The 57,671-nt window shown below is 38.2% G+C and carries 49 protein-coding genes (2 of these 49 cut by a window edge); 4 read left to right on the top strand and 45 right to left on the bottom strand.

What is annotated here, in order from left to right; all coding sequences use genetic code 11:
• The 37 genes from ACLU24_RS02400 to ACLU24_RS02220 all read right to left on the bottom strand — a co-directional run.
• Positions 1-665, bottom strand: the 5' portion of a protein-coding gene (locus ACLU24_RS02400) for a polysaccharide deacetylase family protein (protein ID WP_412610085.1). Its footprint begins 142 nt before the window's first position; the window shows 665 of its 807 coding nt (coding positions 1-665); its start codon is at positions 663-665; the stop codon falls past the left edge of the window.
• Positions 666-1,366: 701 nt separating this feature from the next.
• A complete protein-coding gene (locus ACLU24_RS02395) occupies positions 1,367-4,189 on the bottom strand; it encodes a hypothetical protein (protein WP_412610084.1) in 2,823 nt (940 codons plus the stop codon).
• A 112-nt stretch (positions 4,190-4,301) separates the two neighbouring features.
• Positions 4,302-4,895 carry a CDP-diacylglycerol--glycerol-3-phosphate 3-phosphatidyltransferase gene (gene pgsA / locus ACLU24_RS02390; RefSeq protein ID WP_412610083.1) on the bottom strand — a complete coding sequence of 198 codons (594 nt, stop codon included), beginning with the start codon at positions 4,893-4,895 and terminating at the stop codon, positions 4,302-4,304.
• A 33-nt stretch (positions 4,896-4,928) separates the two neighbouring features.
• Positions 4,929-6,260 carry a 30S ribosomal protein S12 methylthiotransferase RimO gene (gene rimO / locus ACLU24_RS02385; protein WP_412610082.1) on the bottom strand — a complete coding sequence of 444 codons (1,332 nt, stop codon included), beginning with the start codon at positions 6,258-6,260 and terminating at the stop codon, positions 4,929-4,931.
• 57 nt (positions 6,261-6,317) lie between these two features.
• Positions 6,318-6,923 (bottom strand): regulatory protein RecX, encoded by a 606-nt coding sequence (locus tag ACLU24_RS02380; protein WP_412610081.1) that lies wholly within the window; start codon positions 6,921-6,923, stop codon positions 6,318-6,320.
• Between the two features lie 2 nt (positions 6,924-6,925).
• Positions 6,926-8,080, bottom strand: a complete 1,155-nt coding sequence (gene recA / locus ACLU24_RS02375) for a recombinase RecA (protein ID WP_412610080.1) — start codon at positions 8,078-8,080, stop codon at positions 6,926-6,928.
• A 585-nt stretch (positions 8,081-8,665) separates the two neighbouring features.
• A complete protein-coding gene (gene prmC, locus ACLU24_RS02370; protein WP_412610079.1) occupies positions 8,666-9,514 on the bottom strand; it encodes a peptide chain release factor N(5)-glutamine methyltransferase in 849 nt (282 codons plus the stop codon).
• Entirely contained in the window at positions 9,511-10,485 is a 975-nt protein-coding gene (locus tag ACLU24_RS02365) for a DUF1385 domain-containing protein (RefSeq protein WP_412610078.1), read from the bottom strand. Before ACLU24_RS02365 ends, prmC begins: the two co-directional genes overlap by 4 nt.
• Before the next feature lie 161 nt (positions 10,486-10,646).
• A complete protein-coding gene (locus ACLU24_RS02360) occupies positions 10,647-12,068 on the bottom strand; it encodes a sensor histidine kinase (protein WP_412610077.1) in 1,422 nt (473 codons plus the stop codon).
• A 57-nt stretch (positions 12,069-12,125) separates the two neighbouring features.
• The gene (locus ACLU24_RS02355) at positions 12,126-12,368 is read right to left on the bottom strand and encodes a hypothetical protein (protein WP_022265633.1); all 243 of its coding nucleotides are present in this window, start codon (positions 12,366-12,368) and stop codon (positions 12,126-12,128) included.
• A 3-nt stretch (positions 12,369-12,371) separates the two neighbouring features.
• On the bottom strand, positions 12,372-13,073 hold the full coding sequence (locus tag ACLU24_RS02350; protein WP_412610076.1) for a response regulator transcription factor: 702 nt from the start codon (positions 13,071-13,073) through the stop codon (positions 12,372-12,374).
• A 25-nt stretch (positions 13,074-13,098) separates the two neighbouring features.
• The gene (locus ACLU24_RS02345; protein ID WP_412610075.1) at positions 13,099-14,472 is read right to left on the bottom strand and encodes an FG-GAP repeat domain-containing protein; all 1,374 of its coding nucleotides are present in this window, start codon (positions 14,470-14,472) and stop codon (positions 13,099-13,101) included.
• Positions 14,469-15,185: a tRNA (guanosine(46)-N7)-methyltransferase TrmB gene (gene trmB, locus ACLU24_RS02340; RefSeq protein WP_412610074.1), complete on the bottom strand. Its 717-nt coding sequence runs from the start codon at positions 15,183-15,185 to the stop codon at positions 14,469-14,471. Before trmB ends, ACLU24_RS02345 begins: the two co-directional genes overlap by 4 nt.
• 158 nt (positions 15,186-15,343) lie before the next feature.
• Positions 15,344-16,627, bottom strand: a complete 1,284-nt coding sequence (locus tag ACLU24_RS02335) for an alpha-amylase family glycosyl hydrolase (RefSeq protein WP_412610073.1) — start codon at positions 16,625-16,627, stop codon at positions 15,344-15,346.
• Between the two features lie 111 nt (positions 16,628-16,738).
• Positions 16,739-17,386: a sporulation protein YunB gene (yunB, locus tag ACLU24_RS02330; protein WP_412610072.1), complete on the bottom strand. Its 648-nt coding sequence runs from the start codon at positions 17,384-17,386 to the stop codon at positions 16,739-16,741.
• A gap of 647 nt (positions 17,387-18,033) precedes the next feature.
• A complete protein-coding gene (locus ACLU24_RS02325; RefSeq protein WP_412610071.1) occupies positions 18,034-18,639 on the bottom strand; it encodes a manganese efflux pump MntP in 606 nt (201 codons plus the stop codon).
• Between the two features lie 20 nt (positions 18,640-18,659).
• Complete coding sequence (gene yabQ / locus ACLU24_RS02320; RefSeq protein ID WP_412610070.1) at positions 18,660-19,172, bottom strand: spore cortex biosynthesis protein YabQ; 513 nt, start codon at positions 19,170-19,172, stop codon at positions 18,660-18,662.
• A 12-nt stretch (positions 19,173-19,184) separates the two neighbouring features.
• A complete protein-coding gene (gene yabP / locus ACLU24_RS02315; protein ID WP_412610069.1) occupies positions 19,185-19,466 on the bottom strand; it encodes a sporulation protein YabP in 282 nt (93 codons plus the stop codon).
• Between the two features lie 264 nt (positions 19,467-19,730).
• Complete coding sequence (locus ACLU24_RS02310; RefSeq protein WP_412610068.1) at positions 19,731-19,973, bottom strand: RNA-binding S4 domain-containing protein; 243 nt, start codon at positions 19,971-19,973, stop codon at positions 19,731-19,733.
• A 71-nt stretch (positions 19,974-20,044) separates the two neighbouring features.
• Positions 20,045-20,320, bottom strand: coding sequence for an HU family DNA-binding protein (locus ACLU24_RS02305; RefSeq protein ID WP_412610067.1), 276 nt, complete (start codon positions 20,318-20,320; stop codon positions 20,045-20,047).
• 68 nt (positions 20,321-20,388) lie between these two features.
• Positions 20,389-21,105, bottom strand: a complete 717-nt coding sequence (gene mazG / locus ACLU24_RS02300) for a nucleoside triphosphate pyrophosphohydrolase (protein ID WP_412610066.1) — start codon at positions 21,103-21,105, stop codon at positions 20,389-20,391.
• A gap of 198 nt (positions 21,106-21,303) precedes the next feature.
• On the bottom strand, positions 21,304-24,834 hold the full coding sequence (locus ACLU24_RS02295; protein ID WP_412610065.1) for a DNA polymerase III subunit alpha: 3,531 nt from the start codon (positions 24,832-24,834) through the stop codon (positions 21,304-21,306).
• Positions 24,835-25,323: 489 nt separating this feature from the next.
• A complete protein-coding gene (gene whiA, locus ACLU24_RS02290) occupies positions 25,324-26,244 on the bottom strand; it encodes a DNA-binding protein WhiA (RefSeq protein WP_412610064.1) in 921 nt (306 codons plus the stop codon).
• Between the two features lie 13 nt (positions 26,245-26,257).
• Positions 26,258-27,121 (bottom strand): RNase adapter RapZ, encoded by an 864-nt coding sequence (rapZ, locus tag ACLU24_RS02285; RefSeq protein WP_412610063.1) that lies wholly within the window; start codon positions 27,119-27,121, stop codon positions 26,258-26,260.
• 15 nt (positions 27,122-27,136) lie between these two features.
• On the bottom strand, positions 27,137-28,048 hold the full coding sequence (gene murB, locus ACLU24_RS02280) for a UDP-N-acetylmuramate dehydrogenase (protein ID WP_412610062.1): 912 nt from the start codon (positions 28,046-28,048) through the stop codon (positions 27,137-27,139).
• A gap of 62 nt (positions 28,049-28,110) precedes the next feature.
• The gene (hprK, locus tag ACLU24_RS02275) at positions 28,111-29,067 is read right to left on the bottom strand and encodes an HPr(Ser) kinase/phosphatase (protein WP_412610061.1); all 957 of its coding nucleotides are present in this window, start codon (positions 29,065-29,067) and stop codon (positions 28,111-28,113) included.
• A gap of 801 nt (positions 29,068-29,868) precedes the next feature.
• A complete protein-coding gene (locus ACLU24_RS02270) occupies positions 29,869-30,999 on the bottom strand; it encodes an iron-containing alcohol dehydrogenase (protein WP_412610343.1) in 1,131 nt (376 codons plus the stop codon).
• A gap of 115 nt (positions 31,000-31,114) precedes the next feature.
• Positions 31,115-32,335, bottom strand: coding sequence for an aspartate aminotransferase family protein (locus tag ACLU24_RS02265; RefSeq protein ID WP_412610060.1), 1,221 nt, complete (start codon positions 32,333-32,335; stop codon positions 31,115-31,117).
• A 31-nt stretch (positions 32,336-32,366) separates the two neighbouring features.
• On the bottom strand, positions 32,367-33,011 hold the full coding sequence (locus ACLU24_RS02260) for a cytidylate kinase-like family protein (protein ID WP_022265653.1): 645 nt from the start codon (positions 33,009-33,011) through the stop codon (positions 32,367-32,369).
• On the bottom strand, positions 33,004-33,795 hold the full coding sequence (locus ACLU24_RS02255; protein ID WP_412610059.1) for an amino acid ABC transporter ATP-binding protein: 792 nt from the start codon (positions 33,793-33,795) through the stop codon (positions 33,004-33,006). The genes ACLU24_RS02260 and ACLU24_RS02255 overlap by 8 nt, the downstream gene beginning before the upstream one ends.
• A gap of 14 nt (positions 33,796-33,809) precedes the next feature.
• Positions 33,810-34,568, bottom strand: coding sequence for an amino acid ABC transporter permease (locus ACLU24_RS02250; protein WP_412610058.1), 759 nt, complete (start codon positions 34,566-34,568; stop codon positions 33,810-33,812).
• A gap of 146 nt (positions 34,569-34,714) precedes the next feature.
• Positions 34,715-35,623, bottom strand: a complete 909-nt coding sequence (locus ACLU24_RS02245) for a transporter substrate-binding domain-containing protein (RefSeq protein ID WP_412610057.1) — start codon at positions 35,621-35,623, stop codon at positions 34,715-34,717.
• A 777-nt stretch (positions 35,624-36,400) separates the two neighbouring features.
• Entirely contained in the window at positions 36,401-37,879 is a 1,479-nt protein-coding gene (spoIVA, locus tag ACLU24_RS02240) for a stage IV sporulation protein A (protein WP_412610056.1), read from the bottom strand.
• Between the two features lie 15 nt (positions 37,880-37,894).
• A complete protein-coding gene (locus ACLU24_RS02235) occupies positions 37,895-39,433 on the bottom strand; it encodes a DUF3794 and LysM peptidoglycan-binding domain-containing protein (protein ID WP_412610055.1) in 1,539 nt (512 codons plus the stop codon).
• 637 nt (positions 39,434-40,070) lie between these two features.
• A complete protein-coding gene (locus ACLU24_RS02230) occupies positions 40,071-41,933 on the bottom strand; it encodes a LicD family protein (protein ID WP_412610054.1) in 1,863 nt (620 codons plus the stop codon).
• 18 nt (positions 41,934-41,951) lie between these two features.
• Positions 41,952-42,980 carry an NAD-dependent epimerase/dehydratase family protein gene (locus ACLU24_RS02225; RefSeq protein ID WP_412610053.1) on the bottom strand — a complete coding sequence of 343 codons (1,029 nt, stop codon included), beginning with the start codon at positions 42,978-42,980 and terminating at the stop codon, positions 41,952-41,954.
• A 12-nt stretch (positions 42,981-42,992) separates the two neighbouring features.
• The gene (locus ACLU24_RS02220) at positions 42,993-43,796 is read right to left on the bottom strand and encodes an ABC transporter permease (RefSeq protein WP_412610341.1); all 804 of its coding nucleotides are present in this window, start codon (positions 43,794-43,796) and stop codon (positions 42,993-42,995) included.
• Positions 43,797-44,434: 638 nt separating this feature from the next.
• On the opposite strand from ACLU24_RS02220, the gene glgB reads away from it, so the two are divergent.
• On the top strand, positions 44,435-46,330 hold the full coding sequence (gene glgB / locus ACLU24_RS02215; RefSeq protein WP_412610052.1) for a 1,4-alpha-glucan branching protein GlgB: 1,896 nt from the start codon (positions 44,435-44,437) through the stop codon (positions 46,328-46,330).
• Between the two features lie 62 nt (positions 46,331-46,392).
• Positions 46,393-46,590, top strand: a complete 198-nt coding sequence (gene thiS, locus ACLU24_RS02210; protein ID WP_412610051.1) for a sulfur carrier protein ThiS — start codon at positions 46,393-46,395, stop codon at positions 46,588-46,590.
• A 597-nt stretch (positions 46,591-47,187) separates the two neighbouring features.
• Here the strand turns inward: thiS and ACLU24_RS02205 are convergent.
• Positions 47,188-48,801, bottom strand: a complete 1,614-nt coding sequence (locus ACLU24_RS02205; protein WP_412610050.1) for a DNA recombination protein RmuC — start codon at positions 48,799-48,801, stop codon at positions 47,188-47,190.
• A 167-nt stretch (positions 48,802-48,968) separates the two neighbouring features.
• Here ACLU24_RS02205 and hisH point away from each other — a divergent pair, with 167 nt between their 5' ends.
• Both hisH and hisF read left to right on the top strand, forming a co-directional pair.
• Positions 48,969-49,583 carry an imidazole glycerol phosphate synthase subunit HisH gene (gene hisH, locus ACLU24_RS02200; RefSeq protein WP_412610049.1) on the top strand — a complete coding sequence of 205 codons (615 nt, stop codon included), beginning with the start codon at positions 48,969-48,971 and terminating at the stop codon, positions 49,581-49,583.
• A 12-nt stretch (positions 49,584-49,595) separates the two neighbouring features.
• The gene (gene hisF, locus ACLU24_RS02195) at positions 49,596-50,357 is read left to right on the top strand and encodes an imidazole glycerol phosphate synthase subunit HisF (protein ID WP_412610048.1); all 762 of its coding nucleotides are present in this window, start codon (positions 49,596-49,598) and stop codon (positions 50,355-50,357) included.
• Positions 50,358-50,883: 526 nt separating this feature from the next.
• Here the strand turns inward: hisF and ACLU24_RS02190 are convergent.
• From ACLU24_RS02190 to ACLU24_RS02160, 7 genes are all read right to left on the bottom strand, one after another.
• Positions 50,884-51,525 (bottom strand): HAD family hydrolase, encoded by a 642-nt coding sequence (locus ACLU24_RS02190; protein ID WP_412610047.1) that lies wholly within the window; start codon positions 51,523-51,525, stop codon positions 50,884-50,886.
• Between the two features lie 6 nt (positions 51,526-51,531).
• Positions 51,532-52,206, bottom strand: coding sequence for a FadR/GntR family transcriptional regulator (locus tag ACLU24_RS02185; RefSeq protein WP_412610046.1), 675 nt, complete (start codon positions 52,204-52,206; stop codon positions 51,532-51,534).
• 14 nt (positions 52,207-52,220) lie between these two features.
• On the bottom strand, positions 52,221-52,916 hold the full coding sequence (locus tag ACLU24_RS02180; RefSeq protein WP_412610045.1) for an LrgB family protein: 696 nt from the start codon (positions 52,914-52,916) through the stop codon (positions 52,221-52,223).
• Positions 52,913-53,275, bottom strand: coding sequence for a CidA/LrgA family protein (locus tag ACLU24_RS02175; protein ID WP_412610044.1), 363 nt, complete (start codon positions 53,273-53,275; stop codon positions 52,913-52,915). Before ACLU24_RS02175 ends, ACLU24_RS02180 begins: the two co-directional genes overlap by 4 nt.
• 360 nt (positions 53,276-53,635) lie before the next feature.
• Positions 53,636-54,112, bottom strand: a complete 477-nt coding sequence (locus ACLU24_RS02170; RefSeq protein WP_412610043.1) for a hypothetical protein — start codon at positions 54,110-54,112, stop codon at positions 53,636-53,638.
• Positions 54,113-54,281: 169 nt separating this feature from the next.
• Positions 54,282-55,634: an MATE family efflux transporter gene (locus ACLU24_RS02165; protein WP_412610042.1), complete on the bottom strand. Its 1,353-nt coding sequence runs from the start codon at positions 55,632-55,634 to the stop codon at positions 54,282-54,284.
• A 318-nt stretch (positions 55,635-55,952) separates the two neighbouring features.
• Positions 55,953-57,671: the 3' portion of an ABC transporter permease gene (locus ACLU24_RS02160; RefSeq protein ID WP_412610041.1), read on the bottom strand. The gene runs 780 nt beyond the window's last position; only the last 1,719 of its 2,499 coding nucleotides appear in the window; its start codon lies beyond the right edge, outside the window; the stop codon is at positions 55,953-55,955.

The raw sequence follows: 57,671 nt of genomic DNA, 5'->3' as shown, positions 1-57,671 counted from the left end.
TTATTAAAGGCCTCTTCTTTAGTTGGCTGTTTGTTTTCGTACCAATCTACATAAGCAAGGCTCCAGAAGATTGTTTTATATCCGAGCTTATCAGCCATTTCAAGATTGCTGACACAATATTTTCCTTGTGGTGGTCGATAGATTTTCAGAAGTTCTTGACCTGTGGTTTCTTTATAGAGAGATTCGAGCGACTGCAATTCCTTTTTGAAGCTCTCCTCATCAGAAATCTTTGACATATCAGGGTGTGAATATGTATGATTTCCGACTGTATGCCCCTCCTCTACCATACGCTTGACAAGTTCAGGCGAGGTTTCAATATAGTTTCCTACAAGAAAAAAAGTTGCTTTGACATTATGTTTTTTCAAAGCATCAAGAATTTTTTCGGTATTACCGTTCTCAAAGCCCGCATCAAAGGTCAGATAGATGGTATTTTTTGAGGTATCTCCGATATAATAAGCATTGTGTTTTGCCAAATCCGCAACAGAAGCATTGCCTGTTGGTGGTTTTCCGTCCTCCTTGAAGCCAAGTCCCCAGTTAGTATTTTCTGCTACGGTTTCTACTGCCTCATTACTGCCAAAAGCCCCTATTACCGCCGGAATACACAAAGCAAATAACAAAACCGTCATTGCGATTATGACGGTTCTTTTTTTAAGTATAAAGTACATACAGCCACCGCCTTATAATAAGTCTGTTTAATAATATGCACCTACTTTTATAATTATTCTGTTTATCTAACGCACTTGCTCTAAGACAATCAAAAGTTTCGCTCGAGGCGGCGAGCCGCCGCCCCCAAGACGCGGAATCGCTCGACAAGTCTCGCTCGTAGTTAGTTTAAGAAGTTTATCCACGCGGAGAACTAAACTGCCGATTAACTAACTAACCTTCTAAAAGACAATTAAAAGGCTCGCAGTTTCCAAAGGCAGAGCCTTTGGTCGCTCTCCGCAGAGAGCGAAACACTTTATGCTCCTCAAAGCGCAGGAGGGTAGAAAAACATTCCAGTGGAATGTTTTTCGTAGGGAACCCTCGCAGGGGGTTCCCTGTAAGACTAATATTGCTAACAATAGAGAAAAAAGCGGTGGACAAAGTCCACCGCTTTGGAATCAAAGAAATGTTAAGGGCGTTGCCCTTAACACCTATGAGGGACTCCGTCCCTCAACCCTGCAAGCTTTTGAAAAAGCTTGAGCAAAACTTTTAAGTGTCTTAGGATAGTGCATTAGCTAATCGGCAGTTAATTGGGAATTTCTTCGACCGCGGCAACAAACTTCCATTGCGAATGTCGAGGTTTTGCTTGCAAAACCGATTCCGCGTCTTGACTGCGGAGGCACTCCGCCGCGTCTTGGGGGCGGAGGCGCTCCGCCGCTAACAATTACTTCAAATAATAGTATGTATTATTTGAAAGCTCTATCTTTTTTGAACCCTCAAATTCAACACTTCTGAATTCGCCCTTAATTTCCTCGCCGTCAAGCATATATATAACACCTTTGCCGTCAATTCTGCCATCGACAAATTCTCCGGTAAATCTATGGTCGCTATAAAGTATTGTACACTTTCCGTCCGGTTTCCCATTTTTTAATCTACCCGTAAACTGTCCGCCATCTAAAGCGTATTCAACAACATAGCCTGTTCCATTGCGATACATATCGTATTCACCATCGGCAAGTTCATCACACTTAGGAAGCTTTTCAATTTTACGGAGAATTACGCTCATATTCTTTTGTTCACGACCAGCCTTAAAGATACCCTCAAAGCTTTTTTCGCCATATTCATTGAAGCTTGCACCGAAACCGTCACGCACACCATTTCTGACATTTCCGTCAAATATCAATGCACCGTTTTCTTCGGAATACTCTCTCATATAAACAAGCTCACCTGATGAATAAATGCACTCACGAATGATTTTTCCGTTTGAAATTTCATTTATTCTTCCATCTTTTTTGCCTTCTTTGAATACGCCGACGCAAGAAATTTCGCCATTAGAATAGCAAATTCCACAACCATTATATTCGTTTTCGAAGAATTTTCCACGATAAATCATAGAACCTTTTTCGTATTCACAACCATAGCCGTTTTTCTTGCCGTCCTTGAACGAACCGGCATATATAAGCAAATCATCTTCGTAAAGTCTGCCCTCGCCGCAGTAGACGCCTTCTGAAAATTCACCGTCATATACCTTTATGCCCTTGATATATTCAGTACCCTTGCCAAAACGCCTTCCGTTTTTCCATTCACCTGAATAGACAAGCTCGCCCTTTGCAGTATATTCGGACATAAGACCGTTTGCCTCACCATCGGAGAAACGACCTTCATAGTATGAACCATCAGAATTATAAACTCTGCCGTTTCCGCTTGAAAGATTATTTGCAAATAAGCCTTCATAAATAAGTTTACCGTTTTTATCGTACTGCTTGCCCTCACCTTCGGCAGCACCGTATCTGAATTCACCCTCGATGAAACCGCCATCTGTGAGATAAAGAATTCCTTTGCCGTTATATCTTCCGCCACGCCATTCGCCATTATAATGGATTGTGCCGTCTTCGTTGTATTCAATACCCTTGCCGGAGCGTTCGCCACGATTCATTTCACCGCTATAAAGCAAAGCTCCTGATGGTGCAAAAATCGTACCTCTGCCAGTAAATTTACCATTCTGATAAATTCCTACGACAACATTTTCGCCGATAGTCATAACGCCTGCACCGTCACGCTTGCCGTCCTTGTATGTACCGAAATATTTAAGCTCACCCTCGCTATTGAAGCTTGCTCCCGAACCCGATGGTTTATCATTATGCCATTTTCCTGTATAGCAAGCGCCATCTATGGAATACGCCGTTCCAAGACCTTCACGCTTATTTTCGTCCCACGCACCAACATAGCAAAGATTGCCCGATTTGAAATAATAAGCACCAAAACCGCTTCTTTTATCGTCCTTATAATGACCCTCATAGGCTGTTATACCGTTTTCCATAGCGGTGCGGCCTCTGCCGTCACGCATATCGTCCGTAAGCTCTCCAAAATAGAAATATCTGTCCTTCTCGGTTTTGATTTCCTTTTTCGGAAGATTTTCATATGGACAATCTGATGCAAAAGCACAAAGTGTTTCTCTGAGTTCCTGCGGAATTACCTGTTCATAAACAAAGCCCTCGTCTTCGGAATTTTCATCTTCTTTGTCTTGGTCTTCTTTTGAAATTTCTGCGATAAATTCATCTTTTGTAACAGTTTCAAAAACGCTGTCATCTATGCTTGGGATAGGAAGTTCCTCGTTTTCATCTGCAATTTCGGTATCGGATTCTGCTGAAACGATAGTATTATCTTCCTTTTCAGAAGTTTTATTTTCAGATTTTTTCGGCTTAACCTTGATAGTATGCTTTTCTGTTTTCTCGATTTTTTCAATCTTATCAGTTTTTTCTGAATCTTCGGCATTTTTCGCCGTTTCGATATGCTGAGGCTCAGGCTTTTTAGCGTCAGTTTTTTCATAAACCTCCGCTTCGGAAAGATTTATATGCTTTCCTTCGCCGTTTTCTGCTATTGTAAATGCTGATTTTACAGTTTCAACATCTTCATCGTTTTGACCTTCAAGTAATTTTTTCAATGCGGCAGTACGAACCTCAATTTCGTCTTTAGTGCAGTAATAATATGCACCTGTACTTGTCTTACAGAATATCTGCGGCTCGCCTGTAAGTCCGTTAAGCTCTTTGGTAATATCCTTGCCCGTGCGTTCAGTAAAGGCATAGAGCTTCTCGTCCTGATTATTCACAGTTTTTATAATGATATATTCGTTATTTTCAATAGACGGAGTGAGAATCATAGTCGGAACAACTCTGTTATCAGCAAAAAACTCTACACGAATGATTTCGTGTTCAAGACTGAAGAATATTTTCTTATAGAGGTGCTTGGATTTATCAAAACACTCTATTCTATAACCACCCTCACAAGGAACAGTTCTTTCGCACTGGCTATTTCCGCAAAATTTTCTCCAGTTAAGGACCTTGCCTTGCTCCATATTATAAGAAAGCTTATATGTATCATCGTCACATTTTAGAGTAAGTCTGCCCCTTATGTTATGCCTTGCTTTAAAAAATTCCTTTCGGATATCATAAAGACCGTCTGAGGAATCAGCCTTTTCAATATCAAGGTTATATATAGACAATATAGTATCATTGCTCTTTGGAGCATTTTTAAGTTCATAATCCATTATCTTCAGTCCTTATTTAAAATTGCTTAGTGGATTTTTGCCAATTAGCTAATACAAAAGAAGTTTATTAACGCGGAGGAAATAGCTGCCGAGAGGCAAACACAGTTTGTCATTATTTAGCGTTCTTGACAAATTCTCGGTTATCCCACATATATATTATACCGGAAATCAAGGTCAGAGCAACTACTATCCACATCAGAACATCACTTGCAACATAAAATATCGAGCTTATAAGTCCTATATTTTCAAACGATATACAGCCCATCGTGTTAAGCTCAAGTATATACTGCATAATCAGTATAAGAAGTACAGCTACAATCTGACTTACCGTCTTAGCCTTACCCCAGTTATTTGCAGCAACTACCTTGCCTTTACCTGCGGCTACAAGTCGCATTGATGTTACCATAAATTCTCTTGTCAGAATCAATATAAGAATTATTGCATTCGTTAAGCCTACTTGTACAAAACAAGCAAGTGCCGCAGTAACCATTATTTTATCTGCCAAAGGGTCGGCAAATTTTCCGAAATCTGTTATAAGATTATTCTTTCGTGCAATTTTTCCATCGAGATGGTCTGTATATGAAGCAGCTCCAAAAATTATTGCCGCTATTATGTAATGATGTGGAATCTGCGGCAAAAGCAATACTGCTACAAAAAATGGTACAAGTATAATACGCAAAACTGTAAGTTTATTCGGCGTATTCATTTTTGAAGCCACTCCCTTTCGTTCTGTAAAAAATTATGCTTTATATTCTCCAATAAGGTCAACATCTATATAGTCTGTAATTTCTACATCTATAATATCGCCAACTGCCGGCTTTTTTCCGTCTACTGTAAAGAAAACCTTACCGTCTACCTCCGGTGCGTCTGCGGAACTTCTGCCATAATAACATTCAGCGTATCTGTCAAAGCCTTCAAATAGAACCTTTATGGTCTTGCCAATCATAGACTCACATTTTTCAGCCATAATCTCTGCCTGCTGTTCCATAATAATATCTCTGCGGTGCTTCTTGACATCATCATCAATCTGGTCTGGAAATTCCGCCGCCGGAGTATCTTCCTCAGGTGAATATGCAAAACAACCCATTCTGTCAAAACGCATATCTCTTACAAACTCTGAAAGCTCTGTGAAATCTTCCTCAGTTTCTCCCGGGAAACCTGTTATAAAGGTTGTACGGATTGTAAGATTCGGAATTTTAGCTCTGAGCTTATTGATAAGCTCTGTAAGAACCTCTCTGTCACCATGACGATTCATACGCTTTAGTAACTTACCACTTGCGTGTTGAAGTGGTAGGTCTATGTATTTCAGAACCTTAGGCTCATTTGCGATGGTATCTATAAGCTCATCTGTCATTCTGTCCGGATAACAGTATAGCACTCTTATATAGAAATCGCTGTCGATTTTACATAGCTCTCTCAAAAGTTCAGGAAGCATACGCTTTTTGTATAAATCTTCGCCATATCTTGAAGTATCCTGTGCGATAAGAATAATTTCCTTTACGCCGTTATTGACAAGGCCTGTTGCCTCTTCAACAATATCCTCAATTTTACGACTTCTGAATTTACCTCTGATTTTTGGAATAGCACAGTAGGTACAGCAGTTATCACAGCCCTCTGCAATTTTAAGATAGGCATAATAAAACGGTGTTGAGCGAAGTCTTGGTGCATTGATATCAAGACATAGCTTATCAGGGAATTCCTCAACCTTTTTGCCCTTGAGAACTTCTCTTACGATATTTGCAATATCGCTGTTTGCACCAATACCAACAACAGCGTCAATCTCATAAAGCTCCTTAAGAATTTCAGTCTGATACCTTTCAGCAAGACAGCCTGTAACAATTATAGCTTGGATTCTACCCTCTTTTTTAAGCTCTGCAAGCTCTAAAATTTCATCAATACTTTCTTGCTTTGCATCTTCGATAAAGCCACAAGTATTGACAATCGCAACATCGCTCATAGCCGGGTCTGCAACAATCTCAAAGCCTTCTTGCTTTAAAGTAAAAAGAAGCATTTCTGCGTCTACTCTGTTTTTTGCACAACCAAGACTTACCATACCGATTTTAGTAGCCATATTTTAAAAATTCCTCCTGCACAGAAGCACTTGAGGGCATAGTTATACCCTCAAGTGTCATTCATCTTCATATTCTGATAATACACTGTTTATATCATAATAGGAGTATCCCAATGCCGCAAGAGCATTTGCTGTTCTGCGGCGGGCTTTTATATCTCCAAGTTTATTTCTGAATTTTGTTTCAAGCAATGAGCGAATCTGCTCTTCGGGGTCTGGGGTTAATTCTTCGATAATCTCATCAATGATTTCCCTGTCTATTCCCTTTCGCAAAAGCTCATAGCTTACACGCTTAGGTGCGTATTTTTTTCTGCGGAAAAGTTCTTCCGCAAAATCTCTTGCAAATTTTTCATCATCAACAAGTCCAAGCTGAACCATTTTATCGGCGGCTGCCTCTGCGGCATCATCGCCATAAAGCGGTTTAATCTTTTCGATAAGCTCACTTCTTGAACGACTTCGATATTCCAAAAGATAAAGAGCCTTTTCCTTTGCTCGGCTGAGATTTGATTCTATGACAATTTCGTGCAGTGTGTCGTCATCAATTTCCGAACCAACCTTAACACCGGATTTTGCAAGAGCAAAGGTATCAAGCTTCATAGCATATTCGCCGTCAATATAGACGGCACTCAAGCCCTTTTTCTTTTCCTCAATAGCTGTAATCTGCATAATTATTCAACCATAATGTCTATATCTGCGTCATCAATACGGTCGGATTTTTCTTCTTTTGTATCTTCCGCCTGAACATCTTTTGTGTTTTCTGATTCTGAGCTTTCCTCATCTTCCGCAGATTTAGATTTAACAGCCTTGCCCTTTGGCTTTTTAGCTATCTGACCAAGAAGTTCGTCCTTATGCTTTAAAGTTTCCTCCTCGATTTCTTTAGCAAGAGCAGGGTCGTTCTTGAAAAGTTCCTTGACTTTATCTCTGCCCTGTCCAAGACGGGTTTCCTTATACGAGAACCACGCACCGCTCTTCTTAACAACATCAGCCATAACAGCCAAATCAAGAAGTTCACCTACACGAGAAATACCCTCGCCATACATAATATCAAATTCAGCAACCTTAAAAGGCGGTGCAATCTTATTCTTAACAACCTTAGCCTTAGTTCTTGAACCTATAATCTCACTACCGTTTTTGATAGGTTCGCCCTTTCGGACATCAATTCTGACTGTTGAATAGAACTTCAATGCACGACCGCCCGGAGTGACTTCAGGGCTGCCATAAACAACACCAACTTTTTCACGAAGTTGGTTGATGAAGATTGCAACGCAGTTAAGCTTTGAAATTGAGCCTGTAAGCTTTCTGAGAGCCTGTGACATAAGGCGAGCCTGTACACCAACATGAGTGCTGCCCATTTCGCCCTCAATTTCAGCCTTTGGTGCAAGAGCCGCAACCGAGTCAACGACTATAATATCAATCGCACCGGAGCGAACGAGTGCCTCTGTAATTTCAAGAGCGTCCTCACCGGTATCAGGCTGTGATACTAGCAAGGAATCAATATCTACACCGAGAGCTGATGCGTAGACAGGGTCAAGTGCGTGTTCAACATCTATAAACGCCGCTGTGCCGCCGGCTTTCTGAGCCTCTGCAATACAATGGAGAGCAAGTGTAGTTTTACCGCTGGATTCCGGACCATAGATTTCTGTAATTCTTCCACGAGGAAGACCACCTATACCGAGAGCCATATCGAGAGTGAGAGAGCCTGTTGAAATAGAGTCAATCTGCATAGCTGCGTTTTGTCCAAGACGCATAACTGCTCCCTTACCGAATTGTTTTTCTATTTGGCGAAGTGCCGTTTCAAGAGCTTTTTCTTTATCAAATGCCACAATAATTCATTCCTTTCTACACTTATGCACTTATCTTCGAAACTTAAAAGTTTCCTAAGACAATTAGTTTTGCTCAAGGCAGAGTGCCTCCGCTGTCAAGACGCGGAATCGGTTTTGCAAGCAAAACCTCGACATTCACAATGGAAGTTTGTTGACGCGGTCGGGGAAACTACCGATTAGCTAATAAATTTTTCTAAGACAATTAAAAGTTTTGCTTAAGCTTTTTCAAAAGCTTGCGGTTTCCAAAGGCAGAGCCTTTGGTGGGTGTTAAGGGCGAAGCCCTTAACATTTCTTTGCTTCCAAAGCGGTGGACTTCGTCCACCGCTTAATTTTTTCCGTAAGCAACATTAGTCAATAAAGGCGAACTGCGTTCGCCTAAGAAAAAACAAGTGTTGGGCTTCGCCCAAAAGTTTTTCGCTCTCTGCGGAGAGCGACCAAAGGCTCTGCCTTTGGAAACTGCGAGCCTTTAAAAAGGCTCGAGCGAAACTTTTAAGTTTCTTGGGGAAGTGCGTAAACTTACCGTGGATTTATTATATCATCTCATCAAAATTATGACAAGCATTTCAAGAACAAATTTTCGATATTTTAACGCACTGTTCCGAAAACTGCCCTATCCAAATCCGCCATATCTTTCAATACATAAATATCCTCAAGATTATTTTTCTTGAAAAGTTCAACAACCTCATTTGTCAAATCTTCGCCAATCTCAACACCAATAAAGCCGTTTTTCTTAATTTTGTTTTTCCAATTTTCCGCAATAAAATTATAAAAAATCATTCCGTCTTTTCCGCCGTCAAGTGCAAGCTTAGGTTCGTGCTGAACTTCTTTTGCAAGAGTTGCTATGACATCTGATTTTATATATGGCGGATTTGAAAGAACTGCATCAAACTCACTGTCTGAAAATTCCTCATAAAGCTTGAACATATCGCCCTTTATGGCTTTAATATTTTCGCAAGCATTACACTTTATATTTTTTTCAAGATAAGTAAAAGCCTTATCTGAAAGCTCTACCGCAAGAATTTCAGCCTTTGGATAAGCCTTTGCAAGAGCAATAGCCACCGCTCCACTTCCACTGCAAAGGTCTATTATTTTAGAATTTTCAACGCCCTTGATACGCTCTATTGCCTCTCGCACTAAAACCTCTGTATCATCTCTCGGAACGAGAACACCCTCTCCCACAAAAAGCGGAATATCCATAAATGTCCATTCTCCGAGAATATATTGCAAAGGATAGCCTGATGAACGCTTTTCAACAGCTGCAAGAAATTCTGCTTCAAGCTCTGCTTTTGGCGATTTATCGCCACTAACTACAAGCTCTGCACGATTCACTCCGAAAAAATGCTCCATAAGGCACATTGCATCATATTGCGGGCTATCTATTTCTGCGTTGCGGAAATCCGACCTTGCTTTTCTGTAAAGCTCAGACAATGTCATCCGATTCTGTCCTCTCCGTTTTCAGGAATTACATACTGCATAGCCTTAATGGCAACCTCAGCCATATCAGGGTCAGGCTCTTTTGTGGTAAGGTGTTGCATCCACATACCCGGTGCAGAAATTATACGAGTGATTATATTATCGTGTCTGCCGCATACTTTGATAAGTTCATAGCCTAAACCTACGACTATCGGAATACAAAGGACTTTTGTAAGTGTTCTTATAAAAGGATTTGTAAATGGTATGAAACAACCGACAAATATTCCGAGAATGAGTATGATTATAATAAAGCTTGTTCCGCATCTTGGGTGGAATCTTCTTTGCTTCATAACATTTTCAACAGTAAGTTCAAGACCGTATTCATAACAAAAAATTGTCTTATGCTCTGCACCGTGATATTTGTATAGGCGTCTGACATCTTTATTAAGCAAGCAAAGTGCCATATATCCGAGGAAAAGCAGTATTCTTACAAAGCCCTCAAATACCGAACGGTAAATCATATGGCTTCCGAGCCATTCTGAATTTGGAATCATCTGCAAGAGGTTAAAAAGCCAAGTTGGTACAAAAAAGAATAGTGCTACGCAAAAAGCAATAGAAATAACCATTGCAATGCCCATAAAGATTTTGAGAAATTTATCTCCGAATTTATCGTCAATCCACTTCTCGAATTTGCTCATTTCTTCTTCGGGCGTTTCTTCTACATCGTCAACTGCCAATTCTGCCGACCTCATAAGAGCCTTATAGCCTGTTCCGAAAGAGTCTATCATATTAACGATACCCCTTATAATAGGCACTCTGAATATTTTAGCCTTTTTACCAAGACCGAGAGGTTCCATTTCTTCAAGCAAAATTTCCCCGTCAGCCTTTCTGACTGCAATAGCAGTTTTCTTCGGACCTCTCATCATTATACCTTCCATAAGAGCCTGACCGCCAATTGAGGTTATCAGCTTTGTTTTTTCTCTTTTTTCCAATCCTATTACCCTCCTTGCAATTTGTTGCCATAAACGAAGTAATTACCAATGAACTACCGATAGGGCAAACTCAGTTAGTTCATCGGTAGTTTAATCCTCCGCAGCAATCAACTTACTTTTCCATTATCGAGCAAGACTTATCAAACGATTCCGTTAGCAGCTTATTTAACTATTATTTCTTTCGGTTCTTCTGGTTCTTCCTTTAAAATCGGTATCGAAATAGAAACTACTGTTCCTACTCCCTCTGTACTTGCAATATCCAATGTTCCTGAATGTAGCTTTACTATCTCATCAGCAACAGCAAGTCCTATACCTGAACCTCTCTGTGTCTGATTTGCCTTATAGAACTTTTCCTTAACCTTAGACAAATGCCTTGCCGGTATACCACAACCATTATCAGAAATCTTGATAACAATATTTTCTTCAACCTGTGATACCTCAATATTGATAATGCCACCCTCTGGTGTGTATTTTAAAGCATTATCTATTATATTTATAAATACCTGTCTTAGTCTGTTCTTATCGCCAAGTACAGCCGGCAATATTTCAGGTTCTTCATATATAAGGTGTTTATTCTCGCTCAAAGCTCTTTCTCTGAGCATATATATAGCTTCATCAATCTCTGCAAGAATATCTATCTTATCCATTTTAAGAACCATTCGGTTATTCTGTATTCTTGAGAAATCAAGAAGTTCCTCGACTATTCCGCTAAGACGTTCAGATTCGTTAACGATAATCTTCAAACCCTTTTCCATAGTCTTAGCATCACAAGAACCGCCCATTTGCATAGTTTCCGCCCAACCTTTAATAGCGGTAAGCGGTGTTCTGAGTTCGTGAGAAACCGAGGAAATGAAGTCATTTTTCATTTTTTCAGCATTTCCGAGTTCGCCTGCCATATAATTTATGGTGTCGCAAAGTTCGCCGATTTCGTCATCATAGAATTTTCCGATTCTTGCGTTAAAATCACCTTGAGCAATTCGCTTTGCCGTATCGCCTATTTCACGAACAGGCTTGACGATTGAACGCAAAAAATATGTACTCGATATAATTATCAAGAAAAGCACCAAAAGCCCAACAAGCGAAATTCCCGATATTGTTATGAATATCCGTCTGTCTGCCTCTTCAAGAGAAACTATATACCGCACTGCACCGACATATTCATCGTCACTGCCATAAATCATTCTTGTAAGAGCCATAACATTCTCGCCCGAATTAAGTCTGCCTGTCCAAGTAGCATATTCGCTTTTTTCAGACTTAGCCTGTTCATAATCAGGCATAACCTGTTCTTTATCGGGTTCAAAGCCCGTAGAAGTTATGACGACATCACCATTTGAATTTATGACCATAAGCTCCATAAGCTCTTTATCGGGAAAATTCTCGACATAAACTCTCGCAGTAGAGATAAATTCATCAGGTTTATTAAACATATTTGCAAGCTCTGATGAACGACCGCTTATGGTCTGCATTATTCCGTTGTAATAAAACGACTGCACAAAAAGTGCAAAGACAACTACAATCAGCAGGAGTATTGCCATTATTACGCCCATACTGTTTATAAGCCATCTTTTTGTAATACCTTTCAAAAAACAGACCTCCCGAATTCAAAAAGAATACAATTTCAAAGACTTAGCGTGTAATTGTCATTTTTTCTTAGGTGCAATATTTTCATTCTTGCTTGATTTAATTTCATCGGTCAGAATTTTAAGACCGTCCATAAGTGCGTGGTTTACGATTTCGGTACGGCTTTTAAATTCATCGCCCTTTTCCATAAGAATATAATCAAGAACAGTCTTAACATCACCATCAACTACGAGAGTTATTCCCTCAACTGTTCTGCCGTCACTGCTATCCAAATCGCAGTGCATAAATACTATCTTACCCATATTTTAAGCCTCCCATTTGTAGCCAAGTCCCCATACTGTGACTATATTTTTTGGTGAGGAAGGATTATCCTCTATCTTCATACGCAAACGGCGAATATTAACATCAACAATTTTTTCTTCACCAACATAATTTTCTCCCCATACATGGCGGAGAATATCCACTCTATCGAGAGCCGCTCCCGGACTTGAGAAGAAATATTCCATAATCTGAAATTCAACCTGTGTAAGGTCGATAAGCTGACCACGCTTTGTAAGTGTATGATTGCGCAGATTGAGAGCGAAATCACCTGACCTGATTTCTTCTTTGAAATTATTTTCTGTACGCATTTCTGCGATAGCAACTCGGCGATAAAGTGCATCAACTCTTGCAACAAGCTCTGATGGGCTGAACGGCTTAGTCACATAGTCGTCAGCACCAAGCATAAGTCCTGAAACCTTATCCATTTCCTGTGTTCTTGCGGTGAGCATAATAATTCCAATAGAGCCGTTTCTCTTTCTTAGCTCCTTGCAGACCTGAAGTCCGTCCATTCCAGGCATCATAATATCAAGAATGGCAATATCAAAATCTCCGCTCTTTTGTTCATATCTTTCAAGTGCGGCTTCTCCGCAGTCCGCTTCCGTAACATTATAACCTGCACGCTCAAGATTAATTACAACAAATTCTCTTATGGCAGTTTCGTCTTCTGCAACAAGAATATTTTTCATACCTATCCTATCCTTTCGTAATTTTTTAACTCATCAGCATAAAACATTCATTTAGTTCTTCCTCAGTAAGAGAAAGTTTATTTTTAGAATTTTCTATCTTAACGGCATAATAGCTATTATCTGTTTTTCTCAACAAAATCTTTTCACTTGAGCTTTCGGAATCCCATTCTTTTTTTGAATATACATAAATTGTAAATAATTTATCTCCTATATAGCCTGTATTTGTTTCGTCAGAAAGCCACTCGTATACCGAAAGTGTTCTATCTTCATTATTAATTCTCGCAGTAACATAGGTAGGCCAGCTATTTTTCTTATCTGTAAGCCATTTTTCAGGTATTTTCAGATAATATCCGTCCTTATAGTTAATTACCATATTGAGAACAACCTTAAAGGAGTTTGTCTTTAGCTGATATTGATTCCATGTTGTAAGACTGCATATAGTTGTGGCATCTTCTTTATTTCCTGCCGGCATAGTAGCTACTGACGGAATTTCGATTATACCATCATTATTTATATCCTTGCTTATAGTAGAAGTTGTTCTTGTAGTTACATTAGTATTTGAAGAGGTTTGAAGTAATGTACTCAGCGGATTTTTTAGAGCCTGTTCTTTATTATCCCAATAAATAATCTGTGTTGAGATTGTACCGCTATGACTTTCACCATCAATAATCAAAGCTCTTGTATTAGAATCCACCATACCAACGCTTGCATTAGAAATTCTTGTAAGCTCGGAATCAAGTGGTACTGATGAACTCAACATAGGACGCTTTTCATTTGTAGAATACTTAAAGAACTTTGCAAGAGAACCATCATCTTTATTTGCAATAGTAAGCAATATTAGTTCAGACTGATTATCGTTATCAAAATCCGCACAAGCAAGCTCATTATATGTTGAATCTATTGGCATCTCACGAATCTGATTATGTTCATCATCAAAGGCATATGCACTTATTTGTTTTTCGTTGCTTCCGAGTGAAGTCCAACCTATAAAAAGTTCAAGCTTATTATCGCCGTTTATATCAGCAAAAAACATTCTGTCAACGCCTGCCGCACTACTTTGTATAGTTGCAATACTTTTCCATGATTCGTCTTGCTTTGTCATAATCATAAGATTAATCTTTGCGTTTTCATTGCCTGATGAAAATAACGCAATCGCCTCATCAGAGCCGTCATTATCTAAATCTTGCATAGTTACTGCCGAGCGATATTCTCCTGATTGCGGATACACAAAAGTAAAGCCCGAGCCCGCTTTTTCTTCTATTATATTTTGAATTTCTGCCTTATCACCAGTCGGTCTTGGCGGACGCATCATATTTCCGCCGTCTGTAAAGTTTGCCGAGCATCCCGACAATACAGCTATCGACAGTACCATAATTAAAGCGAGAATCCGCTTTTTCATACCTCAATCGTTTCCTTTCCGCTCTTAGGCTTCTTCAAAACAGGCATTTCCTTTAGCTCAGCTTTTTTCGCTATAAGGAATTTTATTTTTATGCCCTCATCAGAAAACATCTTTTCGTGTTCGGTCATCAGGTTTGGCTCATAGCCTGAATTATGTAAATCACGAGTTATATATACTATTTCAAAACCTGATTCTGCAAAATATTCAAGACTTTCCTCAAAAAGCTCATCATCGTCTGTCTTAAAATGAATCTCTCCGCCGTCAACAAGAAAATCTCTATACTGTATAAGCTGACGGGTATGTGTAAGACGGCGTTTCTTATGCTTTCCACGAGGCCAAGGATTACAGAAGTTTATGTAAATTCTTTCTGCATTATCCTCCTTGCCAAGCATATTAGAAACAAGCTCAATATTATGAATAGTTAATATAACATTTTCCGGCTTTTCGTTAGTTTTTTCAAAAGCTTTTACGATATTACGCTTTGCAAGACCGAGCATTTCGTTTTTAATATCAATCGCAAGATAGTTTATATCACGATTGAGATAAGCCGCTTGAGCCATAAAGCCGCCCTTACCACAGCCAAGCTCAATATGAAACGGCTGTTTTTTCGGATAAAGCTCTGCCCATCTGCCCTTATAGTCATCAGGATTATCTATATAGAAACCACATTCAAGTAGTTCAGGTCTTGCCCAAGGTTTATGTCTTATTCTCATAAAATCTATCACCAAATTCTAAAAATTAAAAAATAAATAAAAAAATCACATAATATTATACCAAATTTAAATATAAGTTATTTTCTATATTAGAATTATATGTCGATTTCTGAAAAAAAGGTATTGCCCGAAAGCAATACCTTAAATCTTAAAATAATTTAGCACTCTATAATTACCGGGAAACCGTCAAGTTCAATTTCGCCATTCTTGACGAAAACTGTCTTGCCATTGATTTTATTTTTATATTCGCCGTCCGGAACTTCTGCCTCAACTATGCACTCATAGCATTTCATACTAAATGCACCGAAAACAATGCCCTTATCCGACTTGTATGTAATAGTTACAGCGTTTTCGCTATCATAGGCTTTAAGCTCATATGTACCGTTTGTGATAACCTCACTCTGCTTTACACGATAAAGATTATGAAGAATCGGTGTAAGGTCAAAGCCTGTATTCCAATCGACCTTATCATAATCAAAAAGGCTTGGTGTATTGGTATTTTCTGTTTCCTGACCTGCATAAAGCAAAGCTGTACCCTTTAGCATATACATAAAGGCTGTATAATTGATAACCTCCTGTTCAGTAACAAAAAGCTTTTTTGCTCTTGCTCTGTCGTGATTTTCAAGGCAACGAAGTTTTATGTAATTTTCAGGATAAATATACTCTTGCTGATTAAGTGCGTCTATATAATTGCTAAGAGGAATTTCTCCGTCAATGTATGCAAGATACTTTGGATAAACGTCATAATCATATAGCATATCAAATGCCTGATAAAGCTCTGCGTCTGAAAGGCAGTTAAAGCCTGTATCACGAGCATATTTAATCAAGCCATATTCAACGGATTCAGCAAGCCACAGGCAATCGGGATTTACCTCTGCAACCTCTTTTCTTGCACGATTCCAAAATTCAATCGGCACTAAGGAAGCAACATCACAGCGGAAACCATCTACAATCTTTGCCCACATCTTTAGGGTTTCAATCTGATAATCCCAAAGGTCTTTATTTGTATAATCGAGGTCTATAACATCTGTCCAATCGCCAACCTTGTTGCCGAAATTACCGTCAGGCTTTTTATAGAAAAACTCAGGGTGTTCCTTGCTAAGAACGGATTCGTGTGAGGTATGATTATAAACAACATCAATCATACACTTCATACCCTTTTCGTGAATGGCTGAAACAAGTTCCTTAAAATCTTCCATTGTACCATATTCAGGATTAACTGCACGATAATCGCTTATAGAATAAGGACAGCCAAGCTCGCCCTTTTTATTAATTTCACCTATCGGGTGAATAGGCATAAACCAGATATAATCAACACCAAGAAGCTTAATTCTATCGAGGTCTTTCATAACTCCTTTAAAATCTCCGCTTTCGCTGTGGTTACGGACATAAACGCTATAAATAACCTTATTTTTGAGTGATTTGCTTGTATTGCTTGCCATTTGTCGATTCCTCCAAAATATTTTATAAAAAATTTTTGTAAATCATCTTTTTATATTTTACACCAAGCAACAAATAAATACAAGTGATTTTATGTAAATTTCCAACAATAATTATGCAATATTTTTTGCACCTCCATAAAGAGCATAATTCGGAACTTCACCGACAATTATAGTTTCTGCAATTACGACAGTTGTAGTTACGCTTGTATTTTCACTTGCCGGCGGAACTAAAACCGTCATATCGGTTGTTATAGTAAGTGAAAGTTTATGTACGGTTTGGTTAATGCCACCACTTTCAAATTCAGAAACAAAGTCTGTTTCTGTACTGCCCGACATAGAAATATGCAAAGGAATATCAGGTCCACGCATATATAATAAATTAAGCCCCATAAGAGTTCCCATTGGAACATCAATTCTACGGTTTTTTATATCCTCGAGCTTTTCACCTACTCTAAGGCTGACTTCGGTTTTTAGCTTGTTGACATTTGCCATATTTGTTGCGATTTCGAGTACAGAACCGTTTTCCGCTCGTGTAGTTTCGGCAAGCTTTTCATAGGAAAGCTCCAATTCGTCCATAACCTCTGAAACGGCTTCATTTATTACTTCTGTGCAAAGTCTTTTCCCTTGAACAATCGCAATAGCCGAAACTGTTGGTCTGACACGAATTTCGAGAAAAATAAGAAACAATAGTAATATAACAAGCACAATGATAAGCCAGCGTTTTAATCTGCGTCTTTTTTTAATAGCTGCAACAGTCATAAAAAAGCCCCTGTGCCATTATACACAGAGGCTTTGTCTTATGTTACAATGCAGTAAAATGATACTTCCAAGATGGGTCATCTACTATGCAGGCGGACACAGTTCGCCCATACGATTAGCTAACGCACTTATCTAAGACAATTAAAAGCTCACAGTTTCCAAAGGTAGTCACCTACGGCGGAGCCTTTGGTAGTTCCATTGGTAATTACTTTATCCGCGACAATAAACCGCCCTTGCAGATGTCGAGGTTTTGCTTGCAAAACCGATTACGCATCTTGGGGGCGGCGGCTCGCCGCTTAAGGGCAAAGCCCTTAACATTCTTTACTCCTGAGGGCGGACTTCGTCCGCCCTTAATGACTAATGTCACTGACAAAAGGAAATCGTATGAGCGAACACAGTTCGCCCATACGATTAGCTAACGCACTTATCTAAGACAATTAAAAGTTCACAGTTTCCAAAGGTAGTCACCTACGGCGGAGCCTTTGGTAGTTCCATTGGTAATTACTTTATCTGCGGCAATAAACTGCCCTTGCAGATGTCGAGGTTTTGCTTGCAAAACCGATTCCGCATCTTGGGGGCGGCGGCTCGCCGCTTTGAAAAGGCTCAAGCGAAACTTTTAAACATCTTATAGGAAGTGTTTTAGCTAATTACATAAAGAACAAATGCTCAATCAAAATCTTTGTGCCTATTCCTATGAGAACTATTCCGCCGAGAATTTCTGCTTTATTTGAAAGCAATGAACCGAATTTTTTGCCTAAATATACTCCAGTAAAAGAAATTACAAAGGTTATAGCACCTATCATCAAGACAGCTATAAGCATAAGCATTATAGTGCTTGCTCCTACTGCTGATGGCAAAATAACTCCTGTCGCAAGTGCGTCTATACTTGTAGCAACAGCCATAAGCAAAAGTGTCTTTGTCGATGTGGCGGTTTTATTGTCCTTTTTCTCAACTTCTTCGCCCTTAGATTCCTTTATTCTGTCCTTAATCGCTTCAATAAGCATATTTCCACCGATAATCAAAAGAAGTATAAAGGCTATGTAGTGGTCAACGCTCTCTATGAGCTGTTGTCCAGCCTTACCAACTATCCAACCGATAACCGGCATCATAAACTGAAAGATTCCGAACGCTGCCGCAATCTTTATAGCAAAGCTTGGTTTAAAGTTCTTTACAATAGCTCCATTTGTTACAGATACTGCGAATGCGTCCATCGCAAGACCTACGGCTATGCCTATAACTGCAATATAATCCATATAAATTACTCCTCAAATTTTTAAAGCTTTGGTTTAGCCATTATCCTTGGCTTTTGTGGTATTTCAGGCACTTTAGAACTTGCCCTGATTTTAACTTTCTTCTTTGGTTTACGCTTTGGCTTTATTTTTTTCCATAGTTTTGTTAACAAAACCGATATAAACGAATAAAGCTTATGAAATAAAATCCTAAATGGATTCGTAATAAAAAAATATATCTTCGCAAAAAAATCAGTAATAGCTTTTGAGCATTTTAAAATAATTTCCCCGATAAAAAGATAGAATAAGAAAAAGCCTATTAGTTCACCAAAAACAACATAATAACGCAGACTTCCCCAAGTCGTCGCTACTGAATAAAAAAATGTTGTAAAGGTACATACAAGCATAAATAGTATATCCATAACAAACAGTAATTTTTTACTTGGCGGAGATATTATTTTAATTATACCCATAGCGGTATATATTACCGCAAGAATCACACCCAAAACGCAGGAATATATAAAAGCCTGGGTCTGAGCCTCTAAGGTAAGCTCCATAGGCAGATTCTCCTATCTAAAAAGTCTGGAAAAAAATCCGCCATTATTTTTGTTAATTTCCTGATAGCCGAGAGAATCAATTTTTCCTTCAAGGCTAAGTTCTCCACTCTCTACGCTAAAACCTTTAATCTGTAAAGAATTGCCTTTTATAATAAGCTCGCCAATATCCGTAATAAGCACAACTGTTTGCTCATCAAAGCTATCAACATCGGATATGCCTGTTAAAGTAAGCGTTTTTCTATCTTCCATAATAAGGTTATGTTTGCGTTTCAGCACTTTGCTGTTTTCCTGCATAACTAAGCCCTCCCGAAATCATCTCTTAAGCAATTATATGATTTCGTCCATAAATTTATGTGTGGGGCTAAGTACTTTTGATGTCAAGATATAGAATAACTTGTCCTGTCAATTAGCTAATAAACTTTTAAGTGTCTAAAATAAGTTCATCAGCTAAACGGTAGCTCATTGGAAAATTTTCCGACCGCGTCAACTATCTTCCCTAACTCACTACGAGCGAGACTTGTCGAGCGATTCCGCGTCTTGACGGCGGCTCGCCGCCGCTTATTCTAAAATCTTATACATCAAAGGGGCATCTTCTTTTTTGGCATATTCATTTATGCTGACGACCTCTGCTTTTATCGGCTTTGTGCCAAGAGCTATTTCCAATATATCACCAACCTTTACATCATAAGATGCTCTTGCCGGCTTGCCATTAACTATAACTCTGCCTGCGTCACAGGCCTCATTAGCAACTGTTCTGCGTTTGATTATTCTTGAAACTTTTAAATATTTATCCAATCTCATATATCTATCCCTCCATAAAAAAGAAATCCGACTGCCACTGCGTAGTCGGATTTTCTGAATTAAATTTTAAATTACTTGTTGACAGCGTCCTTGAATGCCTTGCCAACCTTGAATGCTGGAACCATAGATGCAGGAATCGGTATCTTCTCGCCTGTCTGTGGATTGCAGCCTTCTCTCTCTTTTCTTTCTCTTCTCTCGAATGTACCGAAGCCTACGAGCTGAATCTTCTCACCCTTAGCAACTTCTTCTACAACTGTGTCGAGGAGTGCGTTAACTGCTTTTTCTGCGTCCTTCTTAGAGAGTTCTGCTTTTTCTGCAACAGCAGCAATAAGTTCTGTCTTGTTCATTATTATATTCCTCCTACTTCATTGAACTCATAGAAATGAGTTTCTTTTTGAGTATATATATCTAAGCCTTACTTTGATGAATTTTCTTCGAGTTTTCTAAAGTTCTCTGTAAAATCATCACAGGCACGATATAGCGATTCTTCCGGGTTTACATCAACCATAGCAGCAAGATTTATAACTGAGAAAAGCAATTCTCCGATTTTGCGGTTATTTTCTGCCTTGTCATCAGAAGCTTTTGAAAGAGCTTTCAATTTTTCTTCTGTATCCTCATATGCAGCATCATAACTTTTAGGTGCATAACCTGCTTTTTTAGCCTTAGAGCGAATTTTATCTGCTCTCATAAGTGCCGGCAAGGATTTTGCAACACTATCCATAGCCTCGCTTGCTTTGGTCTGGGACTTGGTTTTCATCTTAATATCGTCCCAATTTTTGAGGACTTCCTCTGGTGTATCTGCGGTAATATTGCCAAAAACATGAGGATGACGGATAATCAACTTTTTACATATTCCATCGGCAACATCTGAGAAATTAAAACTATTCTTTTCTTCCTCAATTCTTGAATGGAAAACAACTTGCAAAAGAGCATCTCCAAGCTCTTCCTTAAGAAGCTCAGTATCTTCATTGTCGATTGCCTCGATAACTTCATATGTTTCCTCAATAAAATTTTGGCGAATAGATTTATGGTTTTGTTCCCTATCCCAAGGACAGCCATTTTCGCTTCGGAGGATTTCCATAATCTTAATCAGGTCGTCAATTCCGTATTTATCCTTAAAATTAAAATCCATAGAAACATCTCCAAATCTCTATAAATGCTATACTTGGTGCTAAAATAGTATACCCTATTAAGCTGATATTTTCAAGGCATTTTTGGTATTTTTTATATATTTTTTAAAAACCGTATAAATTATAGCTTTTTTAGGGCAGTTTACGTAAAAACTTTGGCTATTTTACTATAATAAACAGTTGAAATCCACATTTTAAGGCTATTTCAGGGCGACATTTTTATCGCCGATTCTTCGTTTAAGTTCTCTTATCATAACATCATTGAGGTCTACCCACATATTTCTTGGCACTCGCAAAAGCTTTTTACTATCCTCAAAGTAGAAATATACAGGAGTAGAACCGTCAAATATATTCAAAACCTGCTTTGCACGAATAAATTCATTACATTCCTGATTCTTAAATCTCAGATAAAGCCCTGATTTATCGCTACTGCCTTTATTATTGTTTTGTGTTTTTATTTCGGGCTGCTCAGTTTTTTTCTGAGATGAACTATACATCGCCTTAAATTGTTCAATCTCGGCATCTGTTTTTGGCGCTGGGTAAACTCTGTTACACAAAAGTTTGGTTTCTTCGTCCTCCTTGATGCTTACAGTACATTCCGCAAGAATAGCCTTGCCATCTCTTATAAGCGTACTGTATTCCATAAGTGTTTTCGGAAAAACAAGCATTTCTATACTGCCGAATTTATCTTCAAGAGTCACAAACGCCATAGTAGAACCGTTTTTTGTAATCTTAGTTCTGACCTCATTTATAAACGCAATAACCCTTACACGCTTGCCGTCATTATAATATGCTGAACCTTCAAGAATATTGTTTATAAGGTCGGCATTGAGAGCCTTAGACGCATTTTCATATTCTGCAATAGGGTGTCCTGACAAATAAAGACCAATAACTTCCTTTTCGAGCTTTAAGCGTTCATTTTCGTCAAATTCATCTATGCTTTTTAGCTGATATGTGGGTTCTTCATTATCGTCACTCATGCCGAATAAATCAAGCTGTCCTGCGACATTGTCACGATGGTCCCTCGCAAGAGAATCTACCAAACCATCGAGAGAATAAAGCATTTGTCGACGATTTGCACCGAGTTTATCCAAAGCACCGCATTTTATAAGACTTTCAACCGCTCTCTTATTCATATCCTTGCTATAAACTCTATTGCAAAAATCATAGAAAGAAGTGTATTCGCCGTTTCTGCGTTCATTTATTATATTCGTGATAAAGCCTTTTCCGATATTTTTAATAGCCATAAGTCCGAAACGGATATTCTTTCCGCATACGGTAAAGCCAATATCGCTTTCATTTACATGAGGCGGAAGAACTCTGATATTATGCTTCATACAATCATCAATATATACGGCAACCTTGCCCGAATTATCAAGCACGCTTGAAAGCAAGGCGGCATTATATTCACAAGGATAATGGCACTTCAGATATGCCGTTTGATATGAAATCATAGCATAGCAGGCCGCATGAGCCTTATTAAAAGCATAGGACGCAAAGCTTTCCATTTCTGCGAATATTTCCTCGGCAATGTTTCTTGGAATACCTCGTCTTATACAACCTTCAACCTCAACACTGCCATCTTCTCGCAAAAGTCCTTCTATAAATATTTTGCGTTCGTGTTCCATAACATCGGCTTTTTTCTTGGACATCGCCCTTCGCACAATATCCGCTCTGCCGAGAGAGTATCCCGCAAGACTTCTGAAAATCTGCATAACCTGTTCCTGATAAACAATACAGCCATAAGTAACCTCAAGTATAGGCTTTAAAAGTTCGTGCTTATAGGTAACCTTTTCGGGATTGTGACAGTTTTCTATATATTTCGGGATAGAATCCATAGGTCCTGGGCGATATAGAGAAATAACCGCAATCAAATCTTCGATAGTTTCAGGTTTTAGCTGTGTAAGAACATTTCTCATACCGCTTGATTCAAATTGAAAAACGCCCTCGGTATCTCCCTTAGAAAGCATTTCAAAAACTTTTTTATCATCATCGGGAATATTTTTTATCGAAAAGAGCGGCTCATTTTTACGAATCATCTTTTCTGTATCATCAAGAACAGTGAGGTTTCTAAGTCCAAGAAAATCCATTTTCAGCAAGCCGAGTTCATCAAGTGTGGTCATCGTAAACTGTGTTACGATAGCCTCATCATTTCTCGAAAGTGGGACATACTCGCTTACAGGCTTATCAGTTATAACGACACCTGCCGCATGAGTTGTTGCGTGACGAGGTGTTCCCTCAAGTCTCATAGCCATATCAATTAATCTATGGACTGCCGGTTCGTTATCATATCTCTGTGCAAGCTCATCAGAAATCGTAAGAGCCTTTTCAATAGTCATTTTCAGGTCATACGGCACAAGCTTTGCAACGGAATCAACCTCCGCATAAGGCATTGCCAAAGCTCTTCCGACATCTCTTATAGCACCTCTTGCCGCCATCGTTCCGAATGCAACTATCTGTGCCACATGGTCAGAGCCATATTTTCTTATGACATAATCTATGACTTCCTGTCGCCTATCCTTACAGAAATCCACATCAAAATCAGGCATACTTACTCTTTCCGGATTGAGAAATCTCTCAAAGAGCAGATTATATTTAATCGGGTCTATTCCTGTAATACCTATACAATACGCCGCAAGACTTCCCGCACCAGAACCTCTGCCCATTCCGACAGGTATTCCGTTCTTTTTTGCATAGCTTACATAGTCATTGACAATAAGGTAATAATCAACATAACCCATTTTGATTATTACAGAAAGCTCATATTCAAGCCTATCAATAAGACTTTGGCTTGGATTTTCTCCATATCTTCTATGAAGTCCTTTATAACATTCCTCACGGAAATACTTTATATGGTCTTTGCCGTCCGGAACATCAAAGCGTGGCAATTTTGTCTTACCGAACTCAAATTCAACATTACATCGTTCTGCAATCTTGACTGTATTTTCGTAAGCCTCCGGCAAATTCGGAAAAAGCTCACGCATTTCTGCTTCATTTTTAAGATAAAATTCATCTGTCGGAAACTCAAATGAATTTTCGTCCTCTATTGTATGGTTTGTCTGTATGCAAAGCAAAATTTTATGCAAATCCTTATCTTCACGCTTGATATAATGGCAGTCATTCGTTACAACAAGCGGTATATCACATTCTTTAGAAAGCTTTATTATGTCAGGATTTATGCGTTTTTGTTCAAGTATTCCGTGGTCTTGAAGTTCAAGAAAGAAATTATTTTCGCCGAAAATTCCCTTGTACTTCAAAGCTTTTTCCTTTGCAAGCTCATAATTTCCACGCATAAGTGCTTTAGGAATTTCACCCGCAAGACAAGCGGAAAGTGCAATTATTCCCTCGTGATATTTTTCCAAGAGTTCCTCATCAATTCTCGGTTTACCGTAAAAACCGTCTATCCAAGCCATAGAAACAAGCTTTATCAGATTTTGATAGCCGACATTATTTTCGCACAAAAGTACCATATGGCGATTTTCTCTATCAAGTTCAGCGATTTTATCCGTATATTTTCTTGGAGCAACATAGACTTCACAACCAATAATCGGTTTTATTCCCTCTTTTTTAGCGGCTTTATAGAAATCAATAACGCCATACATACAGCCGTGGTCGGTTATGGCTATTGCCGGTTGAGATAGCTCTTTAGCAGCTTTTACAAGATTTTTTATTTTGCAAGCACCGTCAAGCAGGCTATATTCAGTATGGACATGAAGATGTACAAAACTCATGGTATCACCTCACAAATAAAAATAGCTAATAAACTCCTAAGAAGACACTTAAGGTTTAGGTCGAGCCTTTTTAAAGGCTCGCAGTTTCCAAAAGCAGAGCCTTTGGTCGCTCTCCGCAGAGAGCGAAACTCTTTATACTTCTCTAAGCGCAGGAGGGTAGAAAAACATTCCGGTGGAATGTTTTTCGTAGGGAACCCTCGCAGGGGGTTCCCTGTAAGACTAATGTTACTAACGAGAGAGAATTTAGCGGTGGACTTCGTCCACCGCTTTAGAAGAAAGAAATGTTAAGGGAGTTGCCCTTAAAACCCACGAGGGACTCCGTCCCTCGACCCTGCGAGCCTTTGAAAAGGCTCGAGCGAAACTTTTAATTGTCTTTGGGAAATCTGTTAACTTATCGGTAGTTTCATCGACCGCGTCAACTATCTTCCCTAATTCACTACGAGCGAGGCTTGCCGAGCGATTCCGCGTCTTGACGGTGGAGGCACTCCACTATCCTAATTCTTCGGCTAATTCCATTATTCGCTCAATTCTATGATTAACTCCAGAACGGCTTATCGGCGGACTTAACATCTCACCCAATTCCCTCAAGCTACTTTCCGGATTTTCTACCCTCAAAATTGCTAACTCATACAAATCATTCGGCAAGGATTCTAAACCCCTCTTTTTCTTTATCTTATCAATAGCCAAAAGCTGTTTTGCAGAAGCCTTTGCAGTCTTATTGCTATTCGCCGTTTCTGAATTTATTTTACGATTAACAGTATTTCTTACAGATTTAAGCATCTTTTCTTGAATAATTTGCAAGGCTGACATCTGAGCACCTATTAAAGTAAGAAGGTCGGATATGCCATCGCTGTCTTTCAGATAGACAATAAAACTACCCTTGCGATTGATAATCTTGGGCTTTACTGCTAATTGTTCTATCTCCTCGATAAGATAAGATAAATCCTTTGCAAGATTCTGAAAAGGTGAAACAAATTCCAAATGATAATCCTTTTGTGGGTCGGTAACATTTCCGTATGATAAAAAAGCCCCCCTCAAAAATGACGGAAAGCTTTCCTCTGAATCAAAGTTCGCACGATTTATATGCAGACTAAGTTCGTCACCGCTATGACCGAAAAATTTAAGCAAAATATTTCTACTTGGAAAATCCGGTGAGGTAACAGTAATCTGCTTATCTCTAAGAGATTTTCTGTTCAGCGGTATATTAACATCAAAAATACTGCCCGTAATCAGCGTCATAAGCTGAGAATATGTTCTTGCAACTGTTGGACTTTCTGTTGCAAAAAGTACCTTATCCGAACGCTGTAATTTTGAAAAAATAGTCATTCCGTAAGCCTGAGCCTTCATCTCGGAAATGGTTTTGCACTCCACTCCAGCAAGCTCAGACTTAACCTCTTGAGAAAATGACATCTACTGCACCGCCTTATGTTCTTCTTATATCTCTGTGGTGGACTGACGCACGATAACCCTTTTTAATAAGGTATTCGTAAAGGTATTGTGCAGTTGCAACAGAACGGTGCTTACCTCCTGTACAGCCTATTGCAATCATAAGCTGGCTCTTGCCCTCATCGCAGTAGAGCGGAAGCATATATTCGATAAGAGAAATAAGTCTTTCAAGAAAACCCTTTGTCTGGTCCCATTTCATAACATAGTCGTAAACATTTTTATCAAGACCGGTGAAGTTTTTAAGCTCAGGAATATAGAAAGGATTCGGCAAACATCTTACATCGAAGATAATATCAGCCTCTGATGGTGTTCCATACTTAAAGCCGAAAGACATACAGTTGACAACAAGTCCGAATGACGAATCGCCAAGAAATAATGCAGAAATTCTCTCCTTTAGCTGTGAAGGCGAAAGGAAGGAAGTATCTATTATGTAGTCTGCACGATTTCTTACCGTTTCGAGCAAACCTCTCTCAAAGCTGACCGCATCTGAGGTTGAGCCATGATAAATATCTGCGAGAGGGTGCTTACGCCTTGTTTCCTTATATCTTCTGAGTATTACCTCGTCCTTTGCATCAAGGTAGAGGATTTTATAATTATTGTTATTGCTTTTGAGCTTGTTAAGTGCATCAAACAATGCGTCAAAAACATCTCCGCCTCGAATATCAGTAACAATAGCAACTTTTTTCATATGCTTGTCGGTTGATTTTTCGCAAAGCGAATAGAATGTCGGTATCAGTACAGGCGGAATATTATCGACACAATAGTAGCCAATATCCTCCATAATCCTCATAGCGTTGGATTTTCCTGCTCCTGAAAGCCCTGTTATAATTATAAATTCCATATATAACACCTCGTTTTATGCTCCGATAAATTTTACCTCACAGTGAAGCTCTACGCCCTTTTGCTTATACACTTCTTTCTTAACATAAGCAATAAGATTTTTGACATCTTCACAGGTAGCATTATTTTTATTTATTATAAAGCCTGAATGTTTTTCGCTGACCTCAGCCCCTCCGACACTTGCTCCTTTAAGTCCGCATTCCTCGATAAGCGCCGCCGCAAAGTATCCTTCAGGTCGCTTAAATGTACTTCCTGCACTTGGGTATTCAAGCGGCTGTTTACTCTTTCTCTTTCCCATCAGTTCGTCCATTTTTTCTCGGATTTCATTTTGCGGTTTATTTTCAAGCTTGAAAAGTACATCTGTTACAATATATTCCTTATCAGTAAAAACACTTTTGCGATAGCTAAAATCAAGCTCATCACGCTTAAAGCTTTTCAAAACGCCGTTTTCATCAACGTAGCTTACTGCCTCAACAACATCTTTCATTTCTCCGCCGTAAGCACCTGCATTCATATATGCCGCACCGCCTACTGTGCCGGGTATTCCCCAAGCAAATTCCAGTCCGCTAAGCGAATTTTTAAGTGCATAGCTACAAACAGACGCAAGAGCCGCTCCCGAACCGCAGCGAATCAAACCGTCTTCAGTAAGGTTCATCTCAGAAAATTTTCCGCCAAGCCTTATGACAATTCCTCTTATACCGTTATCGGATACAAGCAGATTTGAGCCTTTTCCTATAATGAAATATGGAATTTCATTTTCCTTACATAGGCCAATAAGCTCCGCAAGAGCCTTTTTTGTCTTAACCTCGCAGTATACATCGGCTTTTCCGCCAATTTTAAAGCTTGTATGCTTATTCATCGGCTCATCAAAGCTTATTTCTATATCTTCCTTTGTAAAATTATTTAAAAAATCAAAATTATATTTCATAAGCAGACAAATTCTCCTATTAAAGAGATGTGTTCCTTTCTCTCAGATAATCTAAAAAACTATCACCAATCAACAGATTTCTTTTCAGGCTCTGCATCATAAACTAAGCCTAAGCTTGCGAGCAACTCCTGTGCGGCATTATAGCCCATCTTCTTCTGTCTGTTATTCATTGCGGCAACCTCAATAATAACTGCTAAGTTACGGCCAGGCTTAACAGGTATAGTCAGAATCGGAACTTCTATTCCGAGAATATCCGTCATTTCGTTATCCATACCCATTCGGTCATATACTTTTTGGTTATCCCAAAGCTCAAGGTTGATAACCATATCAATATTTTCCGTCAGCTTAACAGCACCCATACCGAAAAGTCTTCTTGCATTTATAATTCCGATACCTCTTAATTCTATAAAGTGTCGGATATTTTCAGGTGCAGCACCAACAAGCGACTTTTTAGAAACCTTGCGAATCTCAACAGCATCATCTGCGATAAGTCTGTGTCCACGCTTGATAAGCTCTATTGCAGTTTCGCTCTTACCAACTCCGCTATCACCGACAATCAGCAGACCTTCACCATAAACTTCAACAAGAACGCCATGTCTGGTAATTCTTGGGGCAAGCTCTACATTCATATAAGAAACTATTGCCGCAGAAACCTCACTCGTAGCGTCAGCCGTACGCAAAATTGGAATCTGATGCTTTTCAGCAGCATCCATAAGCTCATGATAAGGAGTTATTCCTCTCGTAACAATAACAGCAGGAGGTTTCATTGCGAATATTCTGTCTATTACATGCTTTCTCTGTTCAGAACTGAATTTATTAAGATAAGCATTTTCAGTATTTCCGATAAGCATAAGACGGGTATTATCGAAATAATCAAGAAATCCGGTAAGTTCAAGACCAGGACGAATGACATCTCTTGAAGCGATAAGAATATCATCAGGATTACCCGGCATATATGCAGTATCAAGCTGAATTTCCTTTATAACTTTAGTAAGCGAAACAGAAAAATTATTATCCATAATAAATTAGCACCTACTTTCTTCTGATTTTACAAAATTCCGATTCTTGAAACATAAAATTTCAGTAAACTTTCTATTATATTATACAATAAATTTTCAAAAAATAAAAGCCCCAAAGTTAATTAATCTCGCCAATATTTTTTGTTAACTAAAAGTGGATTTTATTTGCTGCTTTTTAATGTTACCGATAAGCTTCCGAGCAGGCGAATACAGTTTATCCCTACTTATAACCCAATAGTTTGTTGTTTACAAAAGAAAAAATGGCAGACTTTGTCCGCCATTTAGATTAAGAGATATTAAGGGCGTTGCCCTTAAGCGGCAAGCCGCCGCCCCCAAGTCGCGTAATCGGTTTTTGCAAGCAAAACCCCGACATCTGGAAGGGCGGTTTATTGCCGCAAATAAAGAAATTATCAATGAACTACCAAAGGCCCGACCTAAACTTTAAGTGCCTTGAGATAAATTTCTTTTTGTCAGCAACATTAGTAAATAAGGGCGGACAAAGTCCGACCTTATGAAGTAAAGAATGTTAAGGGCTTCGCCCTTAAAACCCACCAAAGGCTCCGACGTAGGTGGACTACCTTTGGAAACTGCAAGCTTTTGAAAAAGCTTGAGCAAAACTTTTAATTGTCTTAGATAAGTGTACCAGCTAATCGTAGAGGCGAACTGTGTTCGCTCGGTAGTTTCTTCGACCGCGGCAAAAAACTTATCTCACTAATGTCGAGGTTTTGCGAGCAAAACCGACTCCGCGTCTTGACGGCGGAGGCACTCCGCCCGCGTCTTGTCCTGTGCGGTCACGCACTGCTAAATTGCTTTGCTGTAAATTTCTGCAACCTCTGCTCTATCAAAAACCTTTGGAGCATTATTCAAATTTCCAATCGAAATTTTCATACAGTTATCGGTCATCCACTCAACATCATCTTGAGTAATGCCTAAATCTCCAAGCTTTACTTCAAGGTCGATTGACTTTAAAAAACCTCTTATGCTGTCTGCACAATCTTTCTCATCTTTTCCGCCAAGTATCTTTGAAACCTCTGCGAACTTTTCAGGAAGTGCAGGTGCGAGCCTTTCAACAATAATCGGAGTAAGTGCCGCAAGACCTCTGCCATGAACGATATTTTTCAAACCTGAAGCAGGGTGTTCCATACCATGAGCCGCCGAAACTCCGGCAACACCGATTACCATACCGCCAAGTGTTGCCGCCAAGCTTACAGCCTCCCATGCATCATCGTTATTATAATCATTCATAAGCAGTGGAAGATTTTTTGCAATGAGTTTAATTGCAAGCAACGCCTGAGCGTCTGTGAGAGGATTCGCTTTCTTTGAAGTATAAGCTTCTAAGGAGTGAGTAAAAGCATCAAAGCCTACCGAAGAAAGTATATGCTTAGGCATAGTTTTCATAACATCCGGGTCAATGATAGAAACGCTTGGCAGAATGTTCATAGTATAGAGAGCCTTTTTATCCTTAGTTTTAGGATTTGTCAAAACAGCAATCTGGTTGCCCTCGCTTCCCGTTCCACAGGTTGTAGGAATAAGGATAACTGTCATAGCCTTTTTGCCCTGCTTTAAACCGAAAATATAATCAGAAATATCGCCCTCATTATTCATACAGAAAGCTATGCTTTTTGCAGCGTCCATAATTGAGCCACCGCCTACTCCAAGAATAATATCACAGCCTTCTTTTTTGGCAAGCTCAACGCCCTCATAAACAGTTGTTGTCAACGGATTCTGTGTAACCTTATCAAAAATCACCGCACCAACACCGTTTTTTTCAAGGCTTGCAGTAACTCTGCCAAGCAAACCAGATTTCTTTGTGCTGTTTCCGCCTGTTACAACGAGAGCCTTTCTGCCATAATCCTTGCAAACCTCGCCGACAAGCTCCGATTTGCCTTTTCCGAACATAAGATTTACAGGAAGCGAATAATTAAAATTCATCATAATCAACACCTCAACGAATTACTGTTCTAAAATCAGTTTGGGCTTTGCCACAAACATTTGAGAAATATTTTTCCCAGTTGTCCGAATAGCAAAGCCACTTTAAACTGTTCTATTATTTTTCAAGAGCCTTTACAGATTCAGCAATAATTTCAGCCGCCTTATCGCAATGCTCTTCTGTAAGAATAAGCGGTGGAACCATACGGATAATATTAGAACCGATGGCTGTAACAATAAGCTTTCTATCAAAGCATCCATGCTTAATATCTACTGAATTAAAGCCGTCCTCAAACTCAACACCAACGAAAAGTCCAAGTCCACGAACTTCCTTGACATGAGGAACAACTTCTCTGAGCTTATTCATAAAGTATTCGCCCATCTTCTTTGCATTGCCTGCTAAATCTCTGTCGAGAAGCTCTCCAATCTGAGCAAGTGATGCAGCACAAGCAACAGGGTTACCACTATATGTACTTCCGTGTGAACCGCTTGTGAAATGCTTTGCAACCTCGTCCTTTGCACAAATTGCACCGATTGGAAGTCCGCCGCCCATAGCCTTAGCCATTGATACGATATCAGGCTTAATGCCATAGTGCATATATGCCATAACCTCACCAGTTCTGCACCAGCCAGACTGAACCTCATCAAGACAAAGTAACAAGCCACGCTCATCGCAAAGCTTTCTAAGACCTGTCATAAATTCCTTAGTAGCTGGGTGAACACCGCCCTCGCCCTGTACAGGTTCAATCATAATAGCGATTGTCTTATCAGTGATTGCGTCTTCAAAAGCCTTGAGGTTGTTATACTCTGCGTACTTAAAACCAGGTGTCATAGGGCCGAAACCTTGCTGAATAGCTGAATCAGGTTGACCTGTTGCTGACATTGAACCAAAGCTTCTGCCGTGGAAGCCCATCTTTGCAGTAACGATTTCATACTTTTCAGGACCATACTTATCTACGCCATACTTTCTTGCAAGCTTAATCATAGCCTCGTTAGCTTCAGTACCTGAGTTCTGATAATAAATCTTATCCATACCGATAGTATCGCAAATCTTCTTAGCAAGCAATGCCTGAGGAATTGTATAAGGATAGTTAAATGTATGAATAAGGTCAGCAGCCTGTGACTGAATAGCCTTGACAACCTTTTCGTTGCAGTTACCAGCACTGTTTACGGCAATACCTGCATAGAAATCGAGGTAAGCGTTGCCCTTTTCGTCATAGATATACATATCCTTGGCTGTTTCTGCGATGAAATCGAAACGCTCATAGGTTTCAATCATATACTTCTTAACCAAGCCCTTTAGTTCTTCGGCAGTAAGTCCTGTTTCGCTGAGTTTCATAACAAATTCCTCCAAAATTTTATAAATTATTTTATAGCTTTTTGATACCAAGATAATCCATCTTGATTTTTACATAGCTTTCAATCAGCTGTACGCACTGCTCTATGCCAACCTTTTCGCTGTTAAGAGTAAGGTCATAGTTGATTGGATTTGTCCAGTAGTTGCCCTTCGTGTAATACTTGTAGTAATTAGCACGATATTTATCGGTCTGAACGATGTTTCTTTCTGCAACGGCTTCATTAACCTGCATATGCTCCATCGTTCTCTTTAAGCAGAAGTCACGAGGTGCTTCAATATAAAGACTGATTACATTATCTCTGCCTCTGAGTATCCAGTCGGCACACTTACCGACTATTACGCAAGATTGCGTTGCCGCAAGCTCCTCAATAATTTTTTTCTGATATTCGAAAAGCGTATCATCAGAAACGAATTTTCCTTTTGTGATATAGTTTCTTGCTCTCGGCAAGCCTTTCATAAATGCCGCAAAGCCACCTTTTTCTCGAACACGCTCATTAACCTCATTAAAAAGCTCCTCATCAAGACCGCTGAGCTGAGATGCAAGCGTAAGAATTCTGTTTTCGTAGCAGGATATTCCCAAATCCTTTGCGACCTTTGAGGCAATTTCCTTACCACCACTACCGAAACCACGAGCAACTGTAATAACAATATTATCCATTTGCTACAGCCTCCGTTTCAGCCTTGTTCTTCTGGTCATTAAGGAATCTTGAGAGGAACTCTCTTGTTCTCGGATTCTTAGGATTATAGAAAAGTTCCTTCGGAGGTGCGTCCTCGACAATATAACCTCTATCCATAAATATTGTTCTTGTAGATACATCTCTTGCGAATGCCATTTCGTGAGTAACGATAATCATTGTAAGACCTGTGTGTGCAAGATCTTTCATTACATTAAGAACACCACCGACCATTTCAGGGTCAAGAGCGGAAGTCGGTTCATCAAAGAGCAGAACCTCTGGATTCATACACAAAGCTCTCGCAATAGCGACACGCTGTTTCTGACCACCGGAAAGCTGAGATGGATATGCGTTTATATAAGGCGCCATACCGACTGCTTTGAGATGCTTAATAGCTCTCTCAAAAGCTTCCTGCTTTGATTCGTGCAAAACACTTGTAACCGCAATCATACAATTCTTGAGAACAGTCATATTTTCAAAAAGATTGAATGACTGGAAAACCATACCTACCTTTGAGCGGTATTCATTGATTTCTTTTTGTCTGTCTGCAACTTCCTTGCCGTTGAAGTAAATCTTGCCGTCTGTCTGCTGTTCAAGTTTATTGATGCAACGGAGCAGTGTAGATTTACCTGAGCCTGACGAACCAACTATACAGATAACCTCGCCCTTCTCGACAGCAAAGTCTATTTTTCGGAGAACCTGATGGTCGCCAAAGGACTTGCTTAAATTTTCAATAGCAATAACCTTTTTTGCTGTTTTTTCTGACATAGTTTAATCTCTCCTTATGCTGATTCTTTCATATACTCAACTGCAAGCACATAATCCTTCTTCTTTGCAAGCTTCTTTTCGAGCAAGAGGAAAAGACGATTCAGTACGAAGCAAAGTACAAAATAAATAACTGCAATTACGAGGTATGATTCGAAATACTTGTAGTATGTACCACCGGCTGTCTTTGCAACAAGAAACAGCTCGGAAACGCCGATAACATTCAAAACAGATGTCATCTTAAGGTTTGTAAGGAATGTGTTTACCATTTCAGGAACAACATTCTTGAAAGCCTGTGGAAGAACTACTCGGAACATTGTAAGCATTGGTGACATACCGAGCGACCAAGCGCCCTCTTTTTGTCCCTTATCAACAGAATTGATACCGCCTCTGACTGTTTCTGCCATATAAGCACCTGTATTAAGAACAGTAACAAGAATACCTGCGAATATTGGGGATATCTTAACATTTGCCTGAAGTAAACCGTAGTAAACGATCATACCCTGTACTATCATTGGTGTGCCTCTGAAAATCTCAACATAAACAAGGCAGATAATTTTCAGGGTTCTCATAAGTATGCGCTTAATTAAATTATCCTGCTTGTTGATTTTAATATCCTGAACCATACCAACAAGATAACCAACTATAAAGCCTACCAATGTACCTATTACGGCGATATAAAGTGTTATCCAAAGACCTTCAAGGAACATATATTTATATTCGTTCGCTATATACACTATCCATTCAAACATATTACTAGGATCGGAAAAATTCATAAAATGTTCTCCCCTTATTCATTGCTATTCTTATAATATCTGTGGCTGCCTTTTACAGCAGCCACAGTATCAATTATTTACACCTGTGTGTTTAACTAAAATTCCTATTTAACTTATTGCTAATTTCTTAATCTGCGATACTACACTTAGTTAGCTGCCGGCTGAGCTGCGATTGCCTTTTCCATAAGCTCGTCCATCTTTGACTTATCGTTCCAGCCAATCTTATCCATAGCGCCCTGAATCTTATCTCTTAGCTCTGTATCATTCTTTCTTGTTGCGATACAAACATTTGTCATTTCCTGGTCATTCTTGAAAGTATCGTTTTTATCAAGCTTGATAATCTTCAAGTCCTTATTTGTAAGCAATGCAGATTCAGCTGTCGGTACATCAATAACTGCAACATCAGCAACACCATTTGAAACCGCCATAAATACTTCACCGGTTGTTTCGTAATTAGAACCAAGTACACCATCAGGAATCTGATCGAGCAAGTCAACCCAACCTGTACCAAGCTGTGTTGTAACCTTTACATTCTTACCCTTGAGCTGTGATAAACCTGTAACCGAAGCAATATCTGAATCAGCCTTTACAACAATGCAGTTATCTCTGTAATAATACGGTTCTGTGAAAGAATAGGATTTTGCTCTGACAGCCGTCTTACCCATACCAGCGATAACGCAATCATACTCCTGAGAATCAAGTCCAAGTCCGATTGAATCCCATTCAACCTTATGAACTTCAACCTCCATATCAAGTTCCTTTGCAATCTTCTGTGCTACCATAACATCATAGCCATAAGCATATGTGTTCTGTCCGTAAATCTTTACAGCTTTTCCACCGTCACTAGCTGTTTCCGAAGACTGTGTCCAGTTAAACGGTGCATATGTACATTCCATACCGACACGAAGAACCTTTTTATCGCTTGAACCTGTTGAGCCTGCCGTATTGCTTGCAGATGAGGTTGCTGTTTCTGAACCTCCGCAACCTGCAAAAATTGCCATCGTCATACAGCTTGCCATTGCGATTGCCAATACTTTCTTAAACCTGTTTTTCATACTTACCCTCTCCTATCAATATAAATGATTATAAAGAAAGGCGTCACTTCATAATTTGCTGAATCCCTCTTTTCAGCACATCGAAGCGACGCCTTTGTCCCTATGTGAATTTTTGTTTTCATTATAATTACATAATGAAAACTGTTACCTTAAAAGCAAACTTTACTCATCGGAAACTCCTCCTGAACCGACTAAACTGAAAAAGGTCACTTTCAGGTTTCCGCACATCTTTGTTGCGTACTCACTGAAGTGACCTCATTGTCTTACTTAAATTTCATCAAGTGGTTTATCTCACTTGGTATGTTTGTAGTATAGCACTCCGTTTTTGAAATTGCAAGGGGTAATTTGCATTTTTTGTCGAATTTTTGGAACTTCGTGCATTTATAACTAAGCTTAATAACCAAGTTAGTATTTTATATACAAAATGAACTTATAAGTCATAACAAAGAACAAATATAGAATTTTATTTGCTGTTTTTTCTTTTGTTGACAACATTAGTTTAAAAATGGCGGACGAAGTTCGCCATTTAAGGAGCAAGAGATGTTAAGGGCGTTGCCCTTAAAACCCCACGAGGGACTCCGTCCCTCGACCCTGCAAGCTTTTGAAAAAGCTTGAGCAAAACTTTTAATTGTCTTGGGAAAACCTGTTAGCTAATCGTAGGGGCGAACTGTGTTCGCCCGCTCGGTAGTTTTCCAAACCGCGGCAACTATTTTCCCTAATCCACTACGAGCGAGGCTTGCCGAGCGATTCCGCGTCTTGGGTGCGGCGGCTCGCCGCTCAAAGTATAATGCAAATCAAACCGTTACAGCCCTCATTGATAATGCGTTCAATAGTTTCCTTGAGTTTATTTCTTGCGTCGGCAGGCATACGATAAAGCTTATTGTGCAGACCTTCGTTGACAAGCTCGTGCAGAGATTTTCCAAAAATATTCGATTCCCAAATCTTTGACGGGGCCTCCTCAAATTCTTTGAGCAGATATGTCACAAGCTCCTCAGATTGCTGTTCCGAACCGACTATCGGTGTAATTTCCGTCTTAATTTCTGTCTTGAGCATATGCACTGATGGTGCGCAGGCTCTCAAACGAATACCATACTTTCCGCCCTGTTTGATGATTTCAGGTTCTTCAAGGGTAAGCTCTTCCATTGTCGGCATAACAATTCCGTAGCCTGTTTCGTTTACATCTTCGTATGCCTTGCGAACCTTCTCAAAATCCGCTCGCATTGCAGAAAGCTCCATAAGAGTATCAAGCAATGCTCCCTCGTCCTCAATCTCAAGTCCTGTCTTTTCTCCAAGTACCTTATAGAATAATTCAGGGGCGAGCCTTACCTCCATTCTTGCGTGACCTGTACCAAGGTCTAAGGCTGTTGCGACCGCAGATGTTACATATTCGCATTGCTGTATGCCGTCGGTTATTTCTTTAATCTGACGAATACGCTTTGCCTCTCTCGATGAATCCTGTATGCACTTGAAAACAGAACTTCTGAGCCAATGATCCTTTTCAAGAGAAGTAACCCACTTCGGCATATCAACCTTGATTTCCTTTATCGGAAATTCAAAAAGTACATGGGCAAGAATCCTCTTGATTTCCTCCTCATCAAGTTCAGGACAACTTACAGGCTCAACAGGAACATTATACTTTTCCGAAAGCATTTTCGCAAGATTTCTTGTTTCTGCCGCATTCGGATACATTGAGTTAAGAAGCATAATAAACGGCTTATTTATCTCTTTAAGCTCATTTACAACTCGTTCCTCGGCTTCCTCATACTCTCCACGCTCAATATCGCTGATAGAGCCATCGGTTGTAATCACTAAACCAATCGTTGAATGGTCTGTAATAACCTTTTTCGTGCCGATTTCGGCAGCCATATTAAATGGAATAGCCTCCTCAAACCACGGTGTTTTTACCATTCGTGGCTGTTCGTCCTCGATATAGCCTATCGCACTCGGAACGATATACCCAACGCAATCAATCATTCTTACACGAAAGGTTGCGTTTCCGCCAATATTAACCTCGACAGCCTCTTCAGGAATAAACTTCGGCTCGGTAGTCATAATTGTTCTGCCTGCCGCTGATTGTGGAAGTTCATCTGTTGCCCTGCCACGAGTTTGCTCATTTTCGATATTCGGAATAACGAGCGTATCCATAAAACGCTTGATAAAAGTGGATTTACCCGTTCTGACAGGTCCTACAACGCCAATATAAATATCGCCGTTGGTACGCTGTGCAATGTCGCTGTATATATTTCTCTCTTCCATTGTGTTTTCCTCCCCTTACATCGGTATAAGAATCATTCCGCGAGCAGATATAACATCATCAGCTAAATCATTTTGCATTTTTATAGCTTCAACACTTGTGCAATAGTTTCTTGCTATACTCCAGAGATTTTCTCCTGCGTCTGCATAATAAATCGTAAGAGCCGCTGTTTTATCACGCTCACGCTTCTGTTCCTCATCTGCCGTAATCTCATTGACTATTCGCTTTGAGATACTTTCAGAAACAGCCATATGCAATGAAATTCCTGCACGAGCTTCAAGGCTGTTTTCTCCTGAGATACGGTAGCTTATACTAAGTGGGGCAACAATCGGTTTGCAGGAAGGATTTATCACCTTTCCAATATCATATTCACGATTGAATTCAATCGGTTTTTCTGTATAGAATACTGCGTCATTCTCGTCACAGCCAAGTATACAGCAGGTAAGTTTGCATTTAACCATCAGCTTACCCTCTGCTTGCTGAAATTCGCACGAACACTGTGGAGAATCTCCATAAATATCAATTATTCGTGAGATAGCGGAATCAAGATTTATGTCGCTCTTTTCACTGATTTCGTCATCTATAACTGTTGCAATGTGTCTGCAAGAAATTTGCTTATAGGTTAAATCAAGCTCATAAGCTCTTGAATAAGCGTCATCTATAATCTTGACTGTATCTTCGTTATATACAGTCGCCACTACACAAAGCTTTGCTTCAAAGCTTATAAGGGTGCTGTCATCATCAAAATCAGATTTCAAACCAGCCTCATAGCTTTGAACAGTAAGCTCCATATCGCAAGTATCAGAATCACTTATTCCCGATGCATCAAGCATTTCATTTATCGGAATACTAAATTCTGCTGTATCAAGCTCGCCTGTTTCGAGGTCTGTAACATATAATATTTTCAGAACTGCCTCGCCCTTAACAATCAGCTTTTCGGCAGCAATTTTCGGCTCGGAATGGCTGACTGTAAGTTCAGTTCGGATAATTGTCTGCGGAGCGGGACGATTTTTTCCAATATCAAGAGTTTCATTGATGTTGATAATTCCGCTTGAAATTCCCACAAGAGAACTTATTGGAACTGTACTGCTTTTCTGTTCAACATCGTCCCCTTGAACAGTTTCCGGAATTTCCTGCTGAGATTCTTTAAGCACCCTCGCAGAAACGGTAAACGCACCATGAATATCAAGTCTTCTTGGTGTCAAGGCTCGGCAGTTGACATATTCCGTCTTTAAAGAAACGCTTGCAACAGCGTTTTCAGAATCTCCCTTGATAGTAAATGAGCAAGAGAACGGCGAAGTATGCTCACAGCACCTTATAGTTTTATTTTTAGAATCGAGATACAAAACTTTAATATTAACTACACCGTCAGTTTCGAGGTTTCCTCCCGAAAGATTTTTCATTGATATGTACGGAGTTGCCGTACACTTCAGAATTTTCTCTATATCGGGACAATAATCAGGCAAAGTGAAGTCTATATCGACAGGCTGTTCACTGCTGCCCTCAAACACAGCTTCGCACACACTCAATGCCTTTTTCAACAGAACATATTCCATACAATATCCTCTCCTTTTTTAGTTCTAAAAATTTATATGCAACAAAAGCAGAGAATATAACCAATATATAAAAAGGCGGTGCGTGACCGCACAGGACAAGGCGCAGCGGAGTGCCTCCGCTCCCAAGACGCGGCGGAGTGCCTCCGCCCCCAAGACGCGGAATCGCTCGGCTTTGCCTCGCTCGTAGTGAGTGAGGGAAGTTTATCCACGCAGAGGACTAAACTACCGAGCGGGCGAACTCAGTTCGCCCCTACGATTGGCTTATTCACTTCTCTAAGAAAATTAAAGTTTATGTCAAGCCTTTTTAAAGGCCTGCGGTTTCCAAAGGTAGTCACCTACGGCAGATCCTTTGGTAGTTAATTGGTAATTTCTTTATTTGCGGCGAGCCGCTTAAGGGCGAAGCCCTTAACATCTCTTGCCCCTGTAAGGGCGGATTTCGTCCGCCCTGTTGCTAACATACTACCAAGTAGGCAAACAGAGTTCGCCCTTAATGGCTAATGTTGATAACAAAAAAACGGCGGATAAAATCCGCCGCTCAAAGAGCAATGAAATGTTGAGTTTCGCCCAAAAGTTTTTCGCTTTCTGCGGAGAGCGACCAAAGGCTCACGCAAAACTTTTAAGTTTCACCAAACTTACATTATTTATTAACTTCAAATTTTGAGTACTCGCTCATATCAAGCTGCACTATGCTATGACTCGTTTGTCGCTGACTTGCAGGCGGCAACTTCATATAATCTCCGTAAAGATAAGTCAAATACTTATCATATTCCTTTGGAATCGGAAAATCGTGGCCATGAATCTTTACATAAATAACTTCATCAAGATATGATTTCGGGAATGCTCCATGATAAACATTTCTGCCCATTCCATCATAAAGATACTTCGCATTTTTCTTATGCTTGAATATTTTAAATATTCTATACTGTATCCACTGTGAAACTCTTATCGGGAAAATCGCTTTCAAAATATTCGCAACGAAAGACTGTACTTTTTTCTTATTGTTAATCTTTCGGTGATTCCACTTATTGAATATCATAGCACGAATCAAAAGTGTAAACTGCAAATGGAGCTTTTGTCCCAGTGCAGAATTTGCGGTATTATCGTGAGCAAATATGTCAAACGCCATACCGTTATTCATTTTGCCGTGCGTCTTTGAATACTTTGTTGCGAACATAGTATTATCAAGCCTGATTTTTGCAAATGGATAGTGGCAATATTTATCTGTTTTAGAGGTTTGCAAGGTCAAACCTTCCGGCAACTCACTTTGGGCAATTTCGAGGAATTTATCGTAATCCTCTCTTAGCATCATAATATCTGCATCATCGTCCCAAGGGATAAAACCTCCGTGTCTTACCGCACCGAGCAAAGTTCCTCCGCCAAGAAAATATTTTATATTATGCTTTCGGCAAATTCTATCGAACTCAAGAAGATAACCAACCAAAACATTCTGTATATCGACCATCTTTCCTTCGTGAGAAGCGTCATAACCGAAAGGCTCATCAGTCTGTCTGCTTTTTACGCAAAGCTGAATTATTTCACTAAGCTCAAGGAGAGGCTCACAACCGGAATTAACTATCATAGCATTATTCATTGCAGTGCCATAATAAGGGTCATTTTCACAAGCTGTAAGTTCTATTTTTGCAAGGTCTGGGTAAATGTCATAAATCATACTTGCAAGCATACCGACTGAAACTGTAGCATTTCTGCTTATAACATTAAATACAGAATTTTCCTTAAATTCATAGAAAGCATAAAGCAATGCGTGAATTACTTCATTCAGATATGTGAATGAATATTTTTTGCGTGTATTAGGCAAAGAAATTTGTTTACCCTCTGCAACTGCATTAAAAAGCTCATCTGTGAAATTTTTCGGAAGTTCAGCCTTTGCACCAAGTAAAATTCCTGAACGCAAAATTACTGTTGGCAAATTAAACTGCTTTGCATATGCAGAAAAATATGTTTCTATTGAAACAGCTGTGGTTTGCGACATATCGCCGTTATTTGAGAATGGAACAAAGCCTGCTTCGTTTTCAGAAATTACCAAACCACGCTCAAGCTCGCCATATACACGATAATCTGAAAGCAAAATACATCTTTCAAGACAATTTTTTGCTGTTGAAATAGCTCTTGCAAAATTGTTTGTTATTCTGCAATACTCCGCAGATGTTCCGTCAAGCTCTAAACCGCATATACCAGTTGAGATAAAGAAAGTATATTCAGTAGCGGCAGCTTGTTCATAACTGCAAAGTGAAAAATCATTTCTTTCTGTAAGCTTTTCAGAAAGTTCATTGCCATTACCAAGCATAAGAACCTTGATAGAAAGATTTTCTTTGTCATTAAGAGCAAGCAAGCTCATACATACAGTAAGCTTCATATATTCAGACTCGCCGTCAACAACAATCGTCTTTCCGCTCAATTTCTTGTATGGGAAATCCTCTACTCCGAGCATTGCAAGAGCGTAATCTCTTTCATATTCACCCAATATTTCAGATATATTCATTAAGCAATTCGCCCTTCTTTATAAATTAAGAACCTTTTGTACACCCTCTTCAAGAGTGAGGTGTTCTTTAAAACCAAGATTTGAAAGTTTTTCACCATCAAGAATTAAGCAAGGCGTCATAAATGAGCTTTCCTGTGGTTCTTCTGCTGTGAGATTTTTCTTTTGAAGTTTTTCTGCGGTAGTAAGTATCATACGGAGAGTAGCTGTATTATTCTTGAAAGCTATATTATAAGCCTCATTATCTTTACCATTTAGTAAGATAAACAATATTGCCCTTACACAATCCGCAAGATAAACTACGCTCATTTTTTCGTCAGCAAGCTTTGGCAAAATTGCTATATTGGTTTTAGAATCCTGAATAAGCTTGAAAATTTTCTTGCTATTTTTTGAGCAAAGTCCTCTGCCATAGCCGTACATAATAGGTAATCTCGCAAAGCTTACGGATATGCCTCTTTCCTTAGCAAAGCTACTTACTAAGGTTTCAGAAAATCTTGCATCTGCTCCACTGAGATTTTTTGAATCTGTAAGAGAAATATATCCGACTTCATCTTCTTTTATAGGCTCAAAACCGTTATGTACTGAGCCATAAATATCCATAGGAGAAACGAATACAAGTCGAGCTTTTTTTCTTGCGGCAAGAGCCATAACAGATGAAATCATCGTCTTGCTTTTTGCAAGAAGTGTGCCTATACTTGTCTTTGATTTAGCTATATCATATTCATTTGTAGAAATAAAGATTATATAATCAAGCGTACTTTCTGCTATTTTATCAAAATTTTCAAATAAATCATTAATAGCTGTGAAATCACTTCTATCCTGTTGATTAAGCTTTCCGACAGATATTACCTTTATATTATCGCCAAAAAGGTCATTTCTCAATAAAAGCGAAAACGCTGTACTTTCATTTACAGCGTCATTTTCACCAACTATGAGAACCGTTTTATTCTTCAGCTTATCAAAGTTTAAATTTGAATTTGCTATATATTTGAAATCATCAAGCATATAGCTATATTTGTTATCGCCAAAAAGGCTTTCAATTTTTATCATGCTACATCTCCATTACAGTACATCAGGTAATCTCTTTCTTAGTCTTGTAAAGTTAAAGATTCCTAAGAATACTATCACTACAAATTCTGCAAAGAATATAATTGTTTCCGTTGAATTATCGAAAAGCGGTGCTCCTGTAAGGAAGGCTTTTCTATAACCGTTTACAAAATAGTTAATAGGATTGAAGTACATTATCTTTCTAAGCCAGTCGTATTCTATCGTATATGAATTGTAGATAATTCCTGAAAGCCAGAAAAGACCTGACATAAAGGAAACTATCATATTTTCAAAATCTCGGCTGAACGCACACATCGGAGCCGTAGACCACGAAAGTGCCAAGAAGAACATAAACATCAGCGGACAATAATAGAAAAATTCAAGATTAGACCACATCGGATGTATTCCTGCAAGAAGCATATATAAATACATCAAAACAGACAAGAAGAAATGTACAAATAGTCTTGAAAGAGTGACATAAGACATTATTGTGGAAACAGGAAACGAAACCTTTGTGACAAACTGACTATTGGTTCGAATTGATTTAGAACCCATAAGAATTGCATCATTTATAAAGAACCACGGCACAAATCCAACCATAAGGAATATGAAGTATGGAGTTCCGTTACCAAGCTCGTCACGAGCCGCACCTCCGCGAACACCAATAGCAAACGCAAACCAATAAACAAACAATGTAAATACCGGTTTAACAACTGCCCAAAGCGGTCCGATTACCGCACCCTTATAAGTTTTAATAAGTTCATTTTTTGCAAGAATAAAGATTTGCTTTCCAAAACCTTTATGGTCATTCCAAATCATTCCCAAATTATAACACCGCCTTAAATTTTTAAATAAAAAATACAGATAAAACTTATTTTATATAAAATACGAACCTCGTTCGCACTTAGAGGGTAAGAGATTTTAAGGGCGTTACCCTTAAACCCCATGAGTGACTCCGTCCCTCAACACTGCGAACAGATTTCACCAGCAAAGCTGGTGTAGAAAAGGTTCGAGCGAAACTTTGCGGCGAGCCGCCGCAGACAAGACGCGGAATCAGTTTTGCACTGCGAAACTTCGACATTGATAAGGTAAGCCGATTGCTGTGAAAAAATAACTGCCGAATGATTATTTACTGCGTCTTCAACATATATTGAAACCCATACTTTTTCAATTTACCATGCACTATTTATTCTATTGTTTTTTGGGCATTTGTCAATATATATATAGGAATTTCAGCTAATTTCCTACTCATTTTAAATTTATTTCCTAATTCTGTCTAATTTGCTAATACATATTCTGCACTTTTCAACTAATTTGCCTTTTATAAAAGTTGATTATCTATGAATATTTTCTACAAAATTCTTTTTTGGTTTTACAAATTTTTAGGAATGTATAGTGACAATAATTTGATTTTTTGCTATACTAAGCATGGAATATTATATATAGGAGGAATTATAATGCTTGATTTTTCATCCGAAGTCTTTTATCGTGGAGAATGTTTCTATGCTTATAAATATTTTGGCGCTCATATAACTGATGGTGGTGTAATGTTCCGAGTATATGCACCTGCTGCTCGTAGAATTGAGCTTATCGGAGAATTTAACGGCTGGAACGGCGAAAACAGTGCTATGAAAAACGATGGCAGAGGTTTTTACGAACTTTTTGTTCCTAACGCTTGTGAAGGTCAGATGTACAAATATAGAGTATATCAGGCTAATGGCAGAATAGTGGACAAAGCCGACCCATACGCTTTTGCATCTGAACTAAGACCAGGTACAGCCTCTATTATAGCATCGCTTGATAAATTTAAGTTTACCGATTCTAAGTGGATAAATTCACGCACAAAGCTGTATGATGAACCTTTTAACATTTATGAGATTCATTTTGGTTCTTGGAAAATGCCTAACGGCGGTATCACTGAAGAAAGCAAGCCTGATGAACTTTGGTATAATTATAGCGAAATTGCGGACGAGCTTATCGCTTATGTAAAGGAACATCATTTCACACACATCGAAATACTTCCGCTTGCAGAACACCCATTTGACGGCTCTTGGGGTTATCAGGCTGCCGGTTATTTCAGTGCGACAAGCCGTTATGGCAAACCTCAGGATTTGATGAACTTCATAAATAAGTGCCATAATAATGGCGTTGGCGTCATTATTGACTTTGCATTCGTACATTTTGTCCGTGATGACTACGCAATGGGTATGTTTGACGGCACACCACTTTATGAGTATCCACCGTCAGATGTAAATCAAAGTGAATGGGGTTCTTATAACTTTAATCTCTCAAAAGGCGAGGTTCAGAGCTTTCTTATGAGTTCTGCTGCATTCTGGCTCGATATATACCACTTTGACGGTATTCGTATGGACGCTATCAGCAATGCTATCTACTGGATGGGCAACAAAGACAGAGGAATTAACGACAGAGCTTTGGATTTCGTCCGTAAGATGAACTGGAATCTTGATAATACATTCAGAAATGTTATTCTTATTGCAGAAGATTCAACCGACTTCCCGAATGTTACCCGCCCTGTTGAAAAGGGTGGCTTAGGCTTTGATTATAAATGGGATTTAGGCTGGATGAATGATACTCTTGAATATTTCAAGCTTGACCCATTCCTCCGCCAATATCATCACAATAAAATTAACTGGTCTATGGCTTATTTCTACAATGAACGCTATCTGCTCCCACTTTCACATGATGAAGTTGTTCATGGAAAGGCAACTATCGTCAATAAAATGTGGGGATTATATGGCGAAAAATTTTCTCAGGCTCGTTCACTCTATGCATATATGTTTACTCACCCCGGTAAAAAGCTTAATTTTATGGGTAATGAAATTGCACAATTCCGTGAATGGGACGAAACTAAAGAGCCTGACTGGTTCTTGCTTAAATATCCATCACACAACGGATTTGCAAGATTCTTCAATGATATATCCGCAGTTATGGAGGCTCACCCCGCTTTCTATAAACACGATTATGACAGCAGCGGTTTCTTATGGATTGATGCTAATGATAACCACAACAATATTTATTCCTATATAAGAAAAAGCGAAAAAGATGCCTTTATAGTTATTATGAACTGTGCTCCTGTAACTCATGAGAATTTCCCTATCGGGACAGAATATCCTTGTGAACTCACTGAAATTATCAATACTGAATGGGATATTTATGGTGGCTGCAATGTAAGAAATGATAAAAAAATCAAATCAGAAGATATTCCTTATAATAACTTCCCTTGCACTGCGAAAGTTACTGTGCCGCCTTTTGGAACTGTTATCTTTGAAGTGAAAAAAATTAATAGACCAATCAAGCGAATGACAGCAAAGCCAAAGACAACAAGAAGATAAGCTGTTGCTCTATTTACTCTGATATGCTATAATATTCAAAAATCAAACGAAGGAGAATTGCAATGAAAGTAAACGGAGAACAGATTCAGCTAACAAAAGCGACAACACTTGAGGAATTTCTTAAAGAACAAGGCTATAACATTCAAAGAATTGCCGTAGAACGCAATGATGAGATTGTACCACGAGAAAATTTTTCTGAGGTTATTCTAAATGACAGTGACATAATAGAAGTTGTACACTTTATGGGTGGCGGTTGCTAAAAGTTAAATGCAAAAAAACTTCCGTAGTTTTATATTAAGCTACGGAAGTTTTTTATTTTTATAATTCTAATGATAGCAACAAACTGTATTTGCTTATTTGGTAGCTTGTTAGCAATATCAGTCATAATGGCGGACCAAAGTCCGTCCTTAAAGGAGCAAGAGCTGTTAAGGGCTTTGCTCTTAAGCAGCGGGTCGCCGCCCCAAGACGCGGAATCGTTTTTTCAAGCAAAACCTCGACATCTGAAAGGGCGGTTTATTGCCACAAATAAAGAAATCACCAATGAATTACCAAAGGCTCCGCTGTAGGTAAATACCTTTGGAAACTGCAAGTTTTTAAGTGTCTTAGGAAAGTCTGTTAGTTAATCGGTAGTTCATTGGAAATTTCCTCGACCGCGTCAACAATTTTCTCTAATCCATCACGAGCGAGACTTGTCGAGCGATTTCGTGTCTTGTTCTGTGCGGTCACGCATCGTGTCTTGACGGCGGAGGTACTTCGCCTTGAGCAAAACTTTTATTTGTCTTTGGTAAGTTGGTAAACTAATCGTAGTAGCGAACTTTGTTCACCCGCTCGATAGTTTAGTCTTATGAAATTGGTAATCAGTTTATGTCTAATAACTTTTCAGCGTCTTCTGATGAATCGAGAGTTGCTACTGTACTTAGCCTACGATTTATAGCTCTTGTTCGAGTACCAACAAGCTTTTCAAGTTCATCATCGGCTTGTTTTAAGCGTTTTCTTGTATTATCAAGAACTCCCTCAAAGGTAGCAAATTCTTTCTTTGCTCCCTCAAGTATCTTCCATACTTCACCGCTCTTTTTCTGTATAGCAAGAGTTCTGAAGCCCATTTGTAAGCTATTGAGCATAGCTGCCATAGTAGAAGGTCCTGCAATATTGATTTTATATTCTTTCTGCAAAACTTCAACCAAACCCATATTAACTACTTCAGCATATAAGCCCTCAAATGGTAAAAACATAATCGCAAAATCAGTAGTATGCGGAGGGACAATATATTTATCATGAATACTCTTTGCACATCTCTTAATTTCAAGCTCGAGAGTTTTTCTTTTTGTTTTGAGTTCATCAGCATTTCCGCTATCATATGCCTCAAGCAAATTAGAATATGTATCGCCAGGAAATTTTGAATCAATCGGAAGATATACATATTCTCCGTCTTCCATACCAGGCAGTTTTACGGCAAAATCAACTTTTTCACTGCTGTTCGGCTTTACTGCAACCTGTTCTTCAAATTGTTCCGGAGCAAGTATTTCGCTAAGTATTGCGCCAAGCTGAATCTCGCCCATAATGCCCCTTGTCTTAACATTAGAAAGAACATTTTTGAGGTCTGAAACACCGGACGCAACATTTTTCATTTCGCCCAAACCCTCATAAACTTCCGCAAGACGCTTATTAACAGTTTCAAAAGATTTAGAGATTTTATCGTCAAGTGTTTTTTGAAGTTTTTCGTTTACTGTGTCATTGATTTTATCAAGGCTTTCTGCATTTGAATTGCGTATATCGTCAAGATTTTTAAGAATCTGCTGTCTTATTTTATCAAGACTTTCGGTATTTTCTTTTGCTGTATTATTGATTTTATCAAGACTTTCAGTATTAGAACGGCGTATATTTTCAAATGTTGCAAGAATATCTTGTCTGATTTTATCAAGATTTTCAGTATTTTCCTTTACTGTGCCGTTTATTTTATTAAGACTTTCGGTATTAGAATTGCGTATTCTATCAAAATTTTCAAGAACTTCCTGTCTGATTTTATCAAGACTTTCGGTGTTTTCCTTTACTGTGACATTTATTTTATTAAGGCTCTCTGCATTTGATTTGCGTATACTTTCAAGTGTTACAAGAATATCCTGCCTGATTTTATCAAGACTTTCTGAATTTTCCTTAATGAGAGCAAGCATTTTATTATCAATTTTGGCAAGTATCTCATTGGCTCGGGTTTGCTGTCTGCCTTGCTCATCTCTAAGGCTATCTCCAAGTATAGAAATTTGTTTTACAGTAGAATTTCCTTGTGATATAGATTGATTCATAAGAAGATTACTTTGTGCGTCAAGACTTGATTTCAGCATATCAAGCTTTTTGTTCAATTCCTCGATTTCACCATTGTTATTATTGCTTACAACAGTTTTGCCTGATTTCATTATCAAAAAAACAAGCAACGCAACAATAATAATACAGCATATTAAGATTACAATGTCCACTTAATCACATTCCTTTCAATATTTGTTTTATGATTTATATTATACCTTATAATCTCGACAAAGGCAACATTGTATATTATTTTCGTATTTTCCCTTATAATAAACAAGTCCTTGCAGACATAGGCAAAATATGATAAAATATTTTATATTGTAAAGGAGGGTTTTTAATGATTGCTGTTATAGATTATGGTGCAGGAAATATTCAGAGCGTTGTCAAAGCTTTGAAATTTATCGGCTGTGACTGCATTGTTACAAACAAAAAGGAAGAACTTCTCAAGGCTGACGGCGCAATTATGCCTGGAGTTGGCTCTTTTGGAGATTCTATGGATTCAATGATAAAAACAGGAGCTAAAGACGCTGTTTTGGAGTTTATTGAAAGAGAAAGGCCGTTTCTTGGTATCTGTCTTGGTTTACAGCTTCTTTTCTCCGAAAGCGAAGAAAGTCCAAACGCTAAGGGTTTAGGTTTGCTTGACGGTACAATCACAAAGATTCCTGCGGATACAGGACTTAAAATTCCTCATATGGGTTGGAACTCTCTTAAAATACTCAAACACGATGGAATCTTTAAGGGCATTGAGGGTGAGCCTTATGTTTATTTCGTACATTCTTATTTTCTTACTGCAAAAGACCAGAGCATAGTTTCTTCACAAACTGAATACGGCGTAAAAATTGATGCCTCAGTTCGCAAGGATAATATATTTGCTACCCAATTTCACCCTGAAAAAAGCGGTAAAGTCGGCTTGCAGATTCTCCAAAACTTCATTGATATTACAAAACGCTAAGGGGGTTTTAAAATGTACGCAAAAAGAATAATTCCCTGTCTTGATGTTAAAGACGGCAGAGTTGTAAAAGGTACTGAATTTGTTAATCTTCGTGACGCCGGCGACCCTGTTGAAGCAGCAAAAATCTATGACCAGCAGGGTGCAGATGAGCTTGTTCTTCTCGATATAACAGCCTCCTCAGACGCAAGAGGTATAATTGTTGATATTGTTCGTGCTGTTGCAGATAGCGTATTTATTCCGTTTACAGTTGGTGGCGGTATCAGAACTGTTGATGATTTTACAGAAATTCTTCGTGCCGGCGCGGACAAGGTTTCAGTTAATTCAGCGGCTATAAAAAGACCTGAAATCATCAACGAGGCAGCTTATAAGTTTGGTTCTCAGTGCGTTGTTACTGCGATTGACGCAAAACGCCGAGCAGATAACAGCGGTTGGGATGTATATATAAACGGCGGAAGAATAAACACTGGAAAAGATGTTCTTCAATGGGCTATTGAAGCCGAAAAGCGTGGTGCTGGCGAAATTCTTCTCACAAGTATGGATTGTGACGGCGTTAAGAATGGCTATGACCTTGAACTTACAAGAGCTGTTTCTGAAAATGTAGGTATACCTGTTATTGCCTCAGGCGGTGCAGGAAGTATGGAACATTTCTATGACGCTTTCACTGAAGGAAAGGCTGACGCTGTTCTTGCGGCTTCTCTTTTCCACTTTGGCGAGATAGCTATACCAGACCTTAAAGATTATCTTTCTAATAGAGGTATTTCTGTAAGAAAATAAAAATGCTTAGCTTAAAAGCTTTCCCTAAAACACTCAAAAGTTTTGCTCAAGGCGGAGTGCCTCCGCAGTCAAGACGCGGAATCGATCGACAAGTCTCGCTCGTGATGGATTAGGGAAGATTATTAATGCGGTCGAAAAAATTTTCAATGAAATACCGATTAACTAATAGACTTCCCTAAGATAATTAAAAGTTTCGCTCGAACCTTTTCAAAGGCTTGCGGTTTCCAAAAGTGGTCACCTACGGCGGAGCCTTTGTTAGTTCATTGGTAATTTCTTTATTTGCGGTAATAAACCGCCCTTGCAGATGTCGAGGTTTTGCTTGCAAAACCGATTACGCGTCTTGGGAGCGGCGGCTCGCCGCTTAAGACTTTCGGTATCAACAAACTACCGAATGGGCAAACAAAGTTTGCCCCTAGCAGCAAGCCGCCACTCCCAAGTGTCATCAAATTCATATTATAAAAAGCATAAATGGCTAATTTCGCTTTGAATTTTAGCCATTTATGCTTTATTTTTATCTATCGAAATTTTAAACTTTAAGTATATCGTTTGGCTTATCTATTGTAAGTTTTGCACCATTTTCAAGCAGATAAACCTTTTCACGAAATCCCCAAGTTACTATAATTGAATCCATATCAGCATTTTTGGCTGTCTGAATATCAACCTCAGAATCTCCGATATAAACTGCCGTTGATTTATCTGCATTAAGCTTTTTCAAAACCTCTAATACAGAATCAGGAGCAGGTTTTTTTCTTACATTTTCACGCTCACCTACTGCTATATCTATCAAACCCGGGAAATATCTCTCGCAAAGCTTTTGTACAGCATAATCTGCCTTGTTTGAAACAACGGCTATCTGACACTTCTCCGCTCTCAACTTTTCTATAATTTCAATTATATCATCATAAGGCTTTGTCTTATCCTCACAATGAACAGAATAATATTCCTGAAAGGTCTTATAAACCTTGTCTATATCTGCTTTTTCAGTATCAGTTGGTACGCCTCTTTCTACAAGCTTATATATACCGTTTCCTACAAATCTTCTTACTTCATCTATGGTTCTTTCCGGATAGTTATTTGTTCTCAGCGAATAATTCAATGCGTCTGCAAGGTCCTCAAGTGTATTAAGAATTGTACCGTCCATATCAAAAATATAAACCTTATATTTCATAATAAATCACCTCATAAAAAGTTCTTTTTCAATTATATCATAATGCTTATCTATTGAAGCTTCACATTTAGCCATATCTCTTTCTTTTATCGCAGAAATTATATCAATATGTACCTCTTTCAAAAGCTTTTTTGTATCACTATCAGCATTAGAAAGAACCTCATCTATCCACTCTCTATAAATATCCATAATAGCTTCCATAAAACATATCCAAAGCTTATTGCCTGTGGCATATACCAGTGAATAATGAAAAAGTCTATCTCGCTCAGCTTCGCCATATTTATCGGATTCAAAATCGAGTATTTCTGACATTTTATCAAGCTCATTTTCACTTATTTCAGATTCCATTACCACTCGGCAAACAGATTTTTCCATATCTCTACGAAAATGGCATATATCAAGCTTAGAAATGCTTTTAAGCAATATCATATATCGCAACATTTCAGACATCTGCATAGAAACATTATCTGTCAAGTAATTTCCTGAACCGTGAACACTTTTAAGTATTCCCATATGTTCTAAAATACGCAAGGCTTCTCTTGTAGAATTTCGGCTTATTGAAAGTTCTTCGGCTATTGCTCTTTCAGTAGGAAGCTTAGAATTTATAGTAAGATTTCCAACTTTTATTTGAGTGCGAATATAATCAATTACCTTCTCGTATTCGTGATTTTGTTCAGCCAAGCATTTCACCCCATTTATTTCAGAAACATAGAAAATACAGATGCTCCTATTACAGTAAGAATACCTGATACAACAATCGAAAGACTGCTCATAGCACCCTCAACTTCACCGATTTCCATAGCCTTTGATGTACCCATTGCGTGTGATGATGTTCCGAATGCAATTCCCACTGCGATAGGTTCTGTAATATGAAAAATTTTGCATACAAACTTGCCCATAATATTGCCTATAATCCCTGTGACAATAATAACAGCAACTGTAAGGTTAACATAGCCGCCCAATTCATCAGAAACGCCCATACCAATAGCTGTTGTAATAGATTTAGGCAAGAAGGTTACATATTCCTCGTGGCTAAGACTAAAGAAAACCGCCATAACAGCTACACTAAGCAATGATGTAATTACTCCGGTACCGATTCCAGCAATAACCGCCTTGATGTTTTTCTTCAAAAGTTCAAGCTTTTCATAAAGCGGAACAGCAAGACAAACTGTTGCAGGTGTCAACAGATAGCTAAGATACTTTGCTCCATAATTATAAGTATCATAATCTATGTGGCCTAAAGTAATAACAAGAATAGTTACAACAATCGAAATTAAAAGCGGATTTAAAATAGCAAGCTTTGTTTTTTTATTCAGCACAACTCCCAAACCATAAGCAAGTAAGCTTACTGCAACACCAAAAAATACTGAATTCTGAAAATAATCATTCATACTTTTTTCTTCTTTCTGTCCATTCTTATAATAACCTGTGTTACGATACCCGAAACTGCCATAACAATAATTGTAGATATAACAGTTATTACAGCATAAGCCAATAGATTTGATTGTATAGACCCCCACGATTCAACCAAGCCAACCGCTGCCGGAATAAACATAATCGGCATAATTTCTATAAGTAATTTTGCTGTTTCTCTGACATCTTCTGGCTTAATAATATGAAGCTTTAAGCATAGGAACATAAGTACAAGTCCCCATATGCTTGCAGGAATAGGCAAAGGTATGAACATATTCATAAGTTCGCCTATAAAAGAAATGATAATAATTATCCCGAATTGCTTTAAATATTTCATTATTCTCCTCCTAAATTGGTACTACCAATTAGTCTATACTCAAATAAAGTCCTTGTCAATGCAGATAAAATAATTTCTCTATTTTATATATAATCACCATTATAGGTTGATTTATATAAGCTACTTTTACAAAATAGGCATAAAAATATTGCACAGGCCAATTAAAACCAAGCCTGTGCAATTCAATTTTTACTTAAAATAATATATAATTATAAATTATATTAAATTCATTTAAAAAGCTTTTAAATTTTTTATCAAACCTTAACTAATCTTTTATTTTCTTCATTATTTCACTTATTTCTTCCCCATTTGGTTTATCTTCACTTTTCATACAATCAACCTTTCTTTTATTCTTATAAATCATATATAAAATCCTTTTGATAAAGTTAAATATACAGTATTATAATATATTATAAATATAATTAGAATCGCAACACAAAAAACAACCAGTCTTGTATATCGAGCCTTTTTGTAATATCTCAATTTAACCTCATCGCTAATATCAATTACAGAAAAAGGAATATAAACTGCTCTACGAATTCCTATGTTAGCAATTATTAAGGAATCAGCTATATTCAAAAGTCTATCTAAATCTGAGATAGCCAAAGATAAAGCTATAAGTAAAAATATTGAGGAATATAATACAGCCCTTATGATATTGGTATATGTACTATAATATATCAACAATTCTTTTCCGCACTTAGGGCAATTCGTAACCGTATCTAAACCAATAGCAGTTGCCGAACTTCGTTGTTTATAACTTATACAATACTCACCACAAGCAGGACAAGGCTGTTCGTAAAAATTAGCTATATATTTTTCAAATAGTTCACTCAATATAAACACCTATTACAATCATTATACACTACTTGACTATAATCTGTAAAAATATTTTATAAATATTATTTCTATTTTATACCAAACTAAAAAATAAAGGAGCGAACTATGTTCGCCCCCTCAGATAGTTACTTTCTTAAAAAGAAGAATTTTTTATTATATAAAACTCTTACTCATTATTTTTAATCATCTCAAGCTGTTTTTTAGATTTCAGAAAGTAATATACTACTCCTGTCATATCCGCTAATGCCCAACCAATAGGTACAGATACCCAAATCCCTATAACGCCTATCGCAGGAATTGCCGAAAGAATATATGCCAAAAGAACTCTTGTGCCTAATGAAATTACTGTAAGCACCACCGACATAAATGGCTTATTTACTGCACGATAATAGCCATATAGTAAAAATAGTATTCCAATTCCAATATAGCACGAACCCTCTATGCACAAATATACAACACCAGCTGAAATAATTTCTGTTTCCTCAGGATTTATAAATATACACATAAGCGGTTCTGCAAAAACTATTACCAACAAACTTATTATAGCACAGAAAATTGCTGAAGTAACAAAGGCACTTTTTATTCCCTTGCGAATCCGTTTTTGTTTGCCGGCACCATAATTCTGAGCAACATATGTAGAAAAAGCATTCCCGAAATCCTGTACAGGCATATATGCAAAGGAATCTATCTTTACAGCCGCCGCAAAAGCCGCCATAATTACTGTTCCAAAGCTATTTACAAGTCCTTGCACCATCAGAATTCCAAAATTCATAATTGACTGTTGCAAGCTCGTCATAACCGAAAGATTTAATATAGCAGAAAGATTATTTCTATTCCAGTTCATATCCTCTTTTTTAGGAATAAGTTGTTTAAATTTCTTGAAAGTATATATAGCTATACCTATTGCAGAAATAAACTCCGAAAAGACCGTTGCTATTGCCGCACCCTTAACTCCCCAGTTAAATACAAGAACACATAACAAATCTAACACAACATTCAATATAGCGGAAACCGCAAGAAATAGCAACGGAACAACGGAGTTTCCAATCGCTCTAAGCAAATTTGCAAAGTAATTATATAGAAATGTTGCCGTAATACCCAAAAAGATTATTTCAAGATAATCTCTCATCATAGCCTGAATTTCATTCGGAATTTGCAAAGCCCAAAGTATAAAATCCATACCAATATATACGATAATATTCAGAACAATAGACATTCCCGCAATCAAGCAAAATGACATAAAAACACTTTGACGCATTTTCTTGCTATCTCCGCTCCCATACTGCATAGAAATAGCCGCTCCACTCCCCATACAAAGCCCAATGATTATTGAGGTTAAAAAAGTCATAAGGGTATATGATGAGCCTACTGCCGCCAAAGCGTCTGAACCTAAATATCTGCCAACAACCCATGTATCAGCAATATTATACATTTGCTGTAATAGATTTCCAAACATTAAAGGCAAAGCAAAAAGCAAGATATTTATTGTTATTGGACCTTTGGTTAAATTTCTTTGCATTTCAACTATTCTCCCAAATCATATATAAAACTGTTTTCATTATAACATTAAACTCAGGATTTGCAAATTTCCCATAAAATTGTCTAAGGCACAGTCCGCCAATTTAGACTGTGCCCTAGTAATCTATTATATATAATGCTGTGGGGCTATTGTCACGAACATAGAGTCGTTGGCTCAGCCATAACTATTGCTATGGCATCAACTCTTATGTATAGCCGAGTTATTTTTATATTCACAGCTCATTTGCTATGAATACATTCTATCTGCCGAACCTTAGATAAACCTTAAAATTTCATATAAAATAAAAATTTTTTCAATTTATTCTACAGTATTCAGCTTTTCAATTATATTCTGATTAATAATAGAACGAACTGCTCGTTTTACTGCTATTCTACTTCCGGAATAGAGTAATATTACAGTTGCTACAAAAACGGGTGCGACATAGAAAAGATATATATCCCATAATTTGATATTTCTACCAAATATAGAGAAAAATGCTACTATTGCACTACCCAAAATAGTTCCTAATATAATTCCGGTAGTCAATGTACGATTTATTTCATTGATAATCAATTTTTGTACGGTTTCTATTCTCGCTCCTATCGCTCTCATCATAATATAGCTTTTAAGATTTGAGCAAACCTGAATATAACTCGAAAAAACAATCGCTATTAAAATTATTACTATGAATATAAATACACTAACAATAATTTGTAATGTTTCTAAATTCACTTGGTCATAAAATTCCCTCCGCATTTCTGCAAAATTATAGTATTTTGTTTTTAACGAGGCCGAATTAAGCGTATCAAGATTTTGTTCAAGTTCTTCTGTCCAATTTTTATCATCAGGTGCAAGATTTTTCAAAAGTAGATTATCATAATTCATACTTGGATAAACTGAAAAAATATATTCCGTAGATATAATAATTCTATCGCTGTCACATTGCTCTTTAGAATATGTTGCGGCAACTTTAACCTTAGCGACCTCAAATTTTATATGTTCATTTATATCTCTTTCAGTTGCATCTTTATCAGGAATTGGAATAATCATAGTAAATTCATCGCCAATAGAACATAAATCATCAGGTGCTATTACTTCTATTCCATTTTTATAGCCTTTCTCATCAAGCTTGCCATCAACAAACTTAAATTCGCTATCTATCAGTGAGTCGTATGATCGACACAAAATAGACATACATAATAATTGGTCTGTACCGTTATTATTTCCTCCTGCAAGTTTAATTATTTCATCTTTTTTACTATTGTTAAATACGAAATTATATTCCGGAGGACGCAATTCAACAGCATATTTATGTAGTAATTTATTTTCAGGATTTTTAGAAGTAAGATAAAGTACCCTGAAAAGCTCTGAAGATGAGGCGTCTATAACCTTTACCCTATCATCAGAAATAATTCTATCTGCCATTTTATGATTTATTCCGCTACCAATAGGAAAATCTATATAATATTCGTTGCTACTTCCTCCACCTAATGTATGTACAAAGTAATCCGCATTATTCGGAAAACCTTCCGGGTCGTAAAATGTTGAACCTCTTGCGGCAAACAGTGGTACAAAAGAACCGAATATAGACATTCCAACGCAGAAAAATATAATCATAATACAGGTTATATTTTGAAGTCTGTATCTTCTGCCATAAGCCTTATGCCAGCATTTTTTAATATTTGTCTGTGATTTTCTTGCCTTTCTTGGTGTGTAAATTGCTTCTCTCAACGGAGTATTTCTATAAAAACGACCAAGCAAAATATTAAACGAAATAACAATTACTAATATTCCAAGCAATGCGGTAGATATTAAGCTTACAAGATTCAAATTTATGAACATCTGCTTAGATGAAAACGACGATATAAACTGTAATAACCAGAGTACAATTATAGATGCAATGACCGCAATAGTTAAAGCACTTAACCATATTATTAAGCTTTGAATAAACAAAAATCTTCTTGATTTCCTTTTTGAAAATCCTATACATCTAAGTGAATTTAAATATTGCTCCTGCTCTTTAAAGAAATATACATA

The sequence above is a fragment of the Pseudoruminococcus sp. genome (assembly GCF_047012705.1).
In the GTDB taxonomy this organism is placed as follows: Bacteria; Bacillota; Clostridia; order Oscillospirales; family Acutalibacteraceae; genus Pseudoruminococcus.
This window is presented reverse-complemented; position numbering and strand designations above follow the sequence as displayed.

Bases quoted from the DNA above. Each gene is read 5' to 3' on its own strand.
- ACLU24_RS02345 (WP_412610075.1), bottom strand. From the start codon at position 14,472: ATGAAAAAGCGGATTCTCGCTTTAATTATGGTACTGTCGATAGCTGTA.
- ACLU24_RS02220 (WP_412610341.1), bottom strand. From the start codon at position 43,796: ATGATTTGGAATGACCATAAAGGTTTTGGAAAGCAAATCTTTATTCTT.
- ACLU24_RS02245 (WP_412610057.1), bottom strand. From the start codon at position 35,623: ATGAAAAACAGGTTTAAGAAAGTATTGGCAATCGCAATGGCAAGCTGT.
- yabP (WP_412610069.1), bottom strand. From the start codon at position 19,466: ATGCAGGAAAACAGCAAAGTGCTGAAACGCAAACATAACCTTATTATG.
- ACLU24_RS02295 (WP_412610065.1), bottom strand. From the start codon at position 24,834: ATGAGTTTTGTACATCTTCATGTCCATACTGAATATAGCCTGCTTGAC.
- spoIVA (WP_412610056.1), bottom strand. From the start codon at position 37,879: ATGGAAGAGAGAAATATATACAGCGACATTGCACAGCGTACCAACGGC.
- ACLU24_RS02180 (WP_412610045.1), bottom strand. From the start codon at position 52,916: ATGAATGATTATTTTCAGAATTCAGTATTTTTTGGTGTTGCAGTAAGC.
- ACLU24_RS02350 (WP_412610076.1), bottom strand. From the start codon at position 13,073: ATGAAAAATATTCTTGTTGCAGAAGACGAAACTGCCATAAGAGAATTT.
- rimO (WP_412610082.1), bottom strand. From the start codon at position 6,260: ATGGCTACTAAAATCGGTATGGTAAGTCTTGGTTGTGCAAAAAACAGA.
- rapZ (WP_412610063.1), bottom strand. From the start codon at position 27,121: ATGGAATTTATAATTATAACAGGGCTTTCAGGAGCAGGAAAATCCAAC.
- pgsA (WP_412610083.1), bottom strand. From the start codon at position 4,895: ATGAATACGCCGAATAAACTTACAGTTTTGCGTATTATACTTGTACCA.
- yunB (WP_412610072.1), bottom strand. From the start codon at position 17,386: ATGACTGTTGCAGCTATTAAAAAAAGACGCAGATTAAAACGCTGGCTT.
- ACLU24_RS02305 (WP_412610067.1), bottom strand. From the start codon at position 20,320: ATGAACAAGACAGAACTTATTGCTGCTGTTGCAGAAAAAGCAGAACTC.
- ACLU24_RS02175 (WP_412610044.1), bottom strand. From the start codon at position 53,275: ATGAAATATTTAAAGCAATTCGGGATAATTATTATCATTTCTTTTATA.
- hprK (WP_412610061.1), bottom strand. From the start codon at position 29,067: ATGGATAATAATTTTTCTGTTTCGCTTACTAAAGTTATAAAGGAAATT.
- whiA (WP_412610064.1), bottom strand. From the start codon at position 26,244: ATGTCATTTTCTCAAGAGGTTAAGTCTGAGCTTGCTGGAGTGGAGTGC.
- ACLU24_RS02380 (WP_412610081.1), bottom strand. From the start codon at position 6,923: ATGCAGATTACAGCTATTGAGGAAAAGAAAAAGGGCTTGAGTGCCGTC.
- thiS (WP_412610051.1), top strand. From the start codon at position 46,393: ATGAAAGTAAACGGAGAACAGATTCAGCTAACAAAAGCGACAACACTT.
- hisH (WP_412610049.1), top strand. From the start codon at position 48,969: ATGATTGCTGTTATAGATTATGGTGCAGGAAATATTCAGAGCGTTGTC.
- hisF (WP_412610048.1), top strand. From the start codon at position 49,596: ATGTACGCAAAAAGAATAATTCCCTGTCTTGATGTTAAAGACGGCAGA.
- ACLU24_RS02325 (WP_412610071.1), bottom strand. From the start codon at position 18,639: ATGGATTATATTGCAGTTATAGGCATAGCCGTAGGTCTTGCGATGGAC.
- yabQ (WP_412610070.1), bottom strand. From the start codon at position 19,172: ATGGAGCTTACCTTAGAGGCTCAGACCCAGGCTTTTATATATTCCTGC.
- ACLU24_RS02190 (WP_412610047.1), bottom strand. From the start codon at position 51,525: ATGAAATATAAGGTTTATATTTTTGATATGGACGGTACAATTCTTAAT.
- ACLU24_RS02230 (WP_412610054.1), bottom strand. From the start codon at position 41,933: ATGAATATATCTGAAATATTGGGTGAATATGAAAGAGATTACGCTCTT.
- ACLU24_RS02225 (WP_412610053.1), bottom strand. From the start codon at position 42,980: ATGATAAAAATTGAAAGCCTTTTTGGCGATAACAAATATAGCTATATG.
- ACLU24_RS02335 (WP_412610073.1), bottom strand. From the start codon at position 16,627: ATGGCAAGCAATACAAGCAAATCACTCAAAAATAAGGTTATTTATAGC.
- prmC (WP_412610079.1), bottom strand. From the start codon at position 9,514: ATGACATTGTCTGAGCTTTACAGAAAAGCAAGGTCGGATTTCCGCAAC.
- ACLU24_RS02395 (WP_412610084.1), bottom strand. From the start codon at position 4,189: ATGGATTATGAACTTAAAAATGCTCCAAAGAGCAATGATACTATATTG.
- glgB (WP_412610052.1), top strand. From the start codon at position 44,435: ATGCTTGATTTTTCATCCGAAGTCTTTTATCGTGGAGAATGTTTCTAT.
- ACLU24_RS02355 (WP_022265633.1), bottom strand. From the start codon at position 12,368: ATGGGTAAGATAGTATTTATGCACTGCGATTTGGATAGCAGTGACGGC.
- ACLU24_RS02265 (WP_412610060.1), bottom strand. From the start codon at position 32,335: ATGAAACTCAGCGAAACAGGACTTACTGCCGAAGAACTAAAGGGCTTG.
- mazG (WP_412610066.1), bottom strand. From the start codon at position 21,105: ATGGATTTTAATTTTAAGGATAAATACGGAATTGACGACCTGATTAAG.
- ACLU24_RS02270 (WP_412610343.1), bottom strand. From the start codon at position 30,999: ATGAATTTTAATTATTCGCTTCCTGTAAATCTTATGTTCGGAAAAGGC.
- ACLU24_RS02165 (WP_412610042.1), bottom strand. From the start codon at position 55,634: ATGCAAAGAAATTTAACCAAAGGTCCAATAACAATAAATATCTTGCTT.
- ACLU24_RS02255 (WP_412610059.1), bottom strand. From the start codon at position 33,795: ATGTCAGAAAAAACAGCAAAAAAGGTTATTGCTATTGAAAATTTAAGC.
- trmB (WP_412610074.1), bottom strand. From the start codon at position 15,185: ATGAGAATAAGACATAAACCTTGGGCAAGACCTGAACTACTTGAATGT.
- ACLU24_RS02310 (WP_412610068.1), bottom strand. From the start codon at position 19,973: ATGAGATTGGATAAATATTTAAAAGTTTCAAGAATAATCAAACGCAGA.
- murB (WP_412610062.1), bottom strand. From the start codon at position 28,048: ATGAAATATAATTTTGATTTTTTAAATAATTTTACAAAGGAAGATATA.
- ACLU24_RS02250 (WP_412610058.1), bottom strand. From the start codon at position 34,568: ATGAATTTTTCCGATCCTAGTAATATGTTTGAATGGATAGTGTATATA.
- ACLU24_RS02235 (WP_412610055.1), bottom strand. From the start codon at position 39,433: ATGGAATATGTTCTGTTGAAAAAGGCATTGAGTGTGTGCGAAGCTGTG.
- ACLU24_RS02260 (WP_022265653.1), bottom strand. From the start codon at position 33,011: ATGGATAATATTGTTATTACAGTTGCTCGTGGTTTCGGTAGTGGTGGT.